The 57,671-nt window shown below is 34.3% G+C and carries 56 protein-coding genes and 1 tRNA gene (1 of these 57 running past the window's edge); 4 read left to right on the top strand and 53 right to left on the bottom strand.

Translation table 11 applies throughout. The features are described 5' to 3' along the window. The 4 genes from rlmN to KA828_RS01105 all read right to left on the bottom strand — a co-directional run. Nucleotides 1-909 (bottom strand): dual-specificity RNA methyltransferase RlmN (rlmN, locus tag KA828_RS01090; RefSeq protein WP_210125236.1); only part of this gene is annotated, 909 nt, incomplete at its 3' end. A gap of 1 nt (nt 910) precedes the next feature. Next, a complete protein-coding gene (gene rsmB / locus KA828_RS01095) occupies nt 911-2,218 on the bottom strand; it encodes a 16S rRNA (cytosine(967)-C(5))-methyltransferase RsmB (protein WP_210125237.1) in 1,308 nt (435 codons plus the stop codon). Then, nucleotides 2,215-3,147 (bottom strand): methionyl-tRNA formyltransferase, encoded by a 933-nt coding sequence (gene fmt / locus KA828_RS01100; RefSeq protein WP_210125265.1) that lies wholly within the window; start codon nt 3,145-3,147, stop codon nt 2,215-2,217. Before fmt ends, rsmB begins: the two co-directional genes overlap by 4 nt. Then, nucleotides 3,140-3,628 carry a peptide deformylase gene (locus KA828_RS01105; RefSeq protein ID WP_075108633.1) on the bottom strand — a complete coding sequence of 163 codons (489 nt, stop codon included), beginning with the start codon at nt 3,626-3,628 and terminating at the stop codon, nt 3,140-3,142. The genes fmt and KA828_RS01105 overlap by 8 nt, the downstream gene beginning before the upstream one ends. 177 nt (nt 3,629-3,805) lie before the next feature. Between KA828_RS01105 and KA828_RS01110 the strand changes: the two genes are divergently transcribed. After that, a complete protein-coding gene (locus KA828_RS01110) occupies nt 3,806-4,009 on the top strand; it encodes a TM2 domain-containing protein (protein WP_053029220.1) in 204 nt (67 codons plus the stop codon). 73 nt (nt 4,010-4,082) lie between these two features. On the opposite strand, the gene priA is transcribed toward KA828_RS01110, so the two are convergent. From priA to gmk, 4 genes are all read right to left on the bottom strand, one after another. Next, nucleotides 4,083-6,491 carry a primosomal protein N' gene (gene priA, locus KA828_RS01115; RefSeq protein WP_210125238.1) on the bottom strand — a complete coding sequence of 803 codons (2,409 nt, stop codon included), beginning with the start codon at nt 6,489-6,491 and terminating at the stop codon, nt 4,083-4,085. Beyond that, nucleotides 6,491-7,690: a bifunctional phosphopantothenoylcysteine decarboxylase/phosphopantothenate--cysteine ligase CoaBC gene (gene coaBC, locus KA828_RS01120; protein WP_210125239.1), complete on the bottom strand. Its 1,200-nt coding sequence runs from the start codon at nt 7,688-7,690 to the stop codon at nt 6,491-6,493. Before coaBC ends, priA begins: the two co-directional genes overlap by 1 nt. Nucleotides 7,691-7,851: 161 nt before the next feature. Continuing rightward, nucleotides 7,852-8,064 carry a DNA-directed RNA polymerase subunit omega gene (gene rpoZ / locus KA828_RS01125; protein WP_011275989.1) on the bottom strand — a complete coding sequence of 71 codons (213 nt, stop codon included), beginning with the start codon at nt 8,062-8,064 and terminating at the stop codon, nt 7,852-7,854. Further along, nucleotides 8,018-8,686: a guanylate kinase gene (gene gmk, locus KA828_RS01130; RefSeq protein ID WP_210125240.1), complete on the bottom strand. Its 669-nt coding sequence runs from the start codon at nt 8,684-8,686 to the stop codon at nt 8,018-8,020. Before gmk ends, rpoZ begins: the two co-directional genes overlap by 47 nt. A 158-nt stretch (nt 8,687-8,844) precedes the next feature. Between gmk and KA828_RS01135 the strand changes: the two genes are divergently transcribed. Continuing rightward, nucleotides 8,845-10,542 (top strand): Rqc2 family fibronectin-binding protein, encoded by a 1,698-nt coding sequence (locus tag KA828_RS01135; protein WP_210125241.1) that lies wholly within the window; start codon nt 8,845-8,847, stop codon nt 10,540-10,542. Between the two features lie 92 nt (nt 10,543-10,634). Here the strand turns inward: KA828_RS01135 and KA828_RS01140 are convergent, their stop codons facing one another. The 32 genes from KA828_RS01140 to bshC all read right to left on the bottom strand — a co-directional run bounded on the left by KA828_RS01140 (nt 10,635) and on the right by bshC (nt 46,543). Next, nucleotides 10,635-11,039, bottom strand: coding sequence for a VOC family protein (locus KA828_RS01140; protein ID WP_053029212.1), 405 nt, complete (start codon nt 11,037-11,039; stop codon nt 10,635-10,637). Between the two features lie 337 nt (nt 11,040-11,376). Continuing rightward, nucleotides 11,377-11,604 (bottom strand): hypothetical protein, encoded by a 228-nt coding sequence (locus KA828_RS01145; RefSeq protein ID WP_070855474.1) that lies wholly within the window; start codon nt 11,602-11,604, stop codon nt 11,377-11,379. A gap of 30 nt (nt 11,605-11,634) precedes the next feature. Continuing rightward, nucleotides 11,635-12,243 carry an orotate phosphoribosyltransferase gene (gene pyrE, locus KA828_RS01150; protein ID WP_070855472.1) on the bottom strand — a complete coding sequence of 203 codons (609 nt, stop codon included), beginning with the start codon at nt 12,241-12,243 and terminating at the stop codon, nt 11,635-11,637. Between the two features lies 1 nt (nt 12,244). Next, nucleotides 12,245-12,937, bottom strand: a complete 693-nt coding sequence (pyrF, locus tag KA828_RS01155) for an orotidine-5'-phosphate decarboxylase (protein ID WP_210125242.1) — start codon at nt 12,935-12,937, stop codon at nt 12,245-12,247. Between the two features lie 94 nt (nt 12,938-13,031). Continuing rightward, on the bottom strand, nt 13,032-16,205 hold the full coding sequence (gene carB / locus KA828_RS01160) for a carbamoyl-phosphate synthase large subunit (RefSeq protein WP_210125243.1): 3,174 nt from the start codon (nt 16,203-16,205) through the stop codon (nt 13,032-13,034). Then, nucleotides 16,198-17,298, bottom strand: coding sequence for a carbamoyl phosphate synthase small subunit (locus KA828_RS01165; RefSeq protein WP_210125244.1), 1,101 nt, complete (start codon nt 17,296-17,298; stop codon nt 16,198-16,200). The genes carB and KA828_RS01165 overlap by 8 nt, the downstream gene beginning before the upstream one ends. Then, nucleotides 17,299-18,573: a dihydroorotase gene (locus tag KA828_RS01170; protein ID WP_196334688.1), complete on the bottom strand. Its 1,275-nt coding sequence runs from the start codon at nt 18,571-18,573 to the stop codon at nt 17,299-17,301. A gap of 3 nt (nt 18,574-18,576) precedes the next feature. Beyond that, nucleotides 18,577-19,470: an aspartate carbamoyltransferase catalytic subunit gene (locus KA828_RS01175; protein WP_053029205.1), complete on the bottom strand. Its 894-nt coding sequence runs from the start codon at nt 19,468-19,470 to the stop codon at nt 18,577-18,579. 44 nt (nt 19,471-19,514) lie between these two features. Continuing rightward, entirely contained in the window at nt 19,515-20,813 is a 1,299-nt protein-coding gene (locus KA828_RS01180; protein WP_210125245.1) for a uracil-xanthine permease family protein, read from the bottom strand. A gap of 227 nt (nt 20,814-21,040) precedes the next feature. Next, a complete protein-coding gene (gene pyrR / locus KA828_RS01185; protein WP_075108625.1) occupies nt 21,041-21,568 on the bottom strand; it encodes a bifunctional pyr operon transcriptional regulator/uracil phosphoribosyltransferase PyrR in 528 nt (175 codons plus the stop codon). A gap of 338 nt (nt 21,569-21,906) precedes the next feature. After that, complete coding sequence (locus tag KA828_RS01190) at nt 21,907-22,824, bottom strand: RluA family pseudouridine synthase (protein ID WP_210125246.1); 918 nt, start codon at nt 22,822-22,824, stop codon at nt 21,907-21,909. A gap of 11 nt (nt 22,825-22,835) precedes the next feature. Beyond that, the gene (lspA, locus tag KA828_RS01195) at nt 22,836-23,312 is read right to left on the bottom strand and encodes a signal peptidase II (RefSeq protein WP_075108623.1); all 477 of its coding nucleotides are present in this window, start codon (nt 23,310-23,312) and stop codon (nt 22,836-22,838) included. 115 nt (nt 23,313-23,427) lie between these two features. Further along, nucleotides 23,428-23,907, bottom strand: coding sequence for a CHAP domain-containing protein (locus tag KA828_RS01200; RefSeq protein ID WP_075108622.1), 480 nt, complete (start codon nt 23,905-23,907; stop codon nt 23,428-23,430). Nucleotides 23,908-23,911: 4 nt separating this feature from the next. Beyond that, nucleotides 23,912-24,706: a VOC family protein gene (locus KA828_RS01205; protein WP_210125247.1), complete on the bottom strand. Its 795-nt coding sequence runs from the start codon at nt 24,704-24,706 to the stop codon at nt 23,912-23,914. Between the two features lie 346 nt (nt 24,707-25,052). Continuing rightward, nucleotides 25,053-26,558: an NmrA family NAD(P)-binding protein gene (locus KA828_RS01210; RefSeq protein ID WP_210125248.1), complete on the bottom strand. Its 1,506-nt coding sequence runs from the start codon at nt 26,556-26,558 to the stop codon at nt 25,053-25,055. 205 nt (nt 26,559-26,763) lie between these two features. Beyond that, complete coding sequence (gene ileS, locus KA828_RS01215) at nt 26,764-29,514, bottom strand: isoleucine--tRNA ligase (RefSeq protein WP_075108619.1); 2,751 nt, start codon at nt 29,512-29,514, stop codon at nt 26,764-26,766. A 228-nt stretch (nt 29,515-29,742) separates the two neighbouring features. After that, nucleotides 29,743-30,441, bottom strand: a complete 699-nt coding sequence (locus KA828_RS01220) for a DivIVA domain-containing protein (RefSeq protein ID WP_193839451.1) — start codon at nt 30,439-30,441, stop codon at nt 29,743-29,745. 42 nt (nt 30,442-30,483) lie between these two features. Continuing rightward, a complete protein-coding gene (locus tag KA828_RS01225) occupies nt 30,484-31,281 on the bottom strand; it encodes a YlmH family RNA-binding protein (protein WP_193839906.1) in 798 nt (265 codons plus the stop codon). Nucleotides 31,282-31,346: 65 nt separating this feature from the next. Further along, nucleotides 31,347-31,637 (bottom strand): YggT family protein, encoded by a 291-nt coding sequence (locus tag KA828_RS01230; RefSeq protein ID WP_070855450.1) that lies wholly within the window; start codon nt 31,635-31,637, stop codon nt 31,347-31,349. Nucleotides 31,638-31,648: 11 nt separating this feature from the next. Further along, nucleotides 31,649-32,242 (bottom strand): cell division protein SepF, encoded by a 594-nt coding sequence (locus tag KA828_RS01235; protein ID WP_210125249.1) that lies wholly within the window; start codon nt 32,240-32,242, stop codon nt 31,649-31,651. 11 nt (nt 32,243-32,253) lie between these two features. After that, nucleotides 32,254-32,922, bottom strand: coding sequence for a YggS family pyridoxal phosphate-dependent enzyme (locus KA828_RS01240; RefSeq protein ID WP_075108615.1), 669 nt, complete (start codon nt 32,920-32,922; stop codon nt 32,254-32,256). A gap of 97 nt (nt 32,923-33,019) precedes the next feature. Continuing rightward, the gene (gene pgeF, locus KA828_RS01245) at nt 33,020-33,811 is read right to left on the bottom strand and encodes a peptidoglycan editing factor PgeF (protein WP_053029192.1); all 792 of its coding nucleotides are present in this window, start codon (nt 33,809-33,811) and stop codon (nt 33,020-33,022) included. 228 nt (nt 33,812-34,039) lie between these two features. Next, a complete protein-coding gene (gene ftsZ / locus KA828_RS01250) occupies nt 34,040-35,221 on the bottom strand; it encodes a cell division protein FtsZ (protein WP_107629863.1) in 1,182 nt (393 codons plus the stop codon). A gap of 29 nt (nt 35,222-35,250) precedes the next feature. Further along, on the bottom strand, nt 35,251-36,687 hold the full coding sequence (ftsA, locus tag KA828_RS01255; RefSeq protein WP_075108612.1) for a cell division protein FtsA: 1,437 nt from the start codon (nt 36,685-36,687) through the stop codon (nt 35,251-35,253). Nucleotides 36,688-36,790: 103 nt separating this feature from the next. Next, on the bottom strand, nt 36,791-38,116 hold the full coding sequence (locus tag KA828_RS01260; RefSeq protein WP_210125250.1) for an FtsQ-type POTRA domain-containing protein: 1,326 nt from the start codon (nt 38,114-38,116) through the stop codon (nt 36,791-36,793). A gap of 15 nt (nt 38,117-38,131) precedes the next feature. Further along, a complete protein-coding gene (gene murD / locus KA828_RS01265; RefSeq protein WP_053029188.1) occupies nt 38,132-39,481 on the bottom strand; it encodes a UDP-N-acetylmuramoyl-L-alanine--D-glutamate ligase in 1,350 nt (449 codons plus the stop codon). Between the two features lies 1 nt (nt 39,482). Beyond that, complete coding sequence (gene mraY, locus KA828_RS01270) at nt 39,483-40,448, bottom strand: phospho-N-acetylmuramoyl-pentapeptide-transferase (protein ID WP_053029187.1); 966 nt, start codon at nt 40,446-40,448, stop codon at nt 39,483-39,485. Nucleotides 40,449-40,691: 243 nt separating this feature from the next. Continuing rightward, nucleotides 40,692-43,010 carry a penicillin-binding protein gene (locus tag KA828_RS01275; protein ID WP_210125251.1) on the bottom strand — a complete coding sequence of 773 codons (2,319 nt, stop codon included), beginning with the start codon at nt 43,008-43,010 and terminating at the stop codon, nt 40,692-40,694. Next, nucleotides 42,991-43,392, bottom strand: coding sequence for a cell division protein FtsL (ftsL, locus tag KA828_RS01280; RefSeq protein WP_053029185.1), 402 nt, complete (start codon nt 43,390-43,392; stop codon nt 42,991-42,993). Before ftsL ends, KA828_RS01275 begins: the two co-directional genes overlap by 20 nt. A gap of 13 nt (nt 43,393-43,405) precedes the next feature. Next, nucleotides 43,406-44,341, bottom strand: coding sequence for a 16S rRNA (cytosine(1402)-N(4))-methyltransferase RsmH (rsmH, locus tag KA828_RS01285; protein WP_075108608.1), 936 nt, complete (start codon nt 44,339-44,341; stop codon nt 43,406-43,408). Between the two features lie 14 nt (nt 44,342-44,355). Next, entirely contained in the window at nt 44,356-44,787 is a 432-nt protein-coding gene (gene mraZ / locus KA828_RS01290; RefSeq protein WP_053029183.1) for a division/cell wall cluster transcriptional repressor MraZ, read from the bottom strand. A gap of 142 nt (nt 44,788-44,929) precedes the next feature. After that, entirely contained in the window at nt 44,930-46,543 is a 1,614-nt protein-coding gene (gene bshC / locus KA828_RS01295; RefSeq protein WP_210125252.1) for a bacillithiol biosynthesis cysteine-adding enzyme BshC, read from the bottom strand. A gap of 189 nt (nt 46,544-46,732) precedes the next feature. Between bshC and KA828_RS01300 the strand changes: the two genes are divergently transcribed. Beyond that, entirely contained in the window at nt 46,733-47,176 is a 444-nt protein-coding gene (locus tag KA828_RS01300) for an N-acetyltransferase (RefSeq protein ID WP_210125253.1), read from the top strand. Between the two features lie 212 nt (nt 47,177-47,388). Here the strand turns inward: KA828_RS01300 and KA828_RS01305 are convergent, their stop codons facing one another. The 6 genes from KA828_RS01305 to KA828_RS01330 all read right to left on the bottom strand — a co-directional run bounded on the left by KA828_RS01305 (nt 47,389) and on the right by KA828_RS01330 (nt 49,110). Next, the gene (locus KA828_RS01305; RefSeq protein ID WP_053029180.1) at nt 47,389-48,090 is read right to left on the bottom strand and encodes a YjjG family noncanonical pyrimidine nucleotidase; all 702 of its coding nucleotides are present in this window, start codon (nt 48,088-48,090) and stop codon (nt 47,389-47,391) included. Between the two features lie 109 nt (nt 48,091-48,199). After that, nucleotides 48,200-48,334 carry a beta-class phenol-soluble modulin gene (locus KA828_RS01310; RefSeq protein ID WP_075108605.1) on the bottom strand — a complete coding sequence of 45 codons (135 nt, stop codon included), beginning with the start codon at nt 48,332-48,334 and terminating at the stop codon, nt 48,200-48,202. A gap of 64 nt (nt 48,335-48,398) precedes the next feature. Further along, on the bottom strand, nt 48,399-48,533 hold the full coding sequence (locus KA828_RS01315) for a beta-class phenol-soluble modulin (RefSeq protein WP_070855432.1): 135 nt from the start codon (nt 48,531-48,533) through the stop codon (nt 48,399-48,401). Between the two features lie 59 nt (nt 48,534-48,592). Continuing rightward, entirely contained in the window at nt 48,593-48,727 is a 135-nt protein-coding gene (locus KA828_RS01320; protein WP_011276028.1) for a phenol-soluble modulin PSM-beta-3, read from the bottom strand. A gap of 53 nt (nt 48,728-48,780) precedes the next feature. Next, on the bottom strand, nt 48,781-48,915 hold the full coding sequence (locus KA828_RS01325; protein WP_070855429.1) for a beta-class phenol-soluble modulin: 135 nt from the start codon (nt 48,913-48,915) through the stop codon (nt 48,781-48,783). 60 nt (nt 48,916-48,975) lie between these two features. Next, on the bottom strand, nt 48,976-49,110 hold the full coding sequence (locus tag KA828_RS01330; RefSeq protein WP_011276028.1) for a phenol-soluble modulin PSM-beta-3: 135 nt from the start codon (nt 49,108-49,110) through the stop codon (nt 48,976-48,978). 683 nt (nt 49,111-49,793) lie between these two features. Here KA828_RS01330 and KA828_RS01335 point away from each other — a divergent pair. Then, nucleotides 49,794-49,867: transfer RNA gene (locus KA828_RS01335), tRNA-Arg, on the top strand. Between the two features lie 337 nt (nt 49,868-50,204). Here KA828_RS01335 and KA828_RS01340 read toward each other — a convergent pair. The 7 genes from KA828_RS01340 to uvrC form a co-directional block, all read right to left on the bottom strand. Then, on the bottom strand, nt 50,205-50,714 hold the full coding sequence (locus KA828_RS01340; protein ID WP_210125254.1) for a YfcE family phosphodiesterase: 510 nt from the start codon (nt 50,712-50,714) through the stop codon (nt 50,205-50,207). Beyond that, nucleotides 50,711-51,295 carry an XTP/dITP diphosphatase gene (locus tag KA828_RS01345; RefSeq protein WP_210125255.1) on the bottom strand — a complete coding sequence of 195 codons (585 nt, stop codon included), beginning with the start codon at nt 51,293-51,295 and terminating at the stop codon, nt 50,711-50,713. The genes KA828_RS01340 and KA828_RS01345 overlap by 4 nt, the downstream gene beginning before the upstream one ends. 15 nt (nt 51,296-51,310) lie before the next feature. Beyond that, nucleotides 51,311-52,111, bottom strand: a complete 801-nt coding sequence (racE, locus tag KA828_RS01350) for a glutamate racemase (protein WP_070855423.1) — start codon at nt 52,109-52,111, stop codon at nt 51,311-51,313. Between the two features lie 277 nt (nt 52,112-52,388). Continuing rightward, nucleotides 52,389-53,237: a succinate dehydrogenase iron-sulfur subunit gene (sdhB, locus tag KA828_RS01355; protein ID WP_210125256.1), complete on the bottom strand. Its 849-nt coding sequence runs from the start codon at nt 53,235-53,237 to the stop codon at nt 52,389-52,391. Then, nucleotides 53,237-55,003 (bottom strand): succinate dehydrogenase flavoprotein subunit, encoded by a 1,767-nt coding sequence (sdhA, locus tag KA828_RS01360; RefSeq protein ID WP_075109223.1) that lies wholly within the window; start codon nt 55,001-55,003, stop codon nt 53,237-53,239. The genes sdhB and sdhA overlap by 1 nt, the downstream gene beginning before the upstream one ends. A gap of 124 nt (nt 55,004-55,127) precedes the next feature. Beyond that, nucleotides 55,128-55,742: a succinate dehydrogenase cytochrome b558 subunit gene (locus KA828_RS01365; protein WP_053029174.1), complete on the bottom strand. Its 615-nt coding sequence runs from the start codon at nt 55,740-55,742 to the stop codon at nt 55,128-55,130. A gap of 385 nt (nt 55,743-56,127) precedes the next feature. Further along, nucleotides 56,128-57,671, bottom strand: the 3' portion of a protein-coding gene (gene uvrC, locus KA828_RS01370) for an excinuclease ABC subunit UvrC (RefSeq protein ID WP_075109222.1). It continues 244 nt past the right edge of the window; only the last 1,544 of its 1,788 coding nucleotides appear in the window; its start codon lies off the right edge, out of view; its stop codon occupies nt 56,128-56,130.

The raw sequence follows: 57,671 nt of genomic DNA on the forward strand, positions 1-57,671 counted from the left end.
ACCGATGTTTGCGTAGAACCCTTTAATCAGATGCGCTAAATCACGTGCATGCTCTAATTGGTCATTGACGCCACCAAATAATCCATATTCAAATGTCACACGACGATTTGTTTTTTCTTGATAATATTGAATTGCTTCCATTAATTTATCTACGTGGTAAGCTCTGTTAATTGGCATTAATTTAGAACGAATGTCATCTTTGGCTGCATGCAAACTTACGGCAAAGTTAATTTGAATATCTTCTTCAGCAAAATCATAAATACGTGGAATAATACCTGATGTTGACACTGTTATATGACGTGCACCGATATTTAAACTATTGTCATCATTAACGATACGTAAGAAATCCATCATTTCATCATAGTTCTCAAATGGTTCGCCAATTCCCATAATTACAATTTGAGATACACGTTCATCTGTCGCATCTAATGCTTTTTGAACTGTTAAAACTTGTGAAACAATTTCTCCTGCTTCTAAGTTACGTTTTAAGCCACCTAATGTAGAAGCACAGAACGTACAACCGATACGACATCCAACCTGAGTCGTTACGCAAACTGAATTACCATAGTCATGGCGCATTAATACGGTTTCAATTGTATAACCATCTTGTAATTCAAATAGGAATTTTATTGTCCCATCTTTACTTTCTTGTTTTACAACAGTCGTTAAAGTGGTCATAGCAAAGTTATCTTTTAGCACTTGACGAAGATCTTTGGATAAATTCGTCATTTCATCAATACTATCTACACGTTTTTGATATAGCCATTCAAATATTTGCTTAGCTCTAAATTTTTGTTGGCCATGGTCTACTAACCATTCTTGCATTTCATCATATCTAAGTGAATAAATCGACTGTTTATCAAAGTCAGGCAAGAATTTATTTTTCTTCTTTTTTTCAGTAGTTATCATCTTAACTTTCCTTTCTTTTTATTTTTGTGATGAAAAAGCCATCTGAATTAAAATCTTGGGGTAAAATCTGTATTGTTTTGACTTGTTCACCGCTAACAGGATGTGTCATTAATTCAAATTCAAAGTCTTTATTATTTTTTAAGAAGGTATAAATCACATTTTCATTTTCGAGTTGTTCAATCGTACACGTTGAATAGACTAGAGTCCCACCAGGTTTCAAGTTTTCTTTAACATTGTCTAATATCTGCAACTGTAATTGAACCAAGTCTTGAATATCTTGCTTTGTTTGAACATATTTAATTTCTGGCTTATGTCGTAATACGCCTAAACCACTACATGGTGCATCAACAAGTATTTTGTCATATACATCTTTATAGGGTTTTGTTGCATCATGATCAAATGCTTTAATGTTCTTAAGTTGTAATTTTCCAATATTTTCTTTAATTAAACCAATTTTATGCTTATGAATATCTGTCGCATCTACATGACCACTTGATGCTAATAATTCTGCAATATGACACGCTTTGCCACCTGGTGCACTACATGCATCCAAAATAACATCATTGTCTTCGACACCCATTAAATATCCTACAAACATTGAACTCTTATCTTGAATTGAAATATTTCCATTTTTAAAATTGTCGGATTCAATTATTGGACGTCCTTTTAAATGTAAGCAATAAGGAATCTGTTCATCCACTACAACGTCATATCCCTCTGCTTGTAACCCTGAAACGACATCTTCAACTTTATTTTTACTTGTGTTGACACGCACAGTACTTGCAGTTTGTTCCATAAATGAAGCTGCTATTTCACGTGTGGTCTCAACACCATAATGCGTAATCCAATGCTCTATAATCCACTTTGGAATACTATATTCAATCGCCATACGCTGCTTTTCATTTTTAATGGTCGCTAAACTTGGACATTCACTTCTAAAAATCGTTCTCAATATAGCGTTAACAACATTACCATTATGAGGACCACCACGACGTTTCGCAATATTAACTGCCTCATTTATAATGGCGTGATTAGGCACTTTATCTAAATAAATATATTGATACAAACTCATCCATAATAATTGTCTGACCCAACTTTTAATTTTCGTTTTTACAAAAGGTCTAAGATAAAAATCCAGCGTCATTTTCCGTTTTACAGTTCCATACACGAGTTCAGTGTACAAAGGTTTATCAATACTAGACACGTCCCCGGTAGAAAGTACCTCATTGATTCTTAGGTTACTGTACGCATAATCATTAAAGATTTCTTGAATTGTTTGAAATGCTAATTCTCTTACTGTTTGTGTCATTTTAATAATTTCCCAACTAGCGATTCTTGAACACCGCTTAAATAATTTGCTGCTAGCATACGTTTTTTACCAGCTAATTGAATATCAGTTAAGGCAACTGCATCATCAGAGCCTGTAGCAACTATAATCGCTTTTTTAGTCGTTTCGACGATTTCCCCTGGTTGTCCATTTTTATTATGCACGATATGTGCAGCATACAATTTCAAGTTTGTATCATCCATCGTAGTATAGCCAACAGGCCATGGTGATAATCCACGTATATGATTATGAATATCTTCAGCAGTCATTGTCCAATCAATACGTTCATCTTCTCTACTAATATTTGAAGCGAATGTGGCTTGCGTATCATCTTGAGGCGTACTATCATTTGTACCATCGATAATTGCTGGTAATGTTTCTTTCAATAGATCTGCGCCTAATATACTAAGCTTATCATGCATCGTACCTACATTATCATCATTTTCTATATCAATTGCTTTTTGTGAAATAATATTGCCAGCATCTAACTTTTTAACCATATACATAATTGATATACCAGTTTGCGCCTCACCATCAATAATTGCTTGATGTATGGGCGCACCACCACGGTATTTAGGTAACAGTGATGCATGGACATTGATAGCACCTAATTTAGGTAATTGTAGTAATGTCTCAGGCAATAATTGACCAAATGCAGCAGTGACAATTAAATCAGGTTCTAATTGTAACAGTTGTGCCAATTCGTCAGATTGCGCTAATTTTTCTGGTTGATATACAGGTAAATGGTGTTCTTCAGCCACTCGTTTAACAGGTGGTGGTGTTAATACACGTTTACGTCCCACTGGTCTATCAGGTTGCGTTACGACTGCGATTACGTCGTGTTCTTCTATTAACATTTCCAATACCTTAGTTGAAAAATCAGGTGTTCCCATAAATATCACTTTAGTCATTTTCAAAATACGCCTCCACTTCTTCATCAGTTAATAAATGCTGTGCACGCTTAGTAAATGATATACCGTTTAATTGGTCAACGATGTGTAAAATCATTCTCGCTATATCATCATAAGCGGTTAATTCTATCGTATTACCTTCTAAATCATTGGCTTCTACAGTTATCATTTTACTTCGTTCGACTTCCCCGTAAATACCTGGTGTGTTTACTGAACCTTCAAGATCTATAACTTTATCTTTAGACTCCGTTTTAATTATAGGATTGACTAGTTGTAGCAATCCTTCAAGTTCCATATCAATGATAGCTACTTGCTTACTAATACCAATTTGAGGTGCGCAAAGCGCTGATGCCTCATTAGCATATAATGTATCTTCTATATCTAATAACAAATCTTTTAATGAAGCATCAAATGTTGTTATGCGTTCCGCTTGTTTCGTTAATACAGGATGCGTTGACTGGACTAATTTTTGTATCGCCATTTATTTTGCTCCTCCTGAAAAAATTCATCATACAATTATAACTTAATTCACTTTGAATTGCGACCTTAGTCTGAAATTTATCCATTCCAGCTACTATTAATTGCTTTTATTTTTCAGTCTATTAAAATAAAAGTAACTTAACTTATCATCACTTGCACAATTAAAGGAGGTGCCAACATGGAAGTAAATAAAATTATTTATATTGTTTTAGCTATATTTTTAGGTGGTTTCGGTGTTCATAAATTCTATGCCGGTAAAACAATGTCTGGTCTTTTACACTTATTATTCTGTTGGACAGGTATTCCACATATCATTGCAATCATTAGTGCTATTCTTACACTATTTAGACCAGCAGATGAAAACGGTAATGTTGTCATGTAAAAACTAATATTTACAAAAGAAAGAGTTACGTAAGTTAGGTCTTTAAACCTAATAACTACGTAACTCTTTTTGTTTACATTAATACTTGCGGATTGATATCTATTTTTAATGCAAGTTTGTCTTTAAGATAGGCCTCATGATAATAATCATCTAAATATTGAAGTGCTTTTAACAATTCCGGTTCACGCTTGTATTTCACTAAGATTTGAAATCGATGTTCGTTGTTAATACGAGCAATTGCAGCTGGTGATGGTCCTAACACTAACGCACGATCTGTGAGATGCTGCAGTAAGATTTGATGTATATGTTTGGATGCTTCCATCACTTTCTTCATATTTTTATGTGAAATCGTAAAATTGATCAGAAAATAATAAGGTGGATACTTGCCCATTTTTCTATATTCCATTTCTTTATGATAGAAAGTTAAATAATCATTTTTTTGAACATCTTCGATTGCATAATGGTCAGGATTGTAAGTTTGAATAATGACGCTACCTGGCTTTTCATGTCGCCCTGCTCTTCCAGCCACTTGTGTTAACAGTTGATATGTCCGCTCACTCGCACGAAAATCAGGTAGATTCAACATAGTATCAGCATTTAAAACGCCTACTAAGGTGATATTTGGATAATCTAACCCTTTTGCAATCATTTGTGTGCCTAATAAAATATCGCCTTTTCCTTGTTCAAATTCGGATAGCAATTTTTCATGCGCGCCTTTTCTAGAAGTAGTATCTACATCCATTCGTATAATACGTGCACCTTCAAATTCTTGTTGTAATATTTCTTCCACACGTTGTGTACCCGTGCCTACTTGGCGAATATGAGAACTTTCACAATTAGGACATTTATTTGGAGGTACTTCATGGTAACCGCAATAATGACACTTCAATTGATCTGTTGACTTGTGGTACGTTAATGAAATATCACAATGTGGACATTGAGGCACATAACCGCAATCTCGGCATAACATAAATGATGCATAGCCACGACGATTAAGAAATAAAACGATTTGTTCATTTTTACGTAAGCGCTCTTCAATTGCTTCTCTTAATTCGTTAGAAAACATTGAACGATTTCCCGCACTCAATTCTTCGCGCATATCAACGATATCTATCGATGGTAATGCTTGTTGATTCACTCTAGTAGGTAACGACAGTAACTGATACACGCCTTTTTCAGCTCGTGCGTATGATTCAAGGCTTGGTGTTGCACTTCCCAATACTAAAGGACATTGATGATATTGACTTCTCCATTCAGCGATATCTCTAGCATGATACCGTGGATAATCTTCTTGCTTATATGTTGATTCATGTTCCTCGTCAATAATAATTATGCCTAAATTTTTGAAGGGTGCGAAGATACTTGATCGTGCACCAACACTAACACGTGCTCTACCATCTCTAATCTTTTGCCATTCATCGTAACGTTCTCCATTAGATAGACCAGAGTGTAGCACCGCTACATCATCACCAAATCGGCGTTTAAATCGTAAGACCATTTGTGGAGTTAAAGCAATTTCAGGCACTAACATCATTGCTTCTTTACCTTCATTGAGCACTTCTTCGATTGTCTGTAAGTAAACTTCTGTTTTACCTGAACCTGTCACACCATGTAATAAGAATGTACGTTGCGCTTTATTATCGATTTTGTCTTTAATCCGTTGAAAAGCAACACGCTGTTCTGAAGTAAGTTCCCGCTTCTCTTCACGTTCAAATATACGATGTGCAAACGGATCACGTTCTACTTCGGCATCATATTTCTCAATATAACCCTTCTTAACTAACCCATCTATACTTGATTTCGAGAATCCCATCTCTTCCATATCTTTTAGAAATACTGTATTATGTTGTTCATCTAATAGATAGGCATACACGTCATACTGCTTTATTTTCTTCTCAAGTTTAGCTAAGACCTCATCTGGATGATAACCTTCTACGATACGTACCGCTCTCTGTGTTTTCTTTTTTACATTTTGAGATAATATTGTAACTTCTTTCACTGCGCCCATTTTTAACAATTTGTTTAAAACAGGTAGATGATTATTCTTTTGCGCTTCTTTATATTTATATTGACCCGTAGCATCAAAGTATTCAAGCAATTGGTCATCGATATCATTATATTTCACAACTTCAAAGACTTTCGTATACTTTGCTTTAATTGCACTGGGCAACATTACTTCAAGTACTGAAATGCGCTTGGATACATGATAGTGGCTAATCCATTCACTCAATTGAATCAATTCAGAGGTTAATTCAGGTTTCATATCTTGAATTTCTTTGATTACTTTTAATTTCTCAATATTAATATCATCACTTGGTTCATTTTCAATAGCCATGACATATCCTTGAATTGTACGTGGACCGAATGGAACAACCACCCTAACCCCTACCTGAATAAAAGCCTCTAAATGCTCTGGTATCAAATAATCAAATTTAAAGTCCACACTCTTAGAAGGAATATCTACGATTACCTTCGCAATCATTATTGCCACCTAGTTTCTAATTCATCTAAAATTTGTTCAGCTAATTGAACCTTTTTGCCTCTCTTAATATTAATCATTTCATTAGTTTTAAAATGCATGGTTAATTCATTATCATCTGATTTAAAACCAATCGTTTTGTCACCTACATTATTCGAAATAATCACATCAGCATTTTTTCGTTTTAATTTATCTTGCGCATAGGCTTCGATATTTTGCGTTTCAGCAGCGAAACCTACTAAATATTGATGTGCTTTATGTTCACCTAAATATTTTAGAATATCTTTAGTTCGTTTAAAGGTAACGGCTAAGTCGCCATCTTGTTTCTTCATTTTATGATCTAATACTTCCATCGGGGTATAATCAGAGACAGCTGCCGCTTTAAATACAATGTCTTGCTGATCAAAACGTGTCGTTACTGCCTCAAACATGTCTTCCGCACTTTCAATATGCACAACGTTTACACCAATAGGATCTACTAATTGCGTTGGCCCTGTCACTAACGTAACGTGTGCGCCTCTTTTTTGTAGCGCTTCAGCTAGCGCGTAACCCATTTTCCCTGAAGAACGATTGGATACGTAACGAACAGGATCAATCACTTCTACAGTTGGCCCAGCTGTGACTAATGCATGTTTACCTTTAAATGAACTATGTGCCTTTACCTTTTGCGAATGGAAAAAGTCGTTGATAACTTTAACAATTTGTAATGGTTCTTCCATTCTTCCTTTTGCTACATAACCACACGCTAAATAACCATCCCCAGGTTCAATAAAACGATAGCCATCTTGTGCTAATACGTTAATATTGTGCTGTGTACGCTTATTCTCATACATATGTACATTCATTGCCGGAGCAATAAAGGTAGGTGTCTCAGTTGCTAACAACGTAGATGTCAGCATATCATCTGCAATACCCACACTCAATTTCGCAATCACATTTGCAGTTGCAGGCGCAATGATAATCGCATCTGCCCAATCACCCAATGCGACATGTTGAATTTCTTGTGGGTTCTCTTCTTTAAATGTATTGGTATAGACTGGGTTTCTACTAATTGCTTGAAAAGCAAGTGGTGTAACAAATTCTTGCGCATGTTCAGATAACATTACGCGTACATCGTAACCAGCTTGTGTTAATTTACTCGTTAAATCTATAGCTTTATATGCTGCAATACCACCCGTAACAGCTAGCAAAATGTGTTTCATAATCGTATTTCTCCCTTTTACTATATCGATTATTAATCATAATTTATATTAAATTTATTATACACAAATTAAAGGTGTAATTAAAAAGACACATCTTATTGAAGAAGCGTAATACTCAAATCAATAAGATGTGCATATGGATAAATTAATTTCATTTGGTTTTACATAGTGAATTCGTCAGAAACGACTGGTGTAATTTTACCGCTAGCAATTTCTTCTAATGCTTCACCAACTGGTTTAGCTGAATGATATCCACTTAATAAAGCTGTTTCAGGTCTTTCATCTAATTCACGTGCACGCTTAGCTGCAGTCGTAGCAATTAAATACTTAGAATTGATTTTTGATTGTAACTGGTTTAATGGTGGGTTTAACATTATTTTTGGCCTCCAATAACATTTTTCTATATATAGCTTCAACACGTTCGCGTTTTAAGTGTTCTGCTTCAACAATTGATTGAATACGATCTTTCGCTAAATGGACTTCATCGTTGACTACAACGTAATCATAAAGATTCATCATCTCTACTTCTTTACGTGCTTCATTTACTCTGCTTTGAATCTTCTCATCTGACTCAGTGCCACGTCCAACTAATCGTTCTTTCAAATGGTCTAAGCTAGGTGGTGCAAGGAAGATAAATAATGCATCTGGAAATTTCTTTCTTACTTGTTTAGCACCTTCTACTTCAATTTCTAAAAATACATCATGTCCAGCAGCCATAGTATCTTTAACATATTGAACAGGCGTACCATAGTAATTCCCAACGTATTCAGCATATTCAATAAATTGATCTTCCTGAATTAAAGCTTCAAATTCTTCTTTCGTCTTAAAAAAGTAATCTACACCATCAACTTCGCCTTCACGCATATTACGTGTCGTCATTGAAATAGAGTACTTATATGATGTAGTTGGATCATCAAATATCTCTTTGCGTACAGTTCCTTTACCTACTCCTGAAGGACCTGAAAGAACAATTAGTAATCCTTTTTCATTATCCATGCCTTACGACCTCTCTAAGCTATTCTTCTATTATTTAAATATAATATCATATTGTAGTGAAAATTGTATAGAGTATGTAACATAAACTTAAATCATGACGCTATCTTTTTACCATGTTACAATATACTGAATGATTAAATTGAAGGTGGAAATTATTTATGGCATATGATGGCTTATTCACTAAAAAAATAGTTGAATCACTACAGTTTATAGTATCTGGTCGAATTCATAAGATTAATCAACCAGAAAATGATACGATTCTTATGGTTGTACGCCAAAATCGCAAAAATCATCAACTATTACTATCCATACACCCTAGTTTCTCAAGAATGCATATCACAACGAAGAAGTATGATAACCCATTTGAACCACCAATGTTCGCACGCGTATTTAGAAAACATTTAGAAGGTGGCATTATTAAATCAGTACGTCAAATCGGTAATGACCGCCGTATTGAAATCGATGTTGAAAGTAAAGATGAAATTGGGGATACCATTTATCGCACCGTTATTTTAGAAATTATGGGTAAACATAGCAATTTATTACTTGTCGATGAAAATTATAAAATTATTGAAGGATTTAAACATTTAACCCCGAATACAAATCAGTATCGTACGGTTATGCCGGGTTTTAAATATGAAGCACCACCAACACAAAATAAATTAAATCCATTTGACGTTTCTGGGGATGAAGCTTTAAAATATGTAGATTTTAATAGTGGTAAACTTGCAAAGCAGTTATTGAACACGTTTGAAGGCTTTAGTCCACTGATTACTAATGAAATTGTCAATCGATATCAATTTATGACAACAGACACTCTACCTAAAGCTTATGATGAGGTTATCGCTCAAACGTTACAAACACCTGTACCTGTTTTCCATAAAAATCATGAAACTGGTAAAGAAGATTTTTACTTCATGAAATTAGAACAATTTCATGATGATATGGTTGAATATGCATCTTTACATGAATTGTTAGATCGGTATTATGATGCCCGCGGAGAACGCGAACGTGTCAAACAACGCGCAAATGATTTAGTACGCTTTGTTCAACAGCAATCTCAAAAATATCAACATAAATTGAGCAAATTGATTGCGGAGTATGAAAGTGCTAAAGATAAAGATAAACAGCAACTATACGGTGAACTCATTACTGCTAATATTTACCGCATTAAGCAAGGCGATGATGCTGTAACTGTTCTCAATTACTATACAAATGAAGACATTACGATTCCATTAAACCCTACTAAATCACCGTCAGTTAATGCACAATATTATTACAAGCAATATAATCGAATGAAAACACGTGAACGCGAATTAGATCATCAAATTCAATTAACGCGCGAGAACATCGATTACTTTGCAAATATCGAACAACAACTCGACCATATTACGGTTGATGAGATAGATGATATTCGTGATGAACTCGCAGAACAAGGATTTATGAAACAACGTAAAAACGTTAAAAAGAAAAAGAATGATAAAATCCAACTTCAAACCTATCTTTCTACAGATGGGGATACGATACTGGTAGGCAAAAATAATAAACAAAATGATTATTTAACAAATCGTAAAGCTCAAAAGTCACATATTTGGTTCCATACAAAAGATATTCCAGGTTCTCATGTCGTTATTCTTAATGATGCACCAAGTGAACAAACGATTAAAGAAGCTGCTATGTTAGCTGGTTATTTCTCAAAAGCCGGAAATTCTGGACAAATTCCTGTAGACTATACAGAAATTAGAAATGTTCACAAACCTTCTGGTGCTAAACCAGGATTTGTAACGTATGATAATCAAAAAACATTATTTGCAACGCCAGATTATGACAAAATTCAAAGCATGAAAGTTAAATAAGCTGCATCACACAGTCACTAAAATGATGAAATGATATTTAAAAAAGGGATTAGAACCGAACGCACAACTACATTCAGTTCTAATCCCATGTTTTATTTTTCAGGTAATGCGAGTTGAAAACTAACCCCAAATTTATCTTGTACCCATGCAAATTCACGGAATGGTGGCATCGCAGTTTTAGGCATTAATATTGCGCCTTCTTTCTTCAAACCACTGAATAGTCGTTCCATTTCCATCGCGTTATCAACCGTAATATATAAAGAAATTGACGGATTCATGGGCAAATTCTCACCATTATCCGCATCAATTGCCATAAATACTTGCCCGTTTAGCGTAAATATAGAATGTTGTACTGTGCCTGGCACACCCGGTCCATCCTCTCCATATTTAACCATAGTTAAAATTTCACTATTATCGAACAGACTCGTATATAAATTAATTGCTTCTTCTGCTTGATTATTAAACATTAGAAATGTTGTTATTTTAGGTATTTCCACATTGATTCCCCTCTCTTTATCTTTAATACTTATTTTAAACTAATCTATATCATTTTGAAAAAATTTAAATATATAATTTCGTTAATCTAAATTTTTGACTTATTCTATTTTCAAGTTAAAATTAGAATAAAGTTCAATTGGAGGCTTTCAATTATGATGCATCTTGTTATACCTATTTTATGTATGCTTATTGTTTTACTTATCGGATGGGTGCTTATTAAAATTTTTATTCGCTAAGCGTTATGTATTATATTTCTAAACATATAAAACGTGGTATAGATATGAGAACATTTCATCTAATACTTTAGATGATTGTGCGCGCCTATACCACGTTTTTTTAATCGATTTTACCCTTTTGTCTAAGCGATTGCTTAGCCTTTTTAAAGAGGTCACTTGTATGTACAAATGAGTCCATGTTTACTTTAGATTGATTTTTACTTATTTCTTTAATGCTATTATCAATCGACATTGCGTTGTCTGGGGATTTGAAGTCTTCATCTCTATATAAGAATTCATTAACGTGCTTCATATTATTATAGAAGCGATTCGCTTCACTATCCGTCATATTAATCAATCCCCCTTTTGACATAGCATATTACAAGTTGTCTCTCCATTCAACTAAAGTTTGTATATCATGCTCAGAAATTTTACCTTCTTCACGTGCAACTTCAATTAACTCATTATAGTTACTTAATGTGTAGTAAGGGACATTGATATCATTAAACATGTCATCTGCTTTCTTTAAGCCATAAGTGAAAATGGCTACTACACCTACGACATTGGCCCCCGCTTCTTTTAATGCTTCAACTGCAGTAATTGAAGATCCACCTGTTGAGATTAAATCTTCGACAACGACGACGTTCTTGCCTTTGCTTAAAGCGCCTTCAATTTGGTTTTGTTTTCCATGGCTTTTGCTTTTCGAACGAACATAATTCATTGGTAAATTTAATTTCTCAGAGATATACGCTGCATGCGGAATACCTGCTGTTGCTGTACCAGATATAATATCTACATCACCGAATTGTTCAATAATCAACTGGCTCAATCCATCACGGATGGCACTTCGTACTTCTGGATAGCCTAATGTTACACGATTATCACAGTATATCGGAGATTTAATTCCTGAACTCCATGTATATAGGTCGTTTGGAGATAATGTTACTGCTTCGATATCTAATAAAGATTTTGCTATTTCTTTTGCCATATTAACTTAACCAACTTTCTTTAATAGTGTGATAACTTTCTACAGGATTCTCACTTTGCGTGATTGGTCGTCCAACTACAATATGTGTTGCCCCTAATTGTTTAGCGTCTTCAGGTGTAGTGATTCGCTTTTGATCATCTACAGCTGCCCCTTGTGGTCTAATTCCAGGTGTTACTTTTAAAAAGTCTGAACCTAATTCATTTGTTAATAATTCTGCTTCTAATGGAGAGCATACAACACCATCTAAACCTGCTTGTTGCGTTAATGTCGCATAGTTTAATACGGCTTCTTCGATTGTTGTTTGAATGTTTTGCTCATTACGCAACATTTCTTCAGTTGTAGATGTTAATTGTGTAACAGCAATAATCTTTGTATCATTACTAAATTTGTGCAATCCCCTTACTGCAGCTTTCATCATGGCTGTACCACCAGCTGCATGCACATTAACTAAATCGATATCTAACTTTCCTAAGCCTTCCATTGCTTTTTCAACTGTGTTTGGAATATCATGTAGCTTCAAATCTAAGAAAATATCATGACCACGTGATTTAATAGATTTAATGAACTCTGGCCCTGCTTGATAGAAGAGTTCCATTCCGATTTTCACGAAAAGTGGTTCATCAAATTGATCTAAAAATGTATTCACTTTTTCTGCGGATTCGAAATCTAATGCTATGATAGGTAAACCTTTCATATTATAACTCCTTTGAAAATGAACGACGCGGTCGCAGTCGTCTGACTAAGGAAATCCTGACTACATACAACCTTGTCGTTCTTGAATTGTCATATTACATCGTTCTCATTGAAAATGTCATACTTTCAATCACATTTGTTAAAGCATTCGCAGTATCTAATGATGTTAAACATGGCACACCATTTTCTACTGTTGTACGACGAATTTGGAAACCGTCTCTTTCTACTTCTTTACCCTTAGTCATGGTATTAATGACAATTTGTACTTCACCATTTTGGATACGTGTTAATAAATCATCATCGCCACCAATTTTACCTACAACTTCAACTGGAATATGATGTTCTTCTAATTTTTGTGCCGTTCCTTGAGTAGCTAAAATCTTATATCCTACCTCATTTAAACGGTGAGCAATTTTTACAATTTCCTCTTTATCTTTATCACTTACTGTCATAAGTACAGTACCATGATCTTTAACTTCTACACCACTACCCGTTAATCCTTTATAAAGTGCTTTTTCTAAAGTTAGATCTTTACCCATCACTTCACCGGTAGATTTCATTTCTGGTCCTAAAGTCACATCGACATTTTTCAATTTATTAAAACTGAAGACAGGTGCTTTCACATAGACACCTTCTGAATATGGTTGGATGCCTTGCTTATAGCCTAACGCTTTAAGCTGTGTTCCCATTATAGCTTGCATCGCAAGTTGTGCCATTTGAATATCTGTGATTTTACTTAAGAATGGTACCGTTCGACTTGCACGAGGGTTTACTTCTAGTACGTAAACACCATCATGTGCGATCACAAATTGGATATTAATCAAGCCTACAATATTAAGCCCTTTAGCTAATTTAATTGTGTAGTCTTCTAACGTATTAATATCTTCCTGGCTTAAAGTTTGGGGCGGATAAACAGCAATTGAGTCACCACTATGAACACCTGCACGTTCGATGTGTTCCATGATACCAGGAATGATGACTGTTTCACCGTCTGATATCGCATCAACCTCTATCTCCTTACCAGTTAAATATCTATCTACCAATACTGGATGTTCTGGGCTCGCTTTAACAGCTTGTTCCATGTAGTTTTCTAATTCAACGTCGCTATTCACTATTTCCATAGCACGACCACCGAGTACATATGATGGTCTCACCACAACCGGGTAGCCAATTTCACGGGCATTTTCAAGTGCTTCTTTTGGAGAAGTCGCAGTTTTACCTTTAGGTTGAGGTACATTAATGGTATGCAGTAAGGCTTCGAACTCTTTTCTATCTTCGGCACGATTTAAATCTACTAAAGACGTTCCTAATATTTGAACCCCATGTTTAGCTAATTTATCCGCTAAGTTAATTGCCGTTTGACCACCAAATTGCACGACTACGCCTTTAGGTTGTTCTAAATTGATGATATTCATTACATCTTCTTCAGTTAATGGTTCGAAGTATAATTTATCTGATATTGAAAAGTCAGTCGATACTGTTTCAGGATTATTATTCACGATAATTGCTTCGTATCCGGCATTTTGAATTGCCCATACTGCATGTACAGTAGCATAGTCAAATTCCACCCCTTGCCCAATTCGAATTGGACCTGATCCAAGTACCAAGATTTTTTCTTTATCTGTCACGATGGATTCATTTTCAGTCTCATAGGTGCCATAGTAATAGGGTGTTGTTGACTCAAATTCCGCAGCACAAGTGTCAACCATTTTGTATACAGGTTTAATGCCGTTTTCTTGGCGCAATTGATAAACTTCTGCTTCAGTCATACCGAATCGATGTGCAATCACTCTGTCACTAAAGCCATAGTCTTTAGCATATTTAAGGTAGTCTAAATCTCCAGGGTGTGCTTTCAACTCATGTTCGATATTAATAATATTTTGGAATTTATTTAAGAAGAAATAATCAATTTGCGTCATATTATGTATTTCTTCAAGCGTCGTACCACGTCTAATTGCTTCACCTATAAAGAAGAGTCTTTCATCATCTTGATGACTGATGCGTTCCTTAATATAATCTAAATCAAAACTTTCTCCATTTGGTAAGCCTAAATGGTGTACACCATATTCAAGTGAACGTATTGCTTTCAATAACGATTCTTCATATGTACGTCCGATAGCCATTACTTCACCAGTAGCTTTCATTTGAGTACCTAATTCACGTTCGCCTTTTTCAAATTTATCAAATGGGAATCTTGGTATCTTTGAAATAACGTAATCTAATGTTGGTTCAAAGGCAGCATATGATGTCCCTGTGACAGGGTTAAGCATCTCATCTAATGTTAATCCTACTGCTATTTTTGCCGCTAATTTTGCAATTGGGTATCCAGTTGCTTTAGATGCAAGCGCTGATGATCGTGATACACGTGGATTTACCTCTATAATATAGTAATTGAATGAGTGTGGGTCTAATGCAAGTTGGACGTTACATCCACCTTCAATACCTAATGCTCTAATTACTTTTAAAGATACATCACGCAACATTTGATATTCAACATCTGATAACGTTTGACTCGGCGCTACTACGATAGAGTCTCCAGTATGAATACCCACTGGGTCGATATTTTCCATATTACAAACAACAATTGCATTGTCATTTTTATCTCGCATTACTTCATATTCAATTTCTTTGTAGCCCGCGATAGATTTTTCAATTAAACATTGTGTCGCTGGACTGTAATGTAGTCCATTGCTCACTACTTCTTTTAATTCATCATCATTGTAGCAAATACCACCACCAGTACCTCCCATTGTAAAGGCAGGACGAACAATGAGTGGATAGCCTACTTCGTCTTTAAACGCAAATGCTTGTTCAACAGTATTTACAATATCACTTTCAGGGACAGGTACATTTAAATCATTCATTAATGATCTAAATAATTCTCTATCTTCTGCTTGTTGAATTGACTTTAATTCCGTACCTAGTAATTTCACATTATTTGCTTCAAGTACACCACTATCATGTAATTGAATTGCCATATTCAAACCTGTTTGACCACCTAATGTTGGTAACAGTGCATCAGGCTGTTCTTTACGAATAATACGTGCAATAAAGTCATGTGTTAACGGTTCGATATAAACTTTATCTGCAATTTCTTTATCTGTCATAATCGTTGCTGGGTTAGAGTTGACTAATATGACACGGTAGCCTTCTTCTTTTAAAGCAAGGCACGCTTGAGTACCTGCGTAATCAAATTCTGCAGCTTGTCCAATGATAATTGGACCTGATCCAATAACTAGAATCGTTTGTATATCGTCACGTTTAGGCATTTGCTGTTTGCTCCTTTTCTTTAAATTCTTTCATCATAGCCATAAATTCATCGAATAAATAATTTGAATCGCTTGGGCCTGGTCGTGCTTCAGGATGATATTGCACCGAAAATGCTGGTAATGTCTTATGTCTTAATCCTTCAACCGTACCATCATTTAACGCAATATGTGTCACTTCTAAGTCAGTATGTGCCAATGACGCTTTATCAATAGCGTAACCATGGTTTTGACTTGTGATATCTACTTTTCCAGTTCGTAAATCTTTTACAGGGTGATTTGCACCACGATGACCGAACTTCATTTTAAATGACGTCGCACCTTGAGATAGCGCGAATAATTGATGTCCTAGGCATATACCGAAGAATGGAATTTTGCCTAAAATACCGTTAATCATATCCAATGCAACTTCTACCACATCTGGGTCACCAGGGCCATTAGATAACATCACGCCATCAGGTGACATAGCTAATATCTCTTCAGCCGATGTGTCATAAGGTACTACTGTTACATTGCACCCACGCAAATTTAATTCTCTTACAATGTTTTGCTTTTTACCAAAGTCTAACAAGACGACACTCAAATCAGATCCTGTAGAGACGTATGGTGTTTTAGTAGATACTGTTTCCACTTCATTTCGAGGTAACGTTGTATCTTGTAATGTACTGATTAGTGTGTCAATGTCCTCTCGATTATCAGTGAACCCTGCCTTGAGTACACCATGCTGTCTAATCTTACGAGTAATACTACGTGTATCTACGCCTGAGATACCAGGTATCTTGTATTGCACAAGCACATCGTGTAACGTTTTTTGATTTCTAAAGTTACTTGGATGAGTGCTTGCTTCTTTCACTACTACACCATTTAATGTTGGTGTTAGTGCTTCAAAGTCATCTCGGTTAATACCGTAATTACCAATTAATGGGTATGTGAATGTAATGATTTGACCAGTATATGAAGGGTCTGAGATTGTTTCTTGGTATCCTGTCATCGCTGTGTTGAATACGATTTCTCCAACTGATAAGTCGTTTGATCCCAATTGATATCCTTCATAATAAGTCCCATCTTCTAATACAAGATAGCGTCGCTCAAGCATTTATTTATCCTCCTTATATTTAACTTCGCCTTCTACCATAGTTAAAATTGGGTTACCATAAACTTTGTAACCAATAAATGGTGTATTATCTGCTTTAGATAAGAAATCTTCAGCTTTGATTTCGCGTTCTTCTTCCAGATTAATCATTGTTAAATCAGCAAAGTGTCCTTCTTCCAATTTGCCATATGGTAAATCAAATACTTGCGCTGGTTTAACAGTTAAGTAATCCACTAATTGTTGCAATGACCAATCTCCATTTTTTACAAAATGCGTATATAGTAATGGGAATGCAGTTTCACTTCCTACAATACCGAAAGGCGCTTTAGTCATCGGTTGTGCTTTTTCTTCTTTCGCATGTGGTGCATGGTCAGTTGCAATACAATCTATCGTTCCATCTAATAACCCCTCTAATAAGGCCTCTCTATCTTCTTTACTTCTTAAAGGTGGATTCATTTTATAAATTGCATTATCACCTGGTACATCATCTTCAGTTAGTAATAAGTGATGTGGTGTAACTTCAGCTGTCACATGAATACCTGCTGCTTTAGCATCACGAATTGCTCTAACACTTTCTTTCGTTGAAACATGACATACATGATAATGACAATTTGCTGCTTCAGCTAGTAGCACATCTCTCGCGATTTGTACCGCTTCACAAATATTCGGAATGCCAGGTATACCTAACGCTTCGCTTCGTTTACCTTGGTGCATTGCACCACCATAAATTAAACTATTATCTTCGCAGTGTGCTACCACGGCTTTATTAACTTTAGCTGCTTGTTGCATTGCTTCATACATCATTGCTGATTCTTGTACACCTACGCCATCATCTGTGAACGCAAAAGCACCTTGCTTAGCTAGTGCTTCAAAATCAACATGTTCTTTTCCAGCTTGGCGTACGGTTATAGATGCATATGGTAATACACGTACTTGTGCGTTATCTTGAATTAATTGTTGTAAACGCTCCATATGTTCCACAGTGTCCGGTACTGGACGTGTATTTGGCATTGGACATACAGTTGTAAACCCACCACGAGCTGCAGCTTTCGTACCTGTTTCAATCGTTTCTTTATGTTCTCCACCTGGTTCACGTAAATGAACGTGAACATCAATTAAACCAGGTGCTACAAAATGTCCTTGTGCATCAATTACTTCAACACTTTCATCAACTTCAATATTATTGCTTATTTCTTTAATATGTTGACCGTCAATTAAAATAGATGTTTGCTTAAGTTCACCGTTATCTAAAATTTGAGCATTTTTGATTAATTTCAACGTTTACGCCTCTTTTCCTGATAATAGTTTATTGATTACTGACATTCTTAAATACATGCCATTTGTCATTTGTTTGAAAATTCGTGCCTTAGGTGCTTCCACTAATTCAGAATCAATTTCAACACCTCTATTAACTGGTGCAGGGTGCATAACAATTGCTTTATCTTTCAACTTATTATATCTATCCATTGTTAAACCGTATTGTTCATGGTAATCATTTGCCTCGAAGTTAGCTTCACCCGTTATACCATGGCGTTCATGTTGAACACGTAATAACATAACAATGTCTACTTGGTCGATAACATCATCAATTTGCACATATGGTGCATCTAAAGATTCATCAACCCATTCATCTGGACTTGAGAACATCACATTTGCGCCTAGTGATGTTAAGCTTATGAAATTACTTCTTGCTACACGTGAATTTTTAATATCACCACAGATCAAGATATTTAATCCTTCAAATGACCCATACTCTTCATAAATTGTCATGATATCTAATAAACTTTGTGTAGGGTGTTGACCACTACCATCACCAGCATTTGCAATTGGGATATTAAGATTTTCTAGTTCTTCATAATATGCATTTTGAGAATGTCTTATGACAAGTAAATCAACGCCGATGCTCTCAAGCGTTTTACATGTGTCGTACAGTGATTCTCCTTTTTGTACTGATGATGTACTTGTTTCAAAGTTAACTTCTTTAAGACCTAATTTTTGCTCTGCTACTTCAAAGCTACATTTAGTACGTGTTGAGTTTTCGAAGAATAAATTTGAAACAAACTTTCCTTCGAATTGTGGTAATGGTTGTTTTCCTGATTTATAATCACAAGCTGTTTGAATTAAATCGTAAATGTCCTCGTTAGATAAATGTTCCATAGATAATAAGTTATTCATAAAGCGCCTCCTGATAAATAATCCTTGTTAAATTAGTTTTTTGATTACTGTTTTTCTTTTGGCAAAATTAAATTTAAGATAATACCTGAAAGTGCTGCGAGTGCCATACCTTCGATTTGAAGGTTTACACCTAAACCTTTTAAATTGATAAGTAAGTTACCAATACCTACAACTAAGATGACTGAAGCAATGACTAGGTTACGGTTGCTTGCGAAATCGATATTGCTCTCAACTAACATTCTGAGTCCGCTTGCTGCAATAATACCGAAGAGCAAGATGGATACGCCGCCCATTACCGGGGTAGGTATTGATGAAATCAACGCTGAGAACTTTCCAATGAATGATAAGACAATCGCGATAACCGCTGCGCCACCAATAACATAAATACTATAAATTTTTGTTATTGCTAGAACACCGATGTTTTCGCCGTATGTTGTACTTGGTGGACCACCAATAATACTTGCGAACATGGTTGACACACCGTCACCGATAATTGAGCGATGTAAACCTGGATCCTCGAAGAAGTTTCTACCTACAATTTTATTGATTACCATTTGGTGACCGATATGCTCACTCACTGTTACGAACACGATTGGTAACATGACGAGTATTAAACCAAGGTGTATCGACGGTACATAATCTTTAAACGGTAAATAGATGTGAGGGAAGTCAATCCAATTTGCTTTCGCAATATTTGAAAAGTTTACTAATCCCATAAAGATTGAAACAATGTAGCCGACGATGATACCAATAAGTACCGGTATCAGTGATAAGAATCCTTTGAAGAACCCTTGGACAATAATGGTTACAAGTAATGTGATAAGTGCTACAACTAAATAGCTTAAGTTGTACCCTTTCATATCACCTGAATTCTCAAACATTGCCATATTAACTGCTGTTGGTGCTAGGCTTAAACCAATCACCATGATTACTGGCCCCACTACTACTGGTGGAAGTAAATGCATTAACCATCCTGTACCACTTATTTTGATTAGAATACCGATGATGACGTACATGACGCCACTAGCGAATAATGCGACCAACATATCGCCTAGACTGTGCGTACTTAATCCAGTAATAATAGGTGTGATAAATGCGAAGCTTGACCCTAAATATGCTGGAATCTTTGCTTTAGTAATTAGGATGTAAAGCAATGTTCCTATTCCTGATGCAAGTAAAGCAGCTGATATAGGTAAGCCAGTAAGGAATGGTACTAATACAGTAGAACCAAACATTGCAAATAGATGTTGCAAACTCAGTAATGCCCACTGTGCCGGTTGCGGTTTATCCTGTACATCTAACACCGGCTTAACGGTGCGTTCAAACATTTGTTCATTTTCCATTTTTTTCTTCCTTTCATAAAAAAAGTCTCTTTAACATATAAATGTAAAGAGACTAAAAAATCGTATTTAGTAAGCAGATACGTTTTCATATCCAACGTGATCTGTACATACGTGACAAAGTATTCTGTTTTAGTGAGCACATTACTACTTATTTTGAAACTTTCATACTGACACTCACTATTGAATACTTTACCTTTTTCAGTCTCTCGTACTGATTTAAAAGGCCTTTATTCAATTATAACTGCGTTCTGTGAATCCTTTTCATTTAAGAACACAGAAACGGATTCTTCTTTAGCAGTTGGAATATTTTTTCCTACAAAATCGGCTCTGATAGGCAACTCACGATGTCCTCGATCTACAAGTGCAGCCAATCCAATTTTAATTGGTCGAGAATGTAATAGAATCGCATCTAGTGAAGCTCTAACAGTTCTACCAGTGTAAAGCACATCATCAATAATGATGACGACCTTGTTATTAATATCAGCATCAATATCTATTGCGTCTTGAGTGATTTTCTTGTTAGCAATTTCAATATCATCTCTAAAATGAGTAATATCAATTGTGCCTGTCGGAACTGCTTTTTGTTCAATTTGATTGATTTTGTCTTGAATACGTCGTGCTAAGTATTCGCCTCTCGTTTTGATACCGAGTAACACAAGATTTTCTGTACCTTTATTGTATTCTAGAATTTCGTGCGCCATACGCGTTACAGTACGTTGTATTGCAGCTTCATCCATGATGATACGCTCAGACATTATCTCACCTCTTAATATTAAAAAACCTCATGTCTTTAATCAAAGACATGAGGTTTAATTTATATACGGACATGTACGTTTATACGATACATGATAAAGTCATTCTCATTAAACAATTCATCAATGTGCTCAATGAATGATTTTAAGAAAGTGTATAGAATTATACTCATTGTCTTTGAAGCCTCTCTGGACTTTCGTTTAAAGACATCGTTTTCTTTTTGAACTGTTATTAGCTTAATGCTTTTTGACTTATAAGTCAATGCAAATTTTAAAATTATCTGTGTTAAATAATACTTTTTATTAGATTAAATTCCATTTTAGACAATTGAATGATTAACTTAAGCTTCTCTTAAACGGATATCTTCTAATAATGTTTCAAATGCTTCAGGTAACTCCGCTTGTCGTTCAATGTATTCATGTGTGACTGGATGTTCAAACCCAATAACCCCTGCGTGTAAAGCTTGACCCCCAATATCAAGTGTCTTTCTCAGACCATATTTAGGGTCTCCAACAAGAGGAAATCCTATATATTTCATATGCACACGGATTTGGTGTGTACGCCCTGTCTCTAATTGACACTCAATTAATGTATAATCTTTAAAATGTTCCAACACATTGAAATGTGTCACGGCTTCTTTACCATTATCAACAACATCCATAGATTGTCTATCTTTCTCATTTCTTCCTATTGGCGCATCGATTGTACCGTAATCATGTGGAATGTTTCCATGTACTAATGCAGTATATTTTCGCTTAACAGATTTATCCATTAACTGTTCAACTAAACCACGATGCGCGATATCATTTTTCGCAACCATTAATAACCCTGATGTATCTTTATCGATACGATGTACGATACCAGGACGAATCTCACCATTAATACCAGATAAATCTTTAATTTGATACATTAATCCATTAACCAGTGTACCTGAATAATGACCTGGTGAAGGGTGAACTACCATGCCTTTAGGTTTATATACAATCGCAACATCTTCATCTTCATAATAAATATCTAAGTTTAAATTTTCCGGCTGAATATCAGCTTCAACGACTTCCTTTTCAGTAACGATAATACTGTCATTTAATTTAACTTTATAATTAGATTTAATCACTTTGTCATTTACTGTTACTAAATCGTCTTTAATCCAATCTTGTATTTGACTTCTTGACCAGTCATTGTTGAATTCAGGTAATAATTTATCAATACGCTGTCCAACATAAGCTTGATCTTCTATTTTAAATTCATGTGTTTTCAAATTACAGCCTCCTACTCTTTCGAATTTGCATCTTTAAGTAAGGCAATGATGATGAATAATACACCTATTGTTAGACTTGAATCCGCAACATTAAATATTGGAAAATCATATCCGAAAATAGTCGTATCAACAAAATCAACTACTTCACCATTTACTAATCGATCAATAAAGTTACCTAATGCGCCTGCAAATAATAAACTAATTGCAACTTGCATAAACAGATTATACTTTGCTTCTTTAATATAAAATAATACAAGTACGACGAGAATTATAAGCGTAATAATATAAAAGAATCCCATTTTACCACTTAATATTCCCCACGCCGCACCGTTATTTCTATGTGATGTTATATTTAAAAAATTGGGAATAACCTCATACGAATCACCAATATTCATTGTTGTAGCTATTATACGTTTAGTTACTTGATCAATGATTAATATTGTGATTGCTACGATTAAAGATATCGTTATATAATATTTCTTTTTCATTCACGTGCCTCCATTCACACACTACACTTTGACAACACTCTACATTATAGCTTACTCCCATACATAAAAAAAGCTACAGTTACAAATAACTCATGAGAGGTGTAACTGTAGTTCACTATGCTGTTTCATTTTTATTTTCCTTTGGATGAATATAATTAAATTCGTCTACTTGATTGTCATGAACTGTTCTTTTTGTCACTTCATACGGTTTATTATAGTTCATATCAAATACTGTTAGCGACCCATCCTGGTGAACTTTATCTATATATGCTACATGACCATATTGACCTTTAGGATATTGCAAAATTGCGCCAACACTAGGTTCATTATTTACTGTATATCCTTCTTCATCAGCTTTGGCAGCCCAATACTTAGCATCACCCCATTTATTGCTAATCATATTACCATCTTGTCGTATTCTGTCAAACACGTAATACGTACACTGCCCCTTAGCATATAAATTGAATTTCATTGGATTCTTTTCCCAAAAATGAATTGTAGGTTGCGTCATATCTTGATTATCAATACCATCATATATTGCACCAACAGTGAAAAGTGCACTACCTAAAAACATTATAGCTATAAATTTCTTCATTTAATCACACTACTTCTATAAAATTAAATCTAAATTGAAGTCCGTCTGGACCCTTAACATCGATATGCGTTGTTTCAGGATAATAATAATCAATTAATGCGAGACCATATGTGATAGGATTCATAACGCGCTTTGTACTTGATAACCATTGATTAATTGCTAAATGATGATGATATTGATTTGAAGACATATAGAGTGAAAACTTATCCAAATATGCAGATGTTTCAAGTCCAAAATAGTTTAAATAATATGATTTGACTTCAGACATACGTATCGATTTAAGAGATACATTTCCAATTTTAGTTCCTTTAGGAATGCCTTGCCAAGTTTGATCTGTTACATGCGTTAATAATCGTGGAACATGAATTGCTTCAACATCCAATTTCACATAATTATTATCGTACAGCCAGTCATCTATATCGTGATCGACATAAAACTTAAATGCATTTCCCTCTGGACCTTCAATAAAAAGAGAGGTATAGACACTTTGTTCTCCACCATTTACTGGAATTTCAAAATCTGTCATTTGTACAAGTAAATCTGCTAAATCTGCTATATTAGGAAGCAATATACCTATATAAAATAATCCGGCTTCAGATAACAGCGGTTCCCTACCATTTACAATTTCTTTTAAAGTTATAAAATGATTAGATTGACCAATCTCATATTGGACAGATTGGTGTGTTTCGGTAATCACTTCAAATCCTAATACCGTTTCATAAAATGGTCTTAAATTAGCTAAATTTCTCACATTTAACGTGATACCATTTACGAAATGTGCATGCTTGGAATGAAACATTGTAGCCTCCTAATATGACTGTAAATCAATTGCATCATTTTTATTGGATGCATTAATCACTTTGATGAAAATAATACTTTTTATTTTACCTTAAAATCTATCAAATTTTATCAGTCTTTGTATGTATATTGCAATTTATGTTTTTTTAGTTCGCTCTTATAAATACCGACTTCAAAATAAAGTATTTACATTTTACTTAGTTTCCTTTTTAAAATTACGCTAATATATAATAAAGACAATTTCTATATTATTTTAATAGAAGTTGTCTTTTTCAACTATATATACACTATAACTCGGACGTTCTTTTACAACAAATTAACGTATGCATTATATCAATATGGATGATTTATGCTTTAAACAGATGATATATTTTGGATCCTAGATAAGCACCCACAATCGCACCTGTAGTCATCGCTACAGTACTGAATAGCTGATTATTGTGTGATGATGCTTGTTTATCTTCTTCAGCACGTTTATTCATATGATTTACAAATAATTCCATAACTGTTTTATGAATATTGGCTTGTGTATATTTATAAACTACCCAAGGCAATGTCGGCTCATATTCTTGTAACGCAACGATTGCTTCATTCGTATCTAAAATACGTCTAAATTCAAATCGAGCATTGCCACCATTATTGGATAATGCTAAATTGCCACCTACGATTTTGTAAACAATCATATCCTCAGAAGAATCTTCCATATCACGTTCCATTTTTAAGATAAATTGATTCGTAAACGGCAGTGTAATATCAAATTTATTTTCATTTATAGTGCCATTGATTAAATGTAACGTAATATTGTTAATAAACGTTGCATATGTTTTAGCCACATCTTCCATTGAATAATTGGCCGGAATACTAAAACGTGATATTGCTCTTACATCTTTGATGCTTTCTTTTTTACTTTCACTTGATGATTTTTTGTTTTTATTTTGTTTTTGATTCATTTTATTTTCTTCATTTAGCGCTTGTTCTACACTTTCTTCATATGACATCTTACCAATAGATATATCAGGATGTGTGCGTTCTGGTTGTGGAATCATATCATGAACTAAACTATTCATAAGTGGGTAAACCATCTCTTTAGGCACCTGTGAAATAAGTTGTACCCAATATCGACTAACCCAAATAGGGATAATTGGTAAGTCAACGATTGGTAAACGTTTATTTAACACTACTGCCGTGCGTTGTATTAATTCCTTATAATTCATAATTTCTGGACCTGTAATATCAAAAGCCTCATTATGTTGTGGTGTACGTTTGACTAATAGTGCGAGTTTATCAATAACATCGTTGATTGAAACGGGCGCAATCATATGATATGCCCAACTAGGTAAGACCATTCCGGGTAAACGTTCAACCAAACGTTTTAAAATCGGGTAAGAACTTCCCTTTGCCCCAATAATTAAACCTGCTCGCAATGTGCTAACCGGTATGCCATAAGAGCCAAGAATTTTCTCACATTCTAAACGACTACGTAAATGCGCCGACAGCTTGTCTTCATTGGGAATTAAACCACTCATAAAAACAATATGTTTTACGCCTTGTTTTTTAGCAGCTCTCGCAAAATTATCCGCTAATAAGGCATCCATATCTTCAAAATTTGCTTGCGTCAATTTAGCATTAGGCATCATAGAATGAACAAGGTAAATTGCAGTATCTACCCCTTCCATAACCTTTGTGATTTCATCTAAATCAAATAAATCAGCAGCTTTCCAAGTGACATTCTGTTCATTTTCTTTATTTTTAGTGTTTCTTGAAATTGCTATAATTTCGTAATTCTCTTTTAATTGCGCTTTCAAGTGTCCACCAATATAGCCAGATGCACCTGTTAATAAAATTTTACTCATCGTTCCACCTCTGTTTATTAAAAATTCGTTCTGTCATTTATCTATGAATATATCTTTCTAAATAACCTTAAATCAAAAAGCGAAACATTGTGTATTATTATTCTTTTTATGTATAAATTATATTGCGAATATTAAAAAGGAGCAGGACAATGAAATAAATTTTAGAAAAATTATTTCTGTCCAGCTCCTTTTTGCTCACATACTATTAAACTAACGTTTTAACTACTTGTTGGCATCGTGGGCATAAGTGTTCTAATTCACCTACTGCGCCTAATGCTTCAGTGTAGTTCCAACATCTTTCACATTTTTCGCCTTCAGCGTGGTCAATTCTGATATCACCATGTTGGTAAGTCTCTGCATTGTCCACAGCATCTGTAACTTCAACTTGTGAAACTATGAATAATTGTTGTAAATCTTCAAATTGTTGTAAGAACGCTGCAGCTTTAAAGTTGTCGTTATTACCAATAACAACTTTTGCTTCGAGTGATTTACCGATTACTTTATTGTTACGTGCTACTTCTAATGCTCGGTTAACATCATCACGTAATGCCATTAATTGATTCCATTTATCAAGTAATGCTTGATCAACTTCAACTACTTTAGGCATATCAGCTAAATGAACACTTTCTTCTTTCACATGTGGTGTGTGTGTCCAAACTTCTTCAGCTGTGTGGACTAAAATAGGTGCTAATAATTTCGTCATATCAACTAAGATTTGGTATAACACTGTTTGCATACTGCGACGTTTATGCGCATTTTTCTCTTCGATATAAAGGATATCTTTACCATAATCTAAATAGAAGTTACTTAATTCAACATTAATAAAGTTTTGAACTTCTTGATAAATGTTTAAATAATCAAAGTTATCATAATGGTTAATTGTGCTTGCAGTGAATTCACGTAAACGGTTTAATAAGTAACGGTCTACTTCTAATAATTCAGATTCAGGAATTGCATCTGTTTCCGGATTGAAATCGTTAATGTTACCTAACATGAATCTTAATGTATTTCTAATTTTACGATAAACATCAGATGTTTGTTTTAAGATTTCATCAGAAATACGAACGTCAGCTAAGTAATCCGTACTACTAACCCATAATCGTGCGATATCAGCACCCTTTTGTTTTACAACTTGGTCTGGAACAATAACATTACCAAGTGATTTACTCATTTTCTTACCTTCACCGTCCATTACAAAGCCGTGAGATAATAAGAATTTATATGGTGCTTGTCCTCTTGTTGCCACAGCAGTAGTAATTGAAGAGTTAAACCAACCACGATATTGGTCACTGCCTTCAAAGTATAAATCTGCAGGGAAACTTAATTCTGGACGATTTTCTAATACACCACGATGTGATGAACCTGAGTCAAACCAAACATCCATGATATCCATTTCTTTTGTAAACGTACCATTTGGACTACCAGGATGTGTAAATCCTTCAGGTAATAAGTCTTTCGCTTCTTTTTCAAACCAAATATTTGAGCCATGTTCTTCAAATAAATCTGCTACATGGTTAACCGTTTCTTTAGTCATGATAATATCGCCGTTTTCAGCATAAAATACTGGTAATGGTACACCCCATACACGTTGACGAGAAATAACCCATTCTCCGCGATCACGAATCATATTATAGATACGTGTTTTACCCCAATCTACTTTGAAGTCTGTGTCTTCAATTGCATCTAAGATATCTTGTCTTACCTTATTGATTGAAGCAAACCATTGTGGTGTTGCACGGAAAATAACTGGTTTCTTAGTACGCCAATCATGAGGGTAACTATGTGTAATAAAGTTAAGTTTTAATAAAGCATTTTTTTCAGTTAATAAATCAGTAACTGCTTTGTTAGCTTTATCGTAAAACATACCTTCAAATTGTCCGCCTTCTTCAGTGAACACACCTTTATCATTTAAAGGACTAATTACTGGTAAATCATATTTTTGTCCAACGATATAGTCATCTTCCCCGTGACCAGGAGCGGTATGAACACAACCTGTACCTGCATCAGTTGTAACATGGTTACCGTTAATTACAAGTGATACACGATCTAAGAATGGGTGTTGGGCTTCAACGTACTCTAATTCTTTACCTGTAAATTCTTTTTCTAATTGAATTGCTTCTTTATCCCATTCTAATGCTTCTGCTACATTTTCAGATAAAGCTTGTGCAATGATATATTTCTTACCATTCACGTTATATTGACCATATTTAAGTTCAGGGTGAACAGTAATCGCAACATTTGATGGAATAGTCCATGGTGTAGTTGTCCAAATAATAAATTGTGCATCTTCATCTACAATACCTTTTGAATCTTTTACATCAAACGCAACATAAATTGATGCTGAACGTTTATCATGGTATTCAATTTCCGCTTCAGCTAAAGATGATTCACTTGAAGGTGACCAATAAACAGGTTTTTTACCTTTATAAATTAATCCTTTATCAGCCATTTCACCGAACAAACGAATTTGTGCCGCTTCATATTCTGGTTTCAAAGTGATGTATGGATCATTGAAGTCACCACGCACACCAAGACGTTTAAAGTCTTTCTTTTGTAATTCAATTTGTTCTAAAGCAAATTCTTTACATTTTTCTCTAAATTCGGCAATTGACATTTTTTTACGATCAACGCCTTTTTTAGTTAAAGCTTGTTCAATTGGTAAACCGTGCGTATCCCAACCCGGAACGTATGGTGCATAAAATCCTTGCATCGTTTTATAGCGGACGATGATATCTTTAATGATTTTATTTAATGCATGTCCCATGTGTAAATTACCATTCGCATACGGTGGACCATCATGTAGGATATAAGATTGGTTACCTTTATTTTTTTCTAGTGCTTTTTGGTATTGGTTGTTAGCTTCCCATTGTTCTTGGATTTGAGGTTCTTTATTTGGCAATCCACCACGCATTGGGAAGTCAGTCTTTGGCATTAATAAAGTATCTTTATAGTTCATAATTGTTTTCACTCCTTAAATGTAAAAAAGAACTCTAAGTTCAATTAAAAAGGGACGGAATGACCGCGGTACCACCCTTGTTAACTCAACTTAGAGTTCTCTCATATATATCGTATTACTTTGTCTAAGTCAGTGATATAAGAGATAGACTTTTATTAGGCTTTCACCGACCCTAATTCGCTGTAAAAAGTTGATTATCTCCTACGTGTCTGTCTTATTTGATAACATTTATTTATTTGTATTTGATGTTGATTCACTTTGACTCACACTTGCCTCTGAAGCAACAGGTTCACTTGTACTAGTAGCGTCGCTTGTACTTAGTGAATCGGTTGATTGGCTATCACTTTCGCTCGTAACCGCACTTTCAGATTGCTGAGCCTGAGCTTTAAGTTGTTCCTCAGGTGTAATATCTTGACTATTTAAATGTTGAAAATTTTCTTGCGTAACTTGTTCTGCATCGATATCGTAGTTGAGTAAATAATCCCAATCGTCATTTTTTAATAGATCTAATTGAGCTTCCACTAACATACGGAAACGAGATCTAAAGATTTTAGATTGACGTTTCATATCTTCCGTTTGGAATGATAAATGACGCGCTTTCTCAATAGCATCATTTACGATTAAGTCTGCTTGTGCCTGTGCTTTACTAATCACAGCTTCCGCTTCTTTATTTGCTGCTTGTTTTGTTTCTTCGCCAGCTTGTTGTGCTTGAACAAGTGCATCGCTAACTGATTGATGTACTTGTTGATAAGATTTAATATTAGTATCTCTCTCTTCAATTACTTTTTCAAGTTGTTTTTTTTCATCTTTTAATCGTTCAATTTCATGACTTAATTGATTTAAATAATCACTTACTTCAGCTGGTTCAAGACCATTTTTCACTTTTGTAAATTCTTTATTTTTTATTTCACTAGGTGTAAAAGGCATCCTACATCCTCCTTAAATCAATTTTAAATTGACTTCTATTTATTACTTAAACAATGTTCGATAATTAATGTGTATTTTGTCTTTTTTAGTTCTACCACCTATATCAGTAATTTGGGCTCTTCCAAATCCTTGAATAGATAATAAATCATTGGTTTGTATTTGAAAATCTGGTGAATCAATAATCGTATGATTCACTTTGACACGTTTCTTTTCAATTAATTGTTTCGCAATTGATCTAGATTTATGAATCATTTCTTTTACGACGACATCTAATCTCAATGCGCTTACAGTACTTCCTTGAATTTTCCAATTCTCTACTGATTGTATCATATCTTTAAATGGAATAGAATTAAGTTTAACTGTAGCACCTTTAATCTTTGTTAATTCCAACATAATATATGATTCTAGTTGCTTTGTCAAAACAAATTGAATATGTTCTCCTACAATGATATCTCCGACTTGTTCTCTTTCAATTCCTAATGACATGAGTGTGCCTAACACATGCTGGTGTTGAAGATGAACAAACTTTTCAGGGTAATTAATCTGAATTAATACTTCTTCAAAATCGTCTTCTTCTGGATCAAAATAACTCGGTGCTATCATTCCTCTTCTTCTTTCAGCGTGATTTCCACCAAAAAATGTCACATGCATATCTTCATAACTGCCTGTTATAACTTCAAGAATATATTGCCCTCTCGGATCAAGAAAGTTTGTCAAAATAGGTGCATACTGCTGTTCGACCTGATCACACTTATCTATTAATTGATCGATTAGCACTTGCTCTTCATCTCTAAAATGTTGATAAATATCGATTACTGTTACACCTCTCTTATATCTAATTCAAATGATAAAAGAGGTTGAAACAAACATTTGTATTGTCTCAGCCTCTTCAACTTCATTAATTATTACACTAAATAAATAAGTATCATATTAAAAATACTTCTTAACCCAGCTTGGAATAATACAAGTACAAACAAAGCTACAAGTGAAGAAATGTCAATCATTCCAATTGGTGGGATAATCTTTCTAAATGGTTCTAAAAATGGTTCATATAATTTACCTAGTATTTGGCCTAATTTAGATTCTCTAACACTTGGTACCCAAGATGTAAAGAAATATATAATCATTCCAAAATAATATATTTGTACTAGAAATATTATAAAATTAAAAATAGTAGCTAATAAACCTACATCCATATAATGTCTCCTTATTCGTAGTGCTGCGTTTCCATTTGTTCAATGTGGTCTGTGATACTTCCCGCAACTTCCACGTTATCAGGTGTACAAAGGAATATGTCAGTACCTACACGTTGAATATCCCCACCAATCGCATAAACTGTACCACTTAAGAAATCAATAATACGTTTAGCTGAAATTTTGTCAATGCGTTGTAAATTAACTAATGTAGCGCGACGGTTTTTTAATTCATCTGCGATATCTTGCGTATCAGAAAATACACGTGGCTCGAATAAGCACATTTTTGAACTTTCATTGCCACTATAGCTTTGAGACGATTGATTCATCGTCACAACATTTTTACTGTTTGACTTTGATGGTGGTTGATTCATACGCACATTCCTTTCTTCTGAGTTATAATTTCTTGATGCTTTCTTTTGCGGTACGCTCTTTAATTTACTTTGATTGCTATATGAACGTTCAGATTGTTGTGGTTGTTTCTGCTGAACATGGTTTGTTTCTGTTTCTTCATTCTGAACTACACGACGTTGTCGCTCTTCAGGGCTTTCTACTTCCTCTTCATCATCCATTAGAAAAAAATTATTAAATAAATCTTTAATAGCCACGGGGCTCACTCCTATTCTCCAACAAGTTTAGTCCCTATTCTTATAAATGAAGCACCTTCTTCTACAGCAATTGCATAGTCATTACTCATTCCCATAGATAAATCATCACATGGTGCATAATCTAATTTAAGGTTTTTAATTTCATCTCGTTTTAATCGTAATTGTTTAAATAACTGACGAATATAAGCTGTATCATCTGTATAGGGTGCCATTGTCATTAATCCGACAATTTTAATGTTATCATATTGTTTCATTTGTTCTATGAAGTGATTAACTTCATTCAAAGCAATACCATGTTTAGATTCTTCACCTGAGACATTAACTTGTACGAAGCAGGCAATCTCATGATCAGCTCGTTTATTAATTTCCTTAGCTAGACTAAGTCGATCTAATGCATGCAGGTAATCAATGTCGTTAATTACTTCTTTTACTTTTCTAGATTGTAAAGAACCTATAAAATGCATCGTAACATCGTCAGGTAACGCAGATTTTTTCTCTAAAAAGCCTTCTAATCTGTTTTCACCAAAATGTCTTAGCCCAGCATCATAAGCTTCTTTAGCACGGTCTATTGTAACATATTTTGTCACTGCAATCACGTTTGGCAAGGAACTTGCTTCACTATTTTCAAAGTGTGTTTGAATTTCACTTTCAATATTTTTTAAATTATCTTTTACGTCCATATTCTACCCAACCTCTTTAACATTTGTTAAGTACAATGATTATTAATATTTGCTTTCACATACCTATTGTATTACGACAATCATTACTTTAAATAGCTTATTTTTGTCCTATAAATGCCAACATTCTTCCTGTTTGGCCCTTTTCAATGCGATATGAAAAGAAAAGAGACAAATCTTCTGATGTAGCATAATCAGTAATATATATATTGTCCATTGGCACACCATAATGATGAAGTAATAATGCATTAGCACGCTTTAAGTCAATGCCATGTCGATTTTCTCCACGTGTCTCAATATATGACTCTACATTAATTGGTAACGTTTCAAACTTCGATTTAATATCATCATTAATTTCATACGTCGTTGATGTCGATGGTCCTATCACTATATTTAAATCTTTTAAATCAAAATCAATTTGTTTTAACATTTCATTAACGATTTGGCCATAAGTACCTCGCCATCCTGCATGTGCTAAACCTATATAGTGGTGTTTCTCACTGTAAAAGTAAACGGGTACACAGTCTGCATAACACATAGTTAATAACGTATCAGATTCATATGTATACATCCCGTCGATACCATATAGTTCATCTGTTAAACTATCAATGTTAGTCCCACGATGACTTTGTGTAATCTCAATCACACGATTTTCATGTGTTTGAATCGGGAATACCCAATGCGCGCTTTCAAATCCAATTGCATCCGCCAATATTTCTTGATGTTTCGTAATATTTTCAGGTTCATCATCCACATATCTGGCCATATTAAATGACGCTTCAGGATATAGGCTATAGCCACCCTCTCTTGTAGTGAATCCCAAATTTACACGCATCAAGTCTTTAGATTCATAATTTAAGTAATGGGGATACTTCACAAACTTCTCTGACACGAAATCAAACCACCTTATTTTATGTTTTATATTTATCGATTTAAAAAGCCTTACTCTAAAATTGAATATAATTATATTATATAACAATCTTCACTTTACTTGAAAGTAAATAAAAAGGGAGCGAACATGAATCCACAAGTGAATTCGTCGTTCTACTCCCTTTTAGGAATGATTAAGACGATAAAAACACTTAATCATACAACGAAATATAGTCTAAACTTATTTGAATTAACGTCTAGTTCTTCTAGAACGTCTTTCTTCTCTATTTCTGATAAAGCTAGGAATGTCGTCATCTTTAGTAGTATGACTTCTTTCAGATACGCTTTCAGAAGAACGCGTGCTTGATGAACTTTGAGAGAATGATTCTTCTCTAGGTGTACTTGCTTGAGATGAAGTACCTGAAGTTGCACTTGTTCCGAAACCTGTGCTTGAAGCTTTACGTCCTTGTGAAGTTGGTTTGTCTTCAAAACCTGTTGCAATTACAGTAACTACGATTTCATCTTGTAATTCAGGATTGATAACTGTACCAAAGATCATATTCACATCTTCATCTGCTGCATCTTGTACGATGTCAGCTGCTTCTTGCGCTTCGAATAATGAAAGTGATTCTCCACCAGTGATGTTCATTAACACACCTTGAGCACCAACGATTGAAGTTTCAAGTAATGGTGATGAAATAGCTTTTTTAGCTGCTTCAACTGCTCTATTTTCACCAGAAGATACACCAATACCCATTAATGCTGAACCTTGGTTAGACATGATTGTCTTAACGTCAGCAAAGTCTAAGTTTACTTCACCTGATACAGCAATTAAGTCAGAGATACCTTGAACACCTTGGCGTAATACGTTATCTGCTTCTTTAAATGCTTCCATCATAGGTGTTGATTTGTCAACGATGTCTAATAAACGGTCGTTAGGGATAACGATTAATGTATCTACAGCTGCTTTCATAGCTTCAACACCAGCAGCTGCTTGTGTTGAACGTTTACGTCCTTCAAATCCGAATGGACGCGTTACAACACCTACAGTTAATGCTCCCATTTCTTTAGCAATCTTAGCTACTACTGGTGCAGCACCTGTACCAGTACCGCCACCCATACCAGCAGTTACGAATACCATATCTGCGCCTTGGATAGCATCTTCAATTTGTTCACGAGATTCTTCAGCTGCTTTTTTACCAATTTCTGGGTTAGCACCTGCACCAAGTCCACGTGTTAATTTCTCACCAATTTGGATTTTAGATTCTGCTTTAGATAAGTTTAAAGCTTGTCCATCTGTGTTAATTGCAATAAATTCTACATTATTCATACCATGGTCGATCATACGGTTAACAGCGTTGTTACCGCCACCACCTACACCGATGACTTTTAATGTCGCTAAATGATTAAATCCTTGTTCAAATTCTAACATTTATATTTCCTCCTAGTCTTAATGGCCCATCATTCAAATAGAGATTTCATAAGTTTTTTAAATTTACCCTCTTCTTTTTGAGGTTTTTCTTGATCATCATCATAATGTTCTGTCGTATCGTGATGAGTTTCATGGCTTTCATACTTATCATCGTCGTCTACTTTTTCTGTTCTTTCATGTGGTTCGTTGTAGTCTTCTTCATAAGTATCTTCATTTTTATTTGACTTACGTTTAAACCAGTCAAATCCACCAGATTTAGAAGTATGCTCTTTTTCGTTATCTTCAATAACTTCTTCTTCAAATTCATCATTATCTTGATAACTCATTGTAACATAATCTAGCAGCTCATCAAAAGTGATGCTACTAGATATAGTAGAAATCGCTGATGTGAATTCTGGTTTTCTGATACCCATTTGTGATGGTGTATGAATTCTAATTTTTTCATTTACCATCGTATTGAGTAATTCTTTAACGCCTAATAAATTTGAAGAACCACCTGTTACAATGAAACCGCCGTTTACTCGTGTTAAACCTAAGTCGACTAATACATCAAATACCTCATCAAAGATATCTTGCATTGTTCTCTCAATTACTGCACTTAAGTCTTTTTGAGTATATTCTACTAATTCATCACTATCTACTTGGTCAACGCTGAATACATCTTGTTCTGATGCTGAATTAGCAAAAGCATGACCATACTGATGTTTAATCTTTTCAGCTGTTTCATATGTAGTATTTAATTCTTCAGCAATATCATCAGTAATATCGCGACCTGCTAATTCAATTGAATCAGCATCTACTAATTCGCCACGTTCATAAAAGGCTATTTGTGTTAAATCTTCACCAATATCAATAACACACGCGCCTAATTCTTTTTCAGTGGCAGTAAGAATAGAACCATAGTTATATGCATCTGAATAAACATCTAAAACGTCTACGCCACATGATTCTACACATTTAATCATGTTGATTAAAATAGATTTGTGAATTGCAATAACCCCAGCTTCAACTCTCAATGAGTGTCTAGCAATTAATTCTTTAGGGTCTGATACTTCGTTATCCCCATCTACTATAAAACGAATCGGGAAAACATCAATGACATCAGTATCCGCTACATCATTTTTTTGACGAATACCTTCTAGCACTTCTTCAATATGTGTGCCGTTTATTTCAGTATCTTCATAAAAATCAATTTCATTTGCTTCATCATATACTTCTGTACCTATGATAGGTAATTTTAAGAAAACTTCTTTAATGTCTACACCTGATGCGATAGAAGCTTTTTTAATTGTATCTTTAACTGCTTGTTTAGCAATGTCGAAATCATCAATTAATCCGTTCTTAATACCGCTAGTGTAGGTTTGTCCTGTACCTATCACATTGATACCATTGTGAAATTTCTCGCCTACTATTGTTTTTACACTTGATGAACCAATATCTATGCTTACATAGTAATGTTCCTCCATAGATAGGCACCTCCTGACAAATTACTATTAAAATACACTATGTTTAGTTTACAATACGTCGAAAGGCTTGTGAACTATAAACACATATTAATATCGAAATTTTTTAATTATTTGAATCTGATTGTTCGTTAATTTTATTTAATGCACTTTGTAACTCATCTTTTGCATCTGTTTCTTGTTGTGATTTTTGACGAACATTTTGATCAGATTTAGAATCTCCGCTACTATTTTCATTATACGGGATAAATGATGCACCTACAGATAAATCTATATATCCTTGTGTTTTTAGATTTCCTGAATCATCTTTCGCTAAAGATTGTGACATTTGAGGGTAATATTTAATTTTATTAGCAATTGTTTTGATATTACCTACTACTTGCATGTCATCTTGCATATATAAAAGAATTCGATTAGGACTATTTTGTTTGGGTGCGTAACTCACCTCTGAAATCATAGCTCTCACTTCTGGAGACATCTTAGACAACGCTTTAATCATATTATCTTTTTCTTCACCCTTAAATCCATCTATAATTGGACCGCTACTGGCAATATTACCATCAAAGTTTTTCAATTCTTCGTTGCCTTCAATGATTGGCACATATTTATTTTTCTCTTTGACAACACCCACAACTTGATTTTCAGTTATTTGTACTTTCAATGTATTAGGTAATTGTTTTTTTATTTTAACGTCTTTGATTAAATCGTTTTTCTTCAGATTTTGAATCCCTTTACGTTTACTATACGTATACATCCTTGAATTGTCTTTAACATCTAAAGCTTTTTCAACTTGACTATCAGTTACGTTGTTATTTCCACTAATTTTAATATTTGAAATTCTACTTAGTGGTGTAAACATATAAAGTAAAAATAAGATAATTAACAGTATTAAAACGGTTAGGATAATATACTGAACTCTTTTTTGACGTTTCCTTCGCTGAATTCTTAGTTGTTCTTTTCTTTCTTGAGGTGATAAATGATCGAATCGAGCATCCTTTTCACGCTTTCGTCTCTTACGATTATCGTTAAATTCTTTCAACCTATCTTTGACAGTAAATTTGTGCGTAGGTTCTTCTGATTGAGTAGAAAGCGTATGCCTTTTCTCTGGTTTTTCACTATCATGACTATGATTATTCTCGGCTTTTTTCTCTATGCTTTTATGCGATGGATCACTAGATGTATTTTGTTCTAATGATTCAGAATCCTTGATTTGGCTTTCCGTTTTCTGTGTGTCTGCTGAATTGTTCTCATTTTCTCGATTTGATTCATCAGTTTGCTTTTTTATTTTATACAATTGGTCATCATCAGTGGGTAAGTCATTATTATTTACATGATTTGAAAGGTGGTCTTCATTATTTAGTTCTCGATTTCTCTTTTCGATAAGACTTTGAATCGAGCTCACCTTATTATTTTTACGTCGTTTATCTTTCACTTGATTTCACAACCTTTAATAAGATGGTAAGTGGGCACGGAAGCTCTCTATAAATCTTTCTCCACGTTCTTCAAATGTATTATATTGATCCCAACTTGCACAAGCTGGAGATAATAAGACAACATCATTCGGTTCAACTACATCTTGTACTTTTTTCACTGCATCTTCAATATCTGTAGCTTTGACGACGATTTTGCCTTGACTATTGCCAAGTTTAGCAAATTTTTCTTGCGTTTGACCAAAAACAACCATAACACGAACATTTTTCATATAAGGAATTAATTCATCAAATTCATTCCCACGATCTAAACCACCACATAACCATACTATAGGTTGTTTAAAGGAATTTAATGCAAACTGTGTTGCTAATGTATTCGTAGCTTTAGAATCGTTATAATATTTATTCGTGCGATTGGCGCCAATATATTGCAATCTATGATCTATGCCGGAGAATGTCGTTAAACTATCAACGATGGCCTTTATTGGGACACCAGCTAGAATAGAGGCCAATACCGCAGCTAGAATATTCTCTAAATTGTGCTCACCTGGTAGAACTAAATCATCTATATTTATGATTCTTATGCCCTTATAGATAATAAAGCCATCTTTAATGTAAATACCGTCAACTTCCTGATGTGTAGAGAAATACAGTGTCTTAGCTTTTAAATTCTCTGACTCAATTAATTGTCTTTGATGATAATTACATATTAAATAATCATCTTCGGTTTGATTTTTATAAATTTGTTTCTTAGCATTTTGATAATTTTCAAGCGTTTCGTGATAATCAAGATGCGCTGAATATATGTTTGTAATAATTGCAATATGCGGACGATATTGCTCTACACCTAATAATTGAAAAGATGACAATTCAGTTATAAGAAATTCATCTGGCGACGTTTCTTGTGCTACTTTAGATGCCACATAACCTATATTTCCAGATAAACGACCAGTCAATCTACTTTTCTTGAACATATCCCCTATTAAAGAAGTGGTAGTTGTTTTACCATTGGTACCAGTAACTGCAATAATAGGTGCTTCAGATATTAAATAGCTTAATTCGACCTCAGTTAAAATCTTTAAATGACGTTGATAAGCCTCTTTTATAATAGAAACGGTGTATGGGATACCAGGGTTTTTGACAATAATAGGATTATTATCAAGTAACGATAAAGGATGCCCCCCATCAACAATTTTAACACCTAATGCTTCTAAATCTTTGGCATGTGGATCTTGAGATAAATCTTTGCCATCATTGACTGTTACATTTGCACCTAGTTTAATTAGTAACTTAGCTGCTTCATATCCGCTTTTTGCTAATCCTACCACAAGGACATCTTTATTTTCTAATCCTTTATAATCGAGCATGCTAATGCACTCCTATCCATAATCCGATTAATCCTGAAATTAAACCAACTGTCCAAAATACTGTTACAACTTTCCATTCTCCCCAACCACTTAATTCAAAGTGATGGTGGATTGGGCTCATCTTAAAGATACGTTTTTTTGTAAGTTTGTAAGAAGCAACTTGTAACATAACTGAAGCTGTTTCGATTACAAATACTAATCCAACTAGTAATAATGATAATTCTTGATTTAACATAATTGAGATTGTAGCAAAAATACCACCTAAGGCTAAACTACCTGTATCACCCATAAATACTTTTGCAGGATTAAGGTTATATGGTAGAAAACCTAATAAAGCAAAAATCATTATGATACAAAATGCACCAATTGCTGGTGAATCTAAAACAAAGCTCATAATGGCATACATTGTAAAACCAATGATTGATAGTCCTGTTGCTAAGCCATCTAAACCATCTGTTAAATTCACAGCATTTGAGAATCCAACTTGCCAAAATACGATAAAAATAACGTAAGCAAATGATAATGGAATGCTAATATTTGTAAAAGGTATATTTAGATCAGTTGAAAACGCTATAAGATGAAATACGTCACTAAGTACAAAGAATACTATTGCAATAGCGATTTGTGCTAAAAATTTCTGTTTGCTTGTTAAACCTTGATTGTTCTTCTTAACTACGATGATGTAATCATCGATAAAGCCAATCAAACCAAAACCAATGGTTACAAATAATAATAATATGATTGGATTTGAATTATCTACAAAGAAAATTGCAATAATTGACGTAATGATAATACTAATTAAAAAAGTCAAGCCACCCATTGTAGGTGTTCCTGTCTTCTTCATATGACTTTGCGGACCTTCTTCACGAATACTTTGTCCAAATTTCATTCGCTTAAGTGTTGGGATTAATATTGGTACTAAAATAAAAGTAATTAGTAGTGCGATAAACGCGAGTATAAAAAGCATAATGGTCTCCTTTATATATTTAATTTTTAAACGTTGTACTCTGAGTTAACTTCGTTATAATATCTTATTTATTTTATCAATATTTGTAAGTGAATTCATTTAAATATGAGTACAGTATTGAATGAAACACTTTGATGATGCGTAATTTATAAAAACATCAGTGTTCATCCAATACCTGTACCTCATCATCTACCTTTTCAAGACAATGTCTGATTACTTACTAGCGTTGTGCGTCGTACTGGACTACTCGTCTTGGCCAGATGAACGAGATGAATCTTCTTTGTTGTCTTCCCCACTAGTGTCAGAAGACGAATTTGATTTGTCTTTATCTGACGAATCATCACTTGATTGTTCTTTATTAGAAGCATCATTTGATGTTGAATCATTAGCACTAGCATTTGTCGACGTGTCATCAGGGTCTTCAGTAGATAATTCAATTTCAACTTTACTATTATCTTTTAATGTTGTCCCACTCGTAACCGATTGTTTTGTGACGTAACCACTACCTTTTGTTGTAACGTTAATGCCGGTTAATTCTTGGAAGGCAAGCACATCATCTTTTGTCCAACCCTTCATATTTGGCATTGTGATATCGCCATCGGTTAATAAAAGCACTTTACTATTAGGCAATAGTTTTTTGTTTGGTTTAATCGATTGCGATTTAACATTATCTCCATTACCAATAACTACTGCTTGTAAATCTTCAGATTGCAGACTTTCTTTCGCTTTATCTGTAGACTGTCCTGATACATTCGGAACTTTTGAATATTGTGCTGATTTTGTTTCATCAGTTTTAGAACCTACATTTAAATATTTAAGTGTATTTTCCATGATTGGTTTAAATGCTTTACTTACACCCATTTCATAGGCTTCTTGGTCGTTTTTCTGAGCTAAACTCATTCCAGCATAAACGATAACCTTAGGATTTTTCTTAGGTGCGTCGCCTATGAAACTTACAAAGTAAGGGTTCTCACCTTTAACATAACCGCCACCATTTTCATCTGCTACTTGGGCGGTACCAGTTTTACCTTCAATATCATAGCCGTCTACTCTATAGTTCATCGCATGACTTTTCTTACTATTAACTACTTTATCTAGTTCAGTTTCTACTTTACTTGCAGTTGAAGCAGTGATGGGTTTGCCCGCAAATTCTTTTTTGCCTTGATAGAATGTTTTCTTAGAAACTGGATTGTTAATACTTTTAACAAACCAAAGTTTCAACATATTGCCATCATTAAAGAAAGCAGATTGTGCCTGAATCATTTGTACTGGCGTTACAGTTGTAGATTGTCCAAATGATGATGTTTTTTGTTGTAATTCATTTGACCAGGCAATATGGCCTTCAGCTTCACCATCAAATAGGCCGCCTGTTTTTTTACCAAAGCCAAATCGTTCATACCAAGATTTCATTTTGTCAGCACCTACAAGGTCTTGTAAATGCATCATCAATGTATTTGAAGAGTAAGTGAATCCAAGAGACATTGGGATTTCTCCCCAACCAGTTCTATTCCAGTCAGAAATTCGAGACCCCATAATATCACGGTGTCCAGACTCATATTTCTTATCAGGATCAAACTTACCTTCTTGTATAGCTGCTGCTAAACCGAATGATTTAAATGTTGAACCAGGTTCATACGTATTTTGATATAAGTCGTTTGCCCATTTTTTTCCAAAGTTTTCGCCAGTTTCTGGGTTAAACGTAGGTCGTTGACTAAAAGCTAAGATCTCACCCGTTTGTGCATCCATCACAACAGCAAATAAATCTTTTGGTTGATATCGCTTAACCATATCATCCAGTGCTTCCTCTACGAACACTTGAATATTAGAGTCAATCGTTAAATGAACATCGTCGCCACGTTTAGGTGATTTTTCATTTTTAGTATTCGGAGCTATATATCCCCAAATATCTTGAATATACGACAACGCACCTTTAGTACCACTTAAATAACTGTCAAAGATTTTTTCTACACCAAGTGCACCTTTTAATTCGCCTGTATCCGGATTTTTCTGAGCCATCCCAATTAAATGAGACGCGAAATTACCATTTGGATAAAATCGTTCAGTTTCTGGATATAATGTGATGCCAGGTAAATCCATTTTTTCGAGTTTTTGCTTATCTTGATACGTTAAATTGGTTCCTTTTTGCCCAAATTCTACTTGGAATGCTTTTTTCTGATTAAGCCTTTTTTCAATTTCTTCAGGTTTCATATCTATAATTTTAGATAATGCTTTAGCAGTTTTTTTCTTATCTTCAACATAGCGTGGTTTATCACCACTTTTACCTGCACTTTTATCGACAACAGCCACAACTTTGTATCTTTCTACATCTTCTGCGAGAATTTTACCGTTTCTATCGTAGATCTTACCTCGTTCCGCCTGTTCATTGGTTTGAACAAGATACTTTTCATTTGCTCGCATAACTAAATCTTGTCCATCTGAATGACCTGTAATCATTATGTACGCATATCTTAAAACCAATATAAAAAAGAGCAGTCCGAATATACCAACAAGGAGGACTGCTCCTAATTTATTTTTTCTAATTTTAATTTTTCGCTTCGCCATTTGTACGCACTACCTTTACATTGTCGTTATTTAGGCTCATACCTTGTGCTTTAGCCTTGTCGTAAATGCGTTGGTAAGAAGAACTTTTCTTTATTTCAGATTGAATCGCGCTATTTTCACTTGATTGTTGTTCAATTTTAGAATCTAAATCTGCAATTTTTCCATTAGTATCATACGCATCCATTTTTAAAGATAGCATATAGATAGCAATAACTGCAATTGCAGTAACAAGTGTTATGTATAAGTATTTCTCAAACCTTGTGAGTTGAACTACAACCTTTTTTGTGACAGTTCGTGTTTGTGGTTTGGGTTGAGGTTGTTGTTTCGGTATACTATTGTGCTGGACGTCTTCATATGGTTCATATATTTCTTCTACAGCCATCGTCAATTACTCCTTATTTTAAAATTTCTGCAACACGTAATTTTGCACTGCGCGCTCTGTTATTTTCATCCAAATCTGTGTCAGTTGCCGTTATTGGTTTACGATTTACTCTTTTAAGTTTAGGTGTGTAAGCTTCAGGAATAATTGGTAACCCTCGTGGCACTTCAGGACCCTTTTCATACTCTTGGAACATTTGCTTACATAATCTGTCTTCTAAAGAGTGGAAAGTGATTACTGAAATTCTGCCTCCAACTTTCACAAGCTCAATCGCTTGTTCAATTGAATCCTCGAATGCAGATAACTCATCATTGACTGCTATACGTATAGCTTGAAATACACGTTTTGCAGGATGACCACCTTTTCTTCGAGCTTTAGCAGGAATGCCTTCTTTGATGATGTCAACTAGCTCTAATGTAGTTTCGATAGGCTGATGTTCACGATGTGCTTCGATTCGTCTCGCTATTTGTTTAGAAAATTTTTCTTCTCCATAACGATAAAAAATCTTAACAAGCGCTTCATATGGCCATTGATTGACTACTTCATATGCGCTAAGTTGCTGCGTTTGGTCCATTCTCATATCCAGTTTGGCATCATGATGGTAACTAAATCCTCGCTCTGGAACATCTAATTGTGGACTCGAAACGCCTAAGTCATAATAAATTCCGTCTACCTTTTCAATGTTCAAATTTTTCAAAATGTCAGTCAATTCTCTAAAATTACTATGTACGAACGTGACTTTGTGTAGATGATCTTTCAATACTTCTTTAGCATTATCTAATGCTGTTGTGTCTTGATCAATCGCAATTAATCTACCGTCATCGTTTAATTGATTTAATAAATAGAGAGCATGACCCGCGCCACCAAGCGTACAGTCTACATAAATACCATCTTCCTTGATGTCTAGATAATCTATTGTTTCGTTGAGCATGACGCTAATATGATGAAACACGACTTATTCCTCCATTAAAAATCAAAATCTATTAAATCTTCAGCAATATCTTCGAAACTTTCTTCAGATTCATCATAAAAATCTTTCCAAATTTCTCTGTCCCAAATTTCAATTCGATTTGAGACGCCTATTACTGTACATTCTTTTGTTAAATTAGCGTATTTCCTTAAATTTTGAGGAATATTAATACGCCCTTGCTTATCCAATTCCACTTCAATCGCACCTGAGAAGAACATACGCATAAACTTACGTGCGTCTTTTTTTGTCATAGGTAAGGTTTTCATTTTGTCTTCTATTTGTTGCCATTCTTCAAGTGTGTAACCGAATAAACATTTATCAAGGCCTCGTGTGATAATAAAACGTTCGTTTAAGTCATATCTAAACTTAGATGGAATTATCATACGTCCTTTAGCATCAAGTTGATGCTCGTATTCTCCCATGAACATTATTATCACCTCACCTTATTTATAATTTACCACATATCCCCACTATCCTCCACTAATTCTGTAAAATATCTTAAAATTCTTTTTTCTATACAAAAAAACCCTATTTTATCATTTCGATAAAATAGGGCTAATGCCTGATTTATTAAGGTTTTACAATGATTTGATCAAATGTGTATTCAAGTGGTGGATAAGTGGAGGGACTGAACACATCAATCCCAAAATCATTCATAATTTGGAGTGGATTCCAAATTCTTTCTTGCAGTCCGTGGTGAGGATGTAATACGAAATCCAATTCTCTAAATTGTCTCATGCTAATATCATTTTCTCGTTCAATATTTAATAAATAGCGCTTAAGTAAATAATCAAATTGTTTATGATGAATGTCTCTATTTTTAGTAACTAAATTTAAATTGTCTTGATTTCCTTGAACTTCATTTAATAATTGCTCATATACATTGTCATGTTTAGCTTGCAATTCTTCTACTTGTTGAATGAAGGTGTTGGATGCTTTTTCTCGTACAAATTTATTTTTGTCATCATCAATACCAGTTTGAATTACTTTTTCAACATTCAAATTGTATTGCTTCAATAGCTTTTCTGTTCTCTCCATCATATAAGTGATTTTCATACGTGGTAAAACAATAGGCATTTCAACATCTAGTAATTGGAACACACCATTTAATTCTGCCCAATACTTAATCTCACTTGGGCCACCTATGAATGCTACAGTATTGAATAACCATTCTTCCATGACTGGTCTTGTGACAACGTTGTTTGAGAATCGCTCTGGCTCAGCTTCTATCAATTCCATGAGTTCCTTTTCTGAGAAAGTGCTCTCAGACTTACTTAATTTAAAATAGTCCCCATCTCTTGTAATTAATTGTCGCATCCCATCTTCATGAAGGAATAAATGAACATTCGTGTCAGTCTGAATCATTTGTGTTAACCCAGCCTCAATAGTTTGCTCTTGTGTTTGTCTAAATGCCTGATCAATTTTAGCGTGATGATTTACAATTTCTTTTAATAATGGTTTCTCCAGTTGTCTAAGGTTATTATTTTGTGCATCAATGAGTAACAAACCGTAATCTTTAAAGACTTCATGTAATAAAGCTTTAAAGATATCTGTCCATGTATCAAACGTATTAATAATATCCACACATAAGTTATATAAAGGTTTAGAATGCTTAGTTTCTTTTAATTCTTTGAAGAAAAGATTTAATGCATTGATTAGTGCTTCCTTATCAGGTGTATATCTTGAAACATTAGTTTCTGGTGGTGTCATTGTATGATATTTAACTTTCTTTACTTGTGCCTCATTGCCATTATATGCATACGTATGATTGACTTCATCAAAGTCATGATCTTCCCCGGCAATCCAAAATACTGGTACAACCGTTTCACCGTATGCTTTAGTTAGTTGATTACTTAACGTAACAATTGAAAGTATTTTATGGAACGTATATAAAGGTCCACCAAATAGACCGGCTTGTTGACCACCGATGACTACTTTTGCACCTTGTCCAAGCGCCTCTATGTGCTCTAGTTGAGAAGTCGTTAATTTTAAATCTGCCATTTCGTCTTTAATGATTTGTGCTAATTGTTGTTCTCTACCATTATTTGGACGTTCCATTCTCGCAGTGAAGCTAGATGATGCAACAGGATCATACTGATAAAACGCTAATAATCGCTTGTCACTTTCTTTTAATTTTGAAATAAATAAATCTTTTTCTTTAAACTGAGTTACTCGACAGTCCATATCTATACTCCTTCAACATAGCTATTACTCATATAGTATAAAGATTATAGCACTATATGACAATTTTACGGCTTAAAAAATTATAAATAGTATTGTAAAAGATGTCTTTGCTAAGGAAAATATAATTGAATGAAATTTACATATTATTTAAGTTATAATAAAACTAAAGAAATAAGGGGGATAACGAAAATGAGTAAAGTTAAACATCTTGAAATTAATTATAAAACAGACGAGTTATTTGAAGCTTTTAGAGCGTTTGGAAACAAAGATTTATACATGGTAGAAGAACTACAAGGTCAAATGATAGACGCTAGTTCCGATTCACCATTCTATGGCATTTTCCATGGTGAAAACCTTGTTGCGCGTATGGCGTTGTTAAAAAAAGGTGATGTTGAGGAAATTTATTTTCCAGAATTTGATGACTATTTACTATTATGGAAATTGGAAGTATTAGAGAAGTACCAAAATAAAGGATACGGCCAATCACTCATTGATTATGCCAAATCTTATAATATGCCTATCAAAGCGATTGCACGTCAAAATTCTAAAAACTTTTTAATCAATCAAGATTTTGAAGATGTTCATGCCAAAAACCCTGAAGGCCACGATGTACTTGTTTGGTCTCCTAAATAATCGTTTCATAGCGTGAACAAAAAAGTGATTCAAATCATTTCTATATAAAAACCAAGATTCAATTACTAGAAAAAAGCCAGTAAATGTGTTTTGACTTAATTCATTTACTGGCTTTAATTTTTGAAAAACTGAGAATTAATAGCTCACTAGCACAACTTGACATATGTGTGACGTCTCTGTTCGGAACCTGCTACGTTAAGCCCCGCACTCAGCTATGTTTCATTATCCATTTCAATTAATTTAACTAATTCGTCTAATGATTTAATTTCATAATCCGGCTCTATGTTAGAGGTGTTCTTCTTGTTTCTTATATTAAACCAGCATGTAGCGATATTAGCATTTTTGCCTCCTAATATATCTGAAGTTAACGAATCTCCTACGATAATGGCACTTTCTCGTTTCGCTTCACCAATTTCATCGAACACATAATCAAAAAATTCTATCATAGGCTTTTGATAGCCTGTCTCTTCTGAAATAAACACACCCGCAAATGTATCTTTAAACTGTAATTGCGCAATACGTCTTTTTTGCGTATCAGTAACGCCATTCGTTACGATATACAGTTCATTATTTTGAGCTAAGCGATCTATGGTTTCTAAAGTTGAATCAAAGTGCTTAATAGGTGCCTTTGCTAATTCGTCTCTAAACATAATATCCGCTTGTTTACCATCAACTTCTATACCATAATGATTAAAGTATTCAATAAAACGGTGGGATAGAACTTCTTCTTTAGTAAGTTTATTTTCTTGAAATGCCTCCCAATGTGCTTGATTAATTTGTTTAAAAAATTGAAAGTCTTCAGCTGTTGGATAATGTTGATAATGCTTTGCCATATTATGAAATGCTTTATCTTCAGCATCATAAAAATCAACTAAAGTATCATCGAAGTCTAATAGAATTGTATTATATTTCATCGTTTCATCCTTACTCATTATTTACTACTATGTATTTTAACAGAAATTGATCTATAAATTAAAAAAAGACCAGAGCGCTTGCCCTGGTCCATATGACTTAAAATTTATATTAGAAACCGAAGATTTTACCTAAAGCACTAATACCGTTTTCTACGATACCTACGATGTCAGTACCCATTTTACCCCAGTCTTTATCTTGACCTGATTGAATTGCTGATGCGATAGATTCTGCTAATTTTTGCATATTTATCTCTCCATTTCTGTTTGTATATTTATGATATTAACTAAGTTTTAAAAAAAGCGTTGAATTAGAAACCAAAGATTTTACTTAATTCTGTTACACCGTTAGAAATTACATCTAAAATGCTTGTACCTAATTTAGTCCAGTCTTGGTTTTGACCTGCTTCGATTGCGCTTTTAATTGCGTTTGCGATTTTTTCCATGATTATAATCTCCTTTGTACTGTTTATTTATATTTAGATGAAATGTTTAAGTCGAAATATTAGAATCCGAATAATTTACCTAAAATGCCAACACCGTTTTCTACGATACCTACAATGCTTGTACCTAATTTAGCCCAATCTTGGTTTTGGCCTGCTTGAACTGCATCTGAGATTGCTTGTACTAATTTTGACATTTAAATCGCTCCATTTCTTTTATTTATATATTTAAACTGTAAGTTTTAAGATATTAGAAACCAAAGATTTTACTTAATTCTGTTACACCGTTAGAAATTACATCTAAAATGCTTGTACCTAATTTAGTCCAGTCTTGGTTTTGACCTGCTTCGATTGCACCTTTGATTGCGTTTGCGATTTTTTCCATGATAATAATCTCCTTTATAATGTAGATTTATATTTTGATGAAATGTTATTAGTCGAAATATTAGAATCCGAATAATTTACCTAAAATGCCAACACCGTTTTCTACGATACCTACAATGCTTGTACCTAATTTAGCCCAATCTTGGTTTTGGCCTGCTTGAACTGCATCTGAAATTGCTTGTACTAATTTTGACATTTAAATCGCTCCATTTCTTTTTAGTTAGAATATTTGAATCTTAATGCACTCGTTTGTTCGAAATACATTAAGCTATTTCTTAAAACTAAAAACGATGAATTGGTAAGTTTTTGTTTACCTATCGTTTTGATACTTATACTATATACCGATTTGTTGGTTTTGCGTTCTATCTTTCTTAACTCAAACATTAAACATCAAAACTGTAGGCATTTGATTTATTAGAATACACTTAGGCATTCATATATGTTGTACAAAATCAGACAATTCTGCAAACGTTTACAATACCTTTACATTCGCTTAAAATTAGATTATAAAAGCCTCGCTTAAACAGTTTATTTCATCAATTATAGTCCTTGCTAAGTTAATCTGTGTCTATTTTCATTCATAAAACAAAGCATAATCGTAAATAAACGCGTATTAATCAATGATCATACTAATTAAATGACATTACTTTATCAATACCATTCCTTTTCACGCATTTCATCGTACTACTATTGATAACTAACGTTGAAATTCAAAATCGGCAGATAGTATATAGAAGGTTTAACGTCTAATTTTGGTCAATTCGTTTCGTAAGAGTTACAAATGCGCATAATTAGTGAAAAATATAAACTTTTTTTATATCAAAGCTATTGATAAATAAGGTTTCTTTAGCTATAATTATTCTTGTGTTAAAAAATCATGTCCTGGTAGCTCAGCTGGATAGAGCAATGGCCTTCTAAGCCATCGGTCGGGGGTTCGAATCCCTCCCAGGACGTTATATAACTTTTGAACAAAGTCGAAAGCCCGGTATTATAGGCTTCCGGCTTTTTTATTTTCGAACAAAACAGAAGAAAACTGACCTATTTTGACACGTGCTTAACACTTTTATATCTGCTTTTTCTAATTTATCAAGCCTCAATATGATTTAAAACGTAAGTACTAAATTAATAATTGAAAGCAACCATGCGCTTATTGCTAGATAAAGTGCCGAAGTGGTTCGTTTTTACTTCTCAATTTAATACCTTCATCCTACATGACTTATTTAATTTGAATTCTGTCCTATCTAAAAATCAAAACACTTAGGCAACGACTTTTGCCTAAGTGTTTCTTTGCTAAATTTTGAATTCTATTGTTTCTATAATACGGTTGTCACGATTTCTAAAGTTTAAAATTGCATTCATATTTTGTTCATCAATGCGGAGTTCTGCAAATGTTTCTTCAATATTACTGCGCGACTGCGATATACTGCCTGGGTTAATAACGTGTACACCACTGAAGTGTTCATATTTTGCGACGTGAGTATGACCATAGAAAGCAAATTGACATCCAAGTGATTTAGCCTTCTCAGCTAAGTGCATGCGCGTTTGATTAACTGAATACAAATGGCCATGTGTATAAAAGGCTCTAATACCTTTAGCTTCTACAACTTCCTCATTTGGGAATTCAGGATAAAAGTCACAATTTCCTTTTACTCTTTTAAATAGACTTAACTCTGTGTCATTGTATTCGAATTCAGAGTCACCTAAATGTAGTAACATTTCAGCGTCTTTATGTGATTCATAAATATGGTATAAAATACCAGGTTCTGTATGATTATCACTGACGATAAGCCACTTTGTCATATTGATTCACTCTCCAAATAAGCATTTAATTTCTTAATTGCATTACCTCTATGACTAATTTCACTTTTTTCTGTTGTTGTGAGTTGTGCCATGGTTTTACCTTTTTCAGGAACATAAAATACAGGATCATATCCGAAACCATGCTCACCTTGTCTCTCAGTCGTAATTACACCAGATACTGTTCCTTTGAAAGTTTGCGTCGGCTCATTAGGTGCACTCATACTAATGACACAAACAAATTGTGCCTCACGCTCTTCAATACCATTTAAATTCTTTAATAATTTATCAATATTAGCATCATCGCTCTTGTCTAGACCTGCATATCGAGCTGAATAGACACCCGGTTCCCCATTTAACGCAAATACTTCTAAACCACTGTCGTCTGCGATAACACGTTTATTTAACACTTTTGCAGCTTCTTCTGACTTTAACCGTGCATTTTCTTCAAAAATTGTTCCAGTTTCCTCTACATCGAAATCTGCGATAAGCTCTGATATACCTATCACATTATCGTGGGGAAAGATAGATTTAAAGTCATTAATTTTACCTTTATTGTTTGTAGCGATTACGATATCTGCCATTATAATTCCTCCTCACTAAGCATCTACACTGATGCGCTCAACTTCAACATCTAATTTTAACCATTGCAAAATTATATTTTTAATATGTACGGTATCTCCAGTAGCGAAAAATCGATGCTCTGGATGGCGCGTATAACTCGCGTGTTCATTACTAAACGTTAATAAAGCACTTACTTCACGCGCTGTCTCTAGTCCAGAGGAAATAACTTTCTTCTCTCCTCCAAAGTAATCATTGATTGGTTTATATAACAATGGATAGTGTGTGCAACCTAAAATTATTGTATCTGCATCTGTATTTCTCCACTGTTTTAACGTTTGATGAATGACAATACTTGTAATGGTAGGATCATTGTAGCGCATTTGTTCAACTAACGGGACGAAACCAGGACAAGCTACGCCATATACATGCACATTAGGGTTAATGCGTTTAATATGATGTCTGTACGCTTCAGATTTTATTGTCCCTTCTGTCCCAAGAATTAAAACTTTTTGGTTCTTAGTTGTCATAATTGCCGTTCTGGAGCCTGGCTCAATAACCCCAATAACAGGAATAGGCAACACTTGTTGCAAATATTCTAATGCAACAGCAGTCGCAGTATTACACGCTATAACTAGCATTTTGATATCAAACTGCATTAGTTTGTTAGCGAGTTGTGTAGTAAATGCTTTTACTTCATCTCCAGGTCTTGGACCATATGGACATCTTGCAATGTCTCCTAAATAATATATTGTCTCATTAGGTAATTGACGCATAATTTCTTTTGCTACAGTCAAACCACCTACGCCTGAATCTATAACACCAATTGGTTTATTCATTTTCATTCATCCTTATAACACATAGTATAGTTATTTTACCATATACATGTTGAGAGTTTGACTAATCCGATTGAGTAAACGTTTTTACACATTTAAATGACAACAAAAAAGTAAGGGGTAGGACATAATTCTTTTTGAATTCATTGCCCTACCCCTTACATATGACTCGAACTGAGAAAAGTTTGATTTACACATTTTCTCAGTTCTATCAACTACTGTAAATTCGTTAAGTTGTCACTAATTATGATTTTTGCTATCTTTAACTTTTTAAAAAGTATTAATCAACTTTATGATCTGAACCGAAGAATGATTTAAACATATGGAATGTTGTTTCTCTATTCATAGCAGCGATTGACGTTGTCAAAGGAATACCTTTAGGACAAGCATTCACACAGTTTTGAGAATTACCACATTCTTGTAAACCACCGGCGCTCATTAACGCATCTAAACGTTCGTCTTTGGTCATTGCACCTGTTGGATGTAAGTCGAATAAACGAACTTGAGAAATTGCTTGGGCACCAACGAATTTATTTTTAGGTGTAACATTCGGACACACTTCTAAACAAACACCACAAGTCATACATTTAGACAATTCGTAAGCGGTTTGACGTTTTTTCTCAGGCATACGTGGTCCTGGTCCTAAATCATACGTACCATCAATTGGAATCCATGCTCTCATACGTTTCAAGTTATCGAACATTCTTGTACGATCTACTTGTAAATCACGTATTACAGGGAACGTACTCATTGGTTCTAAACGAATTGGTTGTTCTAGGTGATCAACGATTGCTGAACATGATTGTCTTGCACGACCATTGATAACCATAGAACAAGCACCACAAACTTCCTCTAAACAGTTCATATCCCAAGTAACAGGTGTTGTTTTTTCACCCTTACTATTTACTGGGTTACGTCTAATTTCCATGAGACATGCAATCACATTCATGTTTTCTTTATAAGGAATGTCGAATGTTTCTTCATATGGTTTAGAGTCTTGATTATCTTGTCGTTTAATAATCAATTTAATTGATTTTTGTTTTGGCTTTTGTTGTTCTTTCTCATTTGTTTTACTATCGTTTTGGCGAAGTTCTTCGGGAGTTTCTTTTACTGATTGATTGTCAGCCATTATTTTTTACCTCCTTTAGACTTACTTGTATAGTCACGTTTACGTGGTGGAATTAAACTTACATCGACTGGTTCATAAGTAAATTTAGGTGCTTCTTCTCTACCTTGATATTCAGCTAATGTTGTTTTTAACCACTCATCATCATTACGATCAGGGAATTCTGGTTTGTAATGCGCACCACGAGATTCATTACGATTGTATGCACCAATTGTAATAACACGTGCTAAAACTAACATGTTCCATAATTGACGAGTGAAGAATACAGCTTGGTTACTCCATGTTTGCGTATCTTCCATATCAATATTTTCATAACGTTTCATTAATTCAACAATTTTTTTGTCTGTTTCTAATAATTTATCATTTTCACGTACAACTGTTACGTTCGCTGTCATAACTTCACCAAGTTCACGGTGAAGTTTGTATGCATTTTCAGTACCACGCATATTTAATAATTTGTCAAAACGTTCTTGTTCTTCATCTACACGTTTTTGGTAAATGCTATCATCTAATTCAGTATATGTTGTTTCAACATTTTCTACATATTTAATCGCATTAGGTCCTGCGACAGTACCACCATAGATTGCTGATAGTAATGAGTTCGCTCCTAAGCGGTTACCACCATGTTGTGAGAAATCACATTCACCAGCAGCAAATAGGCCTTTAATATTTGTCATTTGATCATAGTCCACATATAAACCACCCATTGAATAGTGAACCGCTGGGAAAATCTTCATCGGTACTTTACGTGGGTCATCACCTGTGAATTTCTCATAAATTTCAATGATACCACCAAGTTTAACGTCTAATTCATGTGGATCTTTATGAGATAAGTCAAGGTAAACCATGTTTTCGCCGTTAATACCTAATTTCTGATTAATACATACATCAAAGATTTCACGCGTTGCAATATCACGAGGAACTAAGTTACCGTAATCAGGATATTTCTCTTCTAAGAAGTACCAAGGTTTACCGTCTTTGTACGTCCAAATACGACCACCTTCACCACGTGCTGACTCACTCATTAAACGTAATTTATCGTCACCAGGAATGGCAGTAGGATGAATTTGAATAAATTCCCCGTTTGCATATTTAGCACCTTGTTGGTAGGCAATTGATGCTGCTGATCCTGTATTAATCATTGAGTTTGTTGTCTTACCAAAGATGATACCCGGACCACCTGTTGCCATGATAACTGCATCTGATCCAAATGATTTAATTTCTGAAGTGGTCATGTTTTGAGCAACAATACCTCTTGCAGCATTTTCATCATCTTTGACTATACCTAAGAATTCCCATCCTTCATATTTCGTAACGAGTCCATCTACTTCGAATGAACGTACTTGTTCATCAAGTGCATACAATAGTTGTTGACCTGTAGTAGCACCTGCAAAAGCGGTTCTGTGGTAAAGTGTACCACCGAAACGTCTAAAGTCTAAAAGACCTTCTTTCGTTCTACTAAACATTACACCCATACGGTCTAATAAATGGATAATTGATGGTGCAGCTTCAGCCATAGCTTTTACTGGTGGTTGGTTCGCTAAGAAGTCCCCACCATAGACTGTATCATCAAAGTGAATCCAAGGAGAATCCCCTTCACCTTTGGTATTTACCGCACCGTTAATACCACCTTGGGCACATACAGAGTGCGAACGTTTAACAGGTACGATTGAGAATAAATCTACATGCGCACCTTGTTCTGCAGCTTTAATTGTTGACATCAGACCGGCAAGTCCTCCACCGACAACAATAATTTTTTTCTCTGCCATAGAAAAGTCACTCCCCTAAAATATATCGATCGCTTAACGTGTTTACGTAAGCTCATATGATAAGCACCTAAATCAATTACTTATCAAAAATTTCAACGTACTATATGTGATTACTATTTATGTTTTATACAAATGCGAAAATTGCTGATACACCAATGTATCCAAGAACTAAGAATACAACTAAAGAAATCCAAGTGAAAACACGTTGAGATTGTTTAGATTGTAAGAATCCCCATGTTACAAAGAATGACCATAAACCATTAGAGAAATGGAAAATAACACATAATACACAAACGATATATACAATGACCCAAAGTGGGTTTTCAAGTGTTTTGTGCATCAATTCAAAATCAACTGCTTTACCAAAGAAGTATTTTTGAATTGTCGTTTGCCATAAATGCATGAAGATAAATATAAATGTCACAATACCTGAGAATCTTTGTAATGCGAACATCCAGTTTCTAAATAATGAGTAATGGCCGATATTTTCTTTAGCTGTAAATGCAATGTGGATACCATATAGACCATGGTATAAAATCGGAATGTAAATTAATAAAAATTCAACTGCGAGTAAAAACGGAATTGATTCCATAAAGCCAGCTGCCTTATTAAAAGCCTCTGCCCCTTGTGTTGCTTGATGGTTCACAATTAAATGAACGATTAAGAATGCACCAATTGGAATAATACCTAGTAACGAGTGTACACGTCTAAGGTAGAATTCATTTTTAGACTTTGCCAAAAGGAGTCCCCCCTGTAAAACTATTAATTTAAATCGCTTATTTCTAAGAAAGTTAATTTAATCAAGTCCATATATCACATAACGATTTACTATTTTATTTAGTACTTGTCTTATTTAAGGATCCTGACATTTCTTCATCAATAGACGTTCCAATCAGAACTATGTAAACAAGTAGGACTTAAAAAAGTAAATTGAGTTCGTTATTTTTTAATGATAAATGCAAGTATTACATTAATCATTTCTAAAAACACTTTAATGATAATGTTTCTCAATTAGAAAACGCTTCCATACTTTCTTAAAAAAATAAACTTTTTGTTAACTGTATTGTAACATTTTTTATATGTTTTTGGGCTATGAGAATAATTCTCATAGCCCTTTTTTTTAATTAATTATCTGACAAAGCTTGTTGTAAGTTATGTGCAACCTTCTCAGGTAAACCTGCTTGTTTTAAGTCAGCAACACTTGCTTCCTTCATTTTCTTAATCGATCCAAACGTTCTTAATAAACGCGTCTTACGTTTACTTCCGATGCCGTCAACAGTGTCCAATACAGATTGTAAACCTGTTTTTTGGCGTGTTTGACGATGGAACGTAATTGCAAAACGGTGAACTTCATCTTGAATTCGATGTAATAAATAAAATGCTTGACTATTCTTTTTCAATGGTACAACGTCTGCTTGTGGTCCATAAAGTAATTCTGACGTTTGGTGTTTATCATTTTTTCTTAATCCAGCAACGGGAATGTCTAAGCCTAGTTCATTTTCAAGGACATCTAATACACCTGACATATGCCCTTTCCCACCATCGACGATAATTAAATCAGGCAAAGGCAATCCTTCATTCAAAACACGCGTATAACGACGACGAACGACTTCTCGCATTGACTTGTAATCATCTGGTCCATCGACCGTTTTAATTTTATACTTACGATATCCTTTTTTATCTGCTTTACCGTCAACAAAAGTAACCATGGCTGATACGGGATCTACTCCTTGAATATTTGAGTTATCAAATGCTTCAATACGGATTGGTGTTTGAATGCCCATTCGTTCTCCGAGCTCTTCAATTGCTTTTATTGTACGAGATTCATCTTTTGCAATTAGCTCGAATTTATTTTCAAGTGCAACTTCGGCATTATGATTAGCCAAATCCACCATTTCTTTTTTAGCACCACGCGCCGGTTGAACAATTTTAGTATCAACTACGGATTGAATCATAGTCTTATCTAGATGTTTAGGAACATGCACTTCTTTGGGCAGAATATGTTGGTTTAAACTATAGAATTGACCTATAAATGTATAGAATTCTTCTTCTTCAGTTTGTTGTTGTAAAGGAATCATTGTCGCATCTCTTTGTATCAAATTCCCTTGTCGAATGAAGAATACTTGAATACACATCCATCCTTTAGAAACACTATAACCAAACACATCTCTGATGGTGTTATCTGACGACATAATTTTTTGTTTTTTAGTTAAATTATGAATATGTTGTATTAAATCGCGATACTCTTTCGCACGTTCAAAGTCTAATTTTTCACTCGCATCCATCATACGATCCTCTAAATTTTTGAGAATGGTTTTATCTTCTCCATTTAAAAAGTCACTTATTTCACGAGTCATTTGTGCATAGGCTTGTTGATCTACATCATAAACACATGGTCCCATACATTGTCCGATATGGTAATAAAGGCATAATTTGTCTGGCATTTTGTCACATTTTCTAAATGGATAAATGCGATCTAATAATTTTTTAGTCTCTTGTGCTGAATAGGCATTAGGATATGGTCCAAAATATTTTCCAGTTCCTTTTTTTACGGTACGGGTAACAATTAACTTAGGGTGTTTCTCTTTAGTGATTTTTATAAAAGGATAGCTTTTATCATCTTTTAATAAAATATTATAGCGAGGTTGATACTGTTTAATTAAGTTTA

It is taken from the genome of Staphylococcus sp. GDY8P85P, assembly GCF_017892405.1.
GTDB lineage: Bacteria > Bacillota > Bacilli > Staphylococcales > Staphylococcaceae > Staphylococcus > Staphylococcus borealis.

Coding starts and splice junctions, on each gene's coding strand:
- rsmB (WP_210125237.1), bottom strand. CDS start 2,218: ATGACACAAACAGTAAGAGAATTAGCATTTCAAACAATTCAAGAAATC.
- fmt (WP_210125265.1), bottom strand. CDS start 3,147: ATGACTAAAGTGATATTTATGGGAACACCTGATTTTTCAACTAAGGTA.
- KA828_RS01105 (WP_075108633.1), bottom strand. CDS start 3,628: ATGGCGATACAAAAATTAGTCCAGTCAACGCATCCTGTATTAACGAAA.
- KA828_RS01110 (WP_053029220.1), top strand. CDS start 3,806: ATGGAAGTAAATAAAATTATTTATATTGTTTTAGCTATATTTTTAGGT.
- priA (WP_210125238.1), bottom strand. CDS start 6,491: ATGATTGCGAAGGTAATCGTAGATATTCCTTCTAAGAGTGTGGACTTT.
- coaBC (WP_210125239.1), bottom strand. CDS start 7,690: ATGAAACACATTTTGCTAGCTGTTACGGGTGGTATTGCAGCATATAAA.
- rpoZ (WP_011275989.1), bottom strand. CDS start 8,064: ATGTTAAACCCACCATTAAACCAGTTACAATCAAAAATCAATTCTAAG.
- gmk (WP_210125240.1), bottom strand. CDS start 8,686: ATGGATAATGAAAAAGGATTACTAATTGTTCTTTCAGGTCCTTCAGGA.
- KA828_RS01135 (WP_210125241.1), top strand. CDS start 8,845: ATGGCATATGATGGCTTATTCACTAAAAAAATAGTTGAATCACTACAG.
- KA828_RS01145 (WP_070855474.1), bottom strand. CDS start 11,604: ATGACGGATAGTGAAGCGAATCGCTTCTATAATAATATGAAGCACGTT.
- pyrE (WP_070855472.1), bottom strand. CDS start 12,243: ATGGCAAAAGAAATAGCAAAATCTTTATTAGATATCGAAGCAGTAACA.
- pyrF (WP_210125242.1), bottom strand. CDS start 12,937: ATGAAAGGTTTACCTATCATAGCATTAGATTTCGAATCCGCAGAAAAA.
- carB (WP_210125243.1), bottom strand. CDS start 16,205: ATGCCTAAACGTGACGATATACAAACGATTCTAGTTATTGGATCAGGT.
- KA828_RS01165 (WP_210125244.1), bottom strand. CDS start 17,298: ATGCTTGAGCGACGCTATCTTGTATTAGAAGATGGGACTTATTATGAA.
- KA828_RS01175 (WP_053029205.1), bottom strand. CDS start 19,470: ATGAATAACTTATTATCTATGGAACATTTATCTAACGAGGACATTTAC.
- KA828_RS01180 (WP_210125245.1), bottom strand. CDS start 20,813: ATGGAAAATGAACAAATGTTTGAACGCACCGTTAAGCCGGTGTTAGAT.
- pyrR (WP_075108625.1), bottom strand. CDS start 21,568: ATGTCTGAGCGTATCATCATGGATGAAGCTGCAATACAACGTACTGTA.
- lspA (WP_075108623.1), bottom strand. CDS start 23,312: ATGAAAAAGAAATATTATATAACGATATCTTTAATCGTAGCAATCACA.
- KA828_RS01200 (WP_075108622.1), bottom strand. CDS start 23,907: ATGAAGAAATTTATAGCTATAATGTTTTTAGGTAGTGCACTTTTCACT.
- KA828_RS01205 (WP_210125247.1), bottom strand. CDS start 24,706: ATGTTTCATTCCAAGCATGCACATTTCGTAAATGGTATCACGTTAAAT.
- KA828_RS01210 (WP_210125248.1), bottom strand. CDS start 26,558: ATGAGTAAAATTTTATTAACAGGTGCATCTGGCTATATTGGTGGACAC.
- ileS (WP_075108619.1), bottom strand. CDS start 29,514: ATGAACTATAAAGATACTTTATTAATGCCAAAGACTGACTTCCCAATG.
- KA828_RS01220 (WP_193839451.1), bottom strand. CDS start 30,441: ATGCCTTTTACACCTAGTGAAATAAAAAATAAAGAATTTACAAAAGTG.
- KA828_RS01230 (WP_070855450.1), bottom strand. CDS start 31,637: ATGGATGTAGGTTTATTAGCTACTATTTTTAATTTTATAATATTTCTA.
- KA828_RS01240 (WP_075108615.1), bottom strand. CDS start 32,922: ATGGACGTAAAAGATAATTTAAAAAATATTGAAAGTGAAATTCAAACA.
- ftsZ (WP_107629863.1), bottom strand. CDS start 35,221: ATGTTAGAATTTGAACAAGGATTTAATCATTTAGCGACATTAAAAGTC.
- ftsA (WP_075108612.1), bottom strand. CDS start 36,687: ATGGAGGAACATTACTATGTAAGCATAGATATTGGTTCATCAAGTGTA.
- murD (WP_053029188.1), bottom strand. CDS start 39,481: ATGCTCGATTATAAAGGATTAGAAAATAAAGATGTCCTTGTGGTAGGA.
- mraY (WP_053029187.1), bottom strand. CDS start 40,448: ATGCTTTTTATACTCGCGTTTATCGCACTACTAATTACTTTTATTTTA.
- KA828_RS01275 (WP_210125251.1), bottom strand. CDS start 43,010: ATGGCGAAGCGAAAAATTAAAATTAGAAAAAATAAATTAGGAGCAGTC.
- ftsL (WP_053029185.1), bottom strand. CDS start 43,392: ATGGCTGTAGAAGAAATATATGAACCATATGAAGACGTCCAGCACAAT.
- mraZ (WP_053029183.1), bottom strand. CDS start 44,787: ATGTTCATGGGAGAATACGAGCATCAACTTGATGCTAAAGGACGTATG.
- bshC (WP_210125252.1), bottom strand. CDS start 46,543: ATGGACTGTCGAGTAACTCAGTTTAAAGAAAAAGATTTATTTATTTCA.
- KA828_RS01300 (WP_210125253.1), top strand. CDS start 46,733: ATGAGTAAAGTTAAACATCTTGAAATTAATTATAAAACAGACGAGTTA.
- KA828_RS01305 (WP_053029180.1), bottom strand. CDS start 48,090: ATGAAATATAATACAATTCTATTAGACTTCGATGATACTTTAGTTGAT.
- KA828_RS01310 (WP_075108605.1), bottom strand. CDS start 48,334: ATGCAAAAATTAGCAGAATCTATCGCATCAGCAATTCAATCAGGTCAA.
- KA828_RS01315 (WP_070855432.1), bottom strand. CDS start 48,533: ATGGAAAAAATCGCAAACGCAATTAAAAGCGCAATCGAAGCAGGTCAA.
- KA828_RS01320 (WP_011276028.1), bottom strand. CDS start 48,727: ATGTCAAAATTAGTACAAGCAATCTCAGATGCAGTTCAAGCAGGCCAA.
- KA828_RS01325 (WP_070855429.1), bottom strand. CDS start 48,915: ATGGAAAAAATCGCAAACGCAATCAAAGGTGCAATCGAAGCAGGTCAA.
- KA828_RS01330 (WP_011276028.1), bottom strand. CDS start 49,110: ATGTCAAAATTAGTACAAGCAATTTCAGATGCAGTTCAAGCAGGCCAA.
- KA828_RS01340 (WP_210125254.1), bottom strand. CDS start 50,714: ATGACAAAGTGGCTTATCGTCAGTGATAATCATACAGAACCTGGTATT.
- KA828_RS01345 (WP_210125255.1), bottom strand. CDS start 51,295: ATGGCAGATATCGTAATCGCTACAAACAATAAAGGTAAAATTAATGAC.
- racE (WP_070855423.1), bottom strand. CDS start 52,111: ATGAATAAACCAATTGGTGTTATAGATTCAGGCGTAGGTGGTTTGACT.
- sdhB (WP_210125256.1), bottom strand. CDS start 53,237: ATGGCTGACAATCAATCAGTAAAAGAAACTCCCGAAGAACTTCGCCAA.
- sdhA (WP_075109223.1), bottom strand. CDS start 55,003: ATGGCAGAGAAAAAAATTATTGTTGTCGGTGGAGGACTTGCCGGTCTG.